Below are 57,074 nucleotides of genomic sequence, written 5' to 3'. Positions count from 1 at the left end.
GTTTCTCCGGAGTTGCGTGCAGCAGCGGTGCACAGAGTTCTGAGCAACGCTGCGACAACCACTCAGTACCTTCGGCTCTAGTCTGGAACGATGTCCACAACCGACATCGCGCCCGTCTCGATCGAGATCGCCTCCGTCGACCCGACCGATCGCGAACGGTACGACGCCTGGTGGGACGCCTATGCCGCCGCCCGCAGGGCCGACCTCGGCGAGAACGCCATCGTCTGGTCGCGCGAAGAGAGCCGCATCGAGTTGCTGCAGGAATCCGCGACCACCCGCCGCCAAGCGTTCGTCGCGCTGCGCGAGGGAGAGGTGGTCGGCTCGTGTTCGCTGGCGCTCTCGCTCAAGGACAACCTGCACATCGCGGCCATCGGCGTGAACGTGCCGCCACAGCACCGGCGCACGGGCGTCGGATCGATGCTGCTCGCGCACCTGGAGCGCGAGGCGGTCGCGGCGGGTCGCACCACGATGCGGGCCGACATCTATTGGCCGGCGTCTCTGCCCGCCGACGGTGCGGGCGCGGCGAATCGTGAATTCGCCCGGCGCCACGGCTATGAGGTCGCGCTCGGCGACCTGCAGAACCGGCTCGACCTGCCGGTGGCCGACGCGGTCATCGACGCCATGCTGACCGAAGCTCCGACCGACGGCTACGAGCTTCGCCGCTGGGTGGGCCCTGTGCCAGCGGAGTTCGTGGCCGAGTGGGCGGCGCTCGACGCGATCCTCGACACCGAGGCACCGACCGGCGACCTCGATGTGGAGACCTCTTCATCCGACGTGGACGACTACCGCGCGGACGAGCGTCTGCAGCGGGAACAGGGGCGCACATCGTATGGAACGGTGGCGCTGGCATCCGACGGGCGCATCGCCGCGTACACACAGATTGTCGTCTCCGGCGACGACGGCAATGCGTATCAGTGGGGCACGCTCGTGCGCCGCGAGGACCGCGGGCACCGACTCGGCCTGCGCATCAAACTCGAGAACCTTCGGATGCTGCAGCAGCATTCTCCCGAGACGCCGCGCATCTACACGTACAACGCCGAGTCGAACAGACACATGCTCGAGGTCAACACGCGGCTCGGTTTCGTCGTGTCGGCGCGCATGGCCGAGCTTCAGAAGCGGGTGCACTGACGGCCTCCCCGACTCAGCTGTTCATAACTCCGGAAGAAATACCCGATTCAGCCGCCCAACAACCGGTTTCCCCGCCGATCGGCAGGTTTCTCCGGAGTTGCGTGCAGCAGGCGGGCATGATGGACGCATGACGCCTGCGCTGGATGACCTGCTCGCCACGGCCCGGGTGGTCGCGCTGCCGATGAACACCCGTTTTCGCGGCGTCGACACCCGCGAAGCGCTACTGCTGGAAGGTCCACAGGGCTGGGCCGAGTTCTCGCCGTTCGTCGAGTACGACGACGCCGAAGCCGCCACCTGGCTGGCCGCCGCGATCGACTTCGCCTGGAACGAGCAGCCCGCGCCGTTGCGCGAGCGCATCCCCGTGAATGCCACCGTGCCCGCCGTCGAGGCGGCACGCGTCGCCGAGGTGCTGGCGCGGTTCGACGGATGCCGCACAGCCAAGGTCAAGGTCGCCGAACGCGGCCAGCAACTGGCCGACGACATCGCCCGCGTGCGCGCCGTGCGCGAGAACATGGGTCCGGAGGGCCGCATCCGCGTCGATGCCAACGGCGGCTGGAACCTCGACGAGGCCGAGCACGCCATCCACGCTCTCGCCGAGTACGACCTGGAGTACGCCGAGCAGCCCTGCGCGACGGTGCCCGAGCTGGCCGAACTGCGCTACCGCGTGAAGCACAAGGGCATCCCGATCGCCGCGGACGAGAGCATCCGCAAGGCCGCAGACCCGCTGGCCGTGGCTCAGGCGAAGGCCGCCGACCTCATCGTCATCAAGGCGCAGCCGCTCGGTGGCGTCCGCCGCGCGCTCGGGATCGTCGCCGAGACGGGCCTGCCGGCGGTCGTCTCCAGCGCCCTCGACACGGCCGTCGGGCTCGCACAGGGCGCCGCGCTGGCGGCTTCCCTGCCCGAGCTGGAGTACGACTGCGGCCTCGGTACGGCGGCGCTGTTCGCCGACGACGTCGCCGACGCGCGTCCGGTGCGCGGGTCGGTATCCGCCGCGCGGGTGATTCCGGATGCGGCCGCGCTGACCCGCCTGGCGGCATCGCCCGAACGTCGGGACTGGTGGCTCGAGCGCCTCACCCGCTGCCACGCACTGCTTGCGGCGGATTGACAGGAGCCCTCCAACGCTGACCGGCTCAGGCCAGCAGCGCCTCGACCAGGCGACCGAGCACCTCGCTGCTGACGTCGTGCATCTGCGTGTCGTCGGCGCCGGACATCGCGCCGCGCACGGCCATGCCCTCCCAGACGATCATCAGCACACGTGCCGCGAGCAATGGGTCGAGGCGCAGCGCGATGGTTCCCGCGTCGACGATCTCGCGGATGATGTCGGCGATGCTCGTCTCGACTTCGTGTTCCTGCGCCAGGTATGCCGCTCCGAATGCGGGGTCGCGCATCGCGCGGATGCGGATCTCGCTCATCAGCATGATGCTCAGGCGGTCGTCGCCGCCGGCGTCCATCACCCGCTGCACGAGCCCGGCCGCGGTGCAGTCCTCGAGGGCGCCGTCGGCGGCCATCGCCGTCACCTGCTCGCGTACCGCGGTCAGGCGTCCGGCGGCGACGGTGCCCGCCAGCATGAGGAACAGCTCGTCCTTGGATTCGAAGTTCGAGTAGAAGGCGCCGCGGGTGAATCCGGCGCGCTCGCAGACCGCCTCGACGGTCGCGCCCTCGAGGCCGACCTCGGCGAAGACCTGCCCGGCGGCCTCGAACAGGCGTGCTCGGGTGTTCTCACGACTGCGGGTCGGTGTCGTCATCGGGGCCTCCTGCTGCTCACTCTCGCATCTTCACATCCGGCGCACAGCCTGTGGTCACGCGATTCCCATAGGATACATCTACGTATTGAATACACCTGTGTATCGAACTCTCTGCCCGGAGGAAGCGTGTCCACTCTGCTCTCATCCCTGGGACGCTGGTCGTTCCGGCATCCCTGGCGCGTCCTGGTCAGCTGGCTGATCGTTCTCGGCATCGCCGGCGGCGGCGCGATCGTTCTCGGCGCGGGAACCGACAACACCTTCTCGATACCCGGCACCGAGTCACAGGCGGGCCTCGAGCAGCTCGAGCGCACCTTTCCCCAGGTGAGTGGCACGAACGCGCAGTTCATCGTCGTCGCCGCGGATGGCGACGACGTGACCGACGACGCCTACCGTGACGGGATCGAGGATGCCGTCGACGAGCTCGCCCGGCTCGACGGCGTGCTGGCAGCGACCTCCCCCTACGACGAGATGGTCGAGGGCATGGTCAATGACGAGCACACGGCCGCGATCGTGCGTCTGCAGTTCGACGGGCAGGCCACCGATGTCAGCGCCGAGGTGACCGATGAGCTGCAGAGCATCGTCGACGAGCTCGCGGCGGCACTGCCCGAGGGATCGCAGACCGCCCTGGGCGGCGACCTGTTCGCCATGGCGATCCCAGCCGTGACCATCACCGAGGCGGTCGGCCTGGTGATCGCCCTCCTGGTGCTGATCGTGACGTTCCGCTCGTTCGTCGTGGCGGGGCTTCCGCTACTGACCGCGGTGCTGGGCGTCGGCATCTCGATGGCGGGCATCTTCGCCGCGACCGCCTTCGCGACGGTCTCGTCGACCACGCCGCTGCTCGCGCTCATGCTGGGGCTCGCGGTGGGTATCGACTACGCGCTGTTCATCATCGCCCGCCACCAGGACCAGGTGCGCGACGGCATCGATCCTGAGGAATCGGCATCCCGCGCCGTCGGCACGGCTGGATCGGCCGTCGTGTTCGCCGGCATCACCGTGCTGATCGCCCTGATCGGACTCGGCTTCGCGGGCATCCCATTCCTGACGACGATGGGTATCGCCGCGGCCGTCGCCGTCGCGATCGCCGTCGCCATCTCGGTGACGCTGACCCCGGCGCTGCTCGGCTTCTTGAAGGGTCGCGTCGCCGGGCGCGCGAAGAAGGCCCCGAAGATGAAGAAGTCGGATGCCCGTGACGCAGCGCCCCGTGAGGGCTTCGCCGCCCGCTGGGTCGGCGGCGTCACCAAACGCCCGATCCTGGTGAGCATCGCCGTCGTACTCGGTCTGGGCATCGTGGCCGTACCGGCGCTGAGCCTGAACCTGGCACTGCCGAACGCCGGTGTGCTCCCGGAGGATTCCGAGGCGCGCATCAGCTACGACCTGACCGCCGAGGAGTTCGGCCCGGGGTTCAACGGTCCACTGATCCTCACCGGAACGATCGTGACCTCGACCGATCCGCTCACGCTCATGCAGGACCTCGGTGATGAGGTCGCGCAGCTGCCCGGCGTGCGCGAGGTGGCGCTGGCTACCCCGAACGAGACGGCCGATACCGGCATCGTGCAGATCATTCCCGAGACCGCCCCCGATGACCCGGCCACCAGCGACCTCGTGCGCGAGCTGCGCTCACATCACGACGAGTGGCTGGACGAGTACGGCATCGACTTGAAGGTCACCGGCTTCACCGCCGTCGCCATCGACATCTCCGATCAGCTGGGTGCGGCGCTGCTGCCCTTCGGCGTGTTCGTGATCGGCCTGTCGCTGATTCTGCTGGCGATGGTGTTCCGCTCGATCTGGGTGCCGATCACCGCTGCCGCCGGATATCTGCTCTCGATCGTGGCGTCGTTCGGTGTCGTCGCGGCCGTGTTCGAGTGGGGCTGGTTCGCCGACCTGCTGCATGTGGCGCGCACCGGACCGATCATCTCGTTCATGCCGATCGTGCTGATGGGCGTGCTGTTCGGTCTGGCCATGGACTACCAGGTGTTCCTCGTCTCGCGCATGCGCGAGGACTACGTGCACGACCCCGACCGCACGGTCGCCGAGAACCGCCGCGCCGCCGCCGTGCGCGCCATCCGCTCGGGCTTCACGTCGTCGGCCCGCGTGGTGACCGCAGCGGCGCTGATCATGTTCGCGGTGTTCGTCGCGTTCGTGCCCGAGGGCGACTCGTCGATCAAACCGATCGCGTTGGGCCTGGCCGCCGGTATCGCGATCGACGCGTTCCTCGTGCGCATGACGCTGATCCCCGCGGTGATGGCCATCCTCGGCGACCGCGCCTGGCGCATCCCGACCTGGATGGAGAAGATCCTGCCGCACGTCGACATCGAGGGCGAGGCCGTCGAGCGCGAGCGTGCGCTGGCCGAATGGCCGGGTGACGACAGCATCCTCGCCGCCGATGGACTCAGCCTCGCGGACGGCGGCGTACACGCTGCGCACCTGCGGCTGGAACCGTCCGGCTCGCTGGTCATCACGGGTGCCCGCCCGCAGACGCTGCGCGCGCTGGCGCTGACGCTCGCCGGCCGGATGAAGCCCGAGGCGGGTCGCCTGCGCGTGGCGGGCCACCTGCTACCCGGTCGTGCCGCGTGGGTACGATCCCACGTCGGCATCGTCCTGCTGGGCGATGCGGATGCGGCATCCGCGGTCTCGGAGGCACTGCGTGGCCGCACCCGTCTGGCGATCCTCGACGGCGTCGAGCGCCTCACCGCGGCCGAGCGCGACCAGCTCGCCGCGCGCCTGCGCGACGCCGCCCCGGGTACGGCCGTCGTGCTCACGACCGTCGACCCGGATGCCGCTCAGTGCCTGCTCGATGCGGCCGGCCGATCCGTAGCATCCGTCACCGATCTTTCCTCCCCCGCCCACACCCCCACCTCTCGCCCACACCCCCACTCGCGGTCGTCCGCAGCACGGGGTGTCGACGACAACACGGGGTCTCGGCGACAGGGAACCGACTCCGAGGTGGACGCAAGCGACGTACTGAGCGAACGGAGTAACACGAAGTGACCCTCCCCATCGAACGCGCACGTTCGCGGCGCCCGATCACCTGGCTGACCATCATCGGCGTGCTGCTGCTGCCGGCCATCATCGGTGGCATCCTCGTCGCCGCGCTGCAGAACCCCACCGGCCGCCTCGACGCGATGACGGCCGCCGTGGTCAACCTCGACGAACCCGTCACGATCGACGGCCAGTACACGCCGCTCGGGCGCCAGCTGGCCGCGGGTCTCGTCGAGGGCTCCGACGAGATGGACTCCAACCTCACCTGGGTGATCTCGAACGAGGACGACGCAGCCGAGGGCCTCGCCGACGGCGAGTACCAGGCGATCGTCACGATCCCGAAGTCGTTCTCGGCGGATGCCACATCCGCCGGCACCGCGCTGCAGAGCGGGGATGCCGATGCGCAGCAGGCCGAGATCACCGTCACCACCGCACCCGACGGCCGGGTCGCCGACGGACTCATCACCCAGCAGATCGCCTCGGTCGCCGCGTCGACCATGGGCACGATGCTGAGCGAGGCGACCGTGGGCAACGTGCTGGTCGGTTTCAAGACCATCGGCGACCAGATCGGGGATGCCGCCGACGGAGCGGCCCAGCTCGCCGACGGCGCTCACGATGCCGCCGACGGTGCTGCCGAGATCCCCGACGGGGCCGCTCAGCTCGCCGACGGCGCCGGCGGAATCGCCAGTGGCGCGGGTGAGCTGGCCAGCGGTGCGTCTCAACTGGCCGGTGGAGCGAACGAACTCGCCGACGGTGCGAACCAGCTCAGCGGCGGAGCGACATCCCTGGGTGCGGGACTCGACACCATCGCGGGCAAGATCGGCGAGGTCGGCGATGGGGCAAACGCCCTGGGCAACGGTCTGCTCGACGGGGCCGCGGCCGTGACCGCTCCCGACAGCGAGGTCAACCAGCTCGTCGTCACCATCCAATTCGTGGCGGACACCGCGAACTCCGCCGCGGCATCGTCGGCGGACGCAGCCGGTCGCATCGGCAGTGTCGCCCAGCAGCTCGGTGATCTCGCCGCGCAGTGCGACCCCGACGTCTCGGGCACCGACTTCTGCACTCAGCTGGCGGCAACGGCGTCCGATGCCGGAGGCGCTGCCACCGCCGCACAGCAGGCAGCAACCGAAGCCGGCACCGTGGCGGGCTACATGGCGCCCATCGCCGGCGAGATCTCGGGCCTCCCGGAGCATCTCTCACAACAGCTGACAGACGCCGGCCACGCAGCACTCGCCCTCGGCGACGGCGTCGACCAGCTCGCCGGGGGCATCGGGCAGTCTGCGGATGGCGCTCGCGATCTGGCCACCGGCATGGCCGGGGTCGGCACCGGCGCCTCGGGGCTGGGCGAGGGAGCCACAGGCATCGCCAACGGCGCATCTCAGCTCGGCACCGGAGCCAGCCAGCTCGGCGACGGCGTGACCGCGCTCGGTGAGGGCGCCGGCGAGCTGGCCACGGGTCTTGACTCGCTGGCCTCGGGCACCGATGACCTCGCCGATGGCCTGACGACCGCAAGCACCTCGCTGCCCTCATTCAGCGACGAGGAATCGACCGCGCTGTCGTCGGTGATCGCCGACCCCGTCGCGTCGTCATCCGACTCCGACGCCATGTTCGGCCCCACGACCATCCCGCTGCTGGCATCCGTCGTGCTGTGGTTCGGGGCGCTCGCCTCGTTCATCGCCCTGCGCGCGGTGCCCGGCAACGCGCTGACCTCACGGCGCTCGTCGCTCGACCTGGTACTGCGCGGCTTCTGGCCCGCCGCCGCGATCGGCGCCGCTCAGGGTGTGCTCGTCGCCCTCGTCGTGCAGATCGTCGCCGAGTACGACGCCGCCACCTGGTGGGGCTTCGCCGGGTTCGCCGTGCTGACCGGTATCGCGTTCGCCGCCGTCAACCAAGCCTTGGTCGCCGTGTTCGGCGGCATCGGCCGCTGGGTCAGCGCACTGGTCGGCGTGCTCGCCCTGGCCACCGGGGTGATCTCGACGGTGCCCGGCTGGCTCGCAGGACTCGGCGCGGCGATGCCCACCGCGCCCGCGCTGACCGGACTGATCTCACCGACCGGGGCCGCCACCGCGGGGCTCATCGTCTGGGCGGTGCTGTCGCTCGGCGCGGCGATCCTCGCCGTCAGCACCCGGCGCACCACCAGCGCCAAGCGGGTGCTCGCGACCGCATGATCCGACGTCACCGGGCGGCGCCTGCCGCGCCGCCCGGTGACGCGGATGGGTGACGCCGACCAGCGACGCGGATCAGTGACGCGGTCCTACTGGCACCCTCAGAGCAGTTGCTCGATGCGGTACGGCACCATCTCGCGCATCACCAGTCCGGTCGTCGTGCGCTTGACGCCGTCGACATCGAGGATGCGCCCGGCGACGCGATAGAGATCGTCGGCGTCGCGGGCGACCACACGGATCATCAGATCGGTGATGCCCGACAGCCCCAGCACCTCGACGACCTCGGGGATCGCCGCGAGTGACTCGCCGACGCGATCGAGCTTGCGCTGAGTGACGCTGGTGACGATGTAGGCGCTCAGCGGGTAGCCGAGTACCCCGGGGTCGATGCGGCGCTGGAACGACCGCACGGTGCCGTCCTGGTCGTAGCGCGCCAGCCGGGCGCGGACGGTGTTGCGCGCCAGTCCGGTCGCCTCTGCCAGGGCGACGATGGTCGCCGCAGGGGTGCGGATGAGCTCTCGGAGCAGACGTCGGTCGGTGCGGTCGGCGAGGCCGGTGCGTGCCATCGTGATCACGCCTTTCACTCTCGACGGGCAAGAATTGCCCGTTCTGATCAACTGCGATCGTCTCTATTGTGCACGTCGTTCACACCTGATCCAATGACAGCACCATCTGCATACTCCCCGCCTGCCCCGCAGCCACCCGCACGACCGGGCAGGACGACCTCACCAGGGTCTCAGCGCGACTCGGCACCGCAATGACGTGGTGCCGCCCACCAGAGGAACCGCCCCATGACTCCTTCGCTCACCACCCTCGCCGCGGGCATCAACGCCCCGTCCATGGCCATCGCCGGTGACGATCTGACCACCCTCGCCGCGATCGAGCAGCGCGTGCTGTGGCTGGCGACGTCGATGATCCACCACGCCAACCGCGTGCGCCCGAACCCGTCGGGCCTCAAAGTCGGCGGACATCAGGCCTCCAGCGCCTCGATCGCGACCATCATGACGGCCCTCTGGTTCGACCAGTTGCGCGCCGAGGACCGCGTGTCGGTCAAACCGCACGCCTCACCCGTGCTGCACGCGATCAACTACCTGCTGGGCGAGCTCGATGAGACGCAGATGACGACGCTGCGGCAGTTCGGCGGCATTCAGAGCTACCCGAGCCGCTCGAAGGATCCCGACACGGTCGACTACTCGACCGGATCGGTCGGCATCGGCGCGACCGCGCCGATCTGGGGTGCGATCTCACGGCGCTACGCCGCGACGCTCTCGGGCGGCGGCCACGCCGGCCGGCAGTACTCGCTGGTCGGCGATGCCGAACTCGACGAGGGCGCCGTATGGGAGGCGCTGCTCGATCCGCACGTGCCCGACCTCGGCGAGCTGGTGTGGATCGTCGACCTCAACCGGCAGTCGCTCGACCGGGTGGTGCCGAACATCGCCGCGGGCAAGCTCGAGCGCATGTTCGACGCGGCCGGCTGGCAGGTGCTCACGGTGCCGTTCGGCGCGCGTCTGGAGGCCGTTTTCGCACGCCCCGGTGGCGAGGCTCTGCGGACGCGGATCCTCGATATGCCCAACGCCGAGTACCAGCGCCTGCTGCGCTGCGACGCCGGTGAGCTGCGGCACCGCCTGCCCGGGGCGGATGCCACGGCATCCGCCATCCGCGCCCTTCTCGACACGCTCGATGACGACGAGCTGCTGCGGACGATCCGCAACCTCGGTGGGCACGATCTGGCGGCGCTGCGCGCGGCGTTCGCGCAGATCGACGACACCCGTCCGACCGTGATCATCGCCTACACGATCAAGGGCAACGGGTTGCCCACGGCCGGGCATCCGCAGAACCACTCCTCGCTGCTGACCGTCGAGCAGTACGCACAGCTCGCCGCCGAGATCGGCATGGATCCGGGCGCGCCGTGGCAGCGGTTCGGTAAGACCACCGCCGAGGGTGTGCTGTGCGCGCAGACCGCTGCGCGCCTGCGGCGCGAGCCGGTGGCGGATGCTGCTCCGCCGGCCGTTCCCGCCGACTTCGGCCGTACTCCGTCGGGCTCGGGCACGACGCAGGCCGCCCTCGGTCGCGTGCTGCTCGACCTCACTCGCTCGGCCCCCGAGGTGGCGCGCCGCGTCGTCACCGCGAGCCCGGATGTGTCCAGCAGCACCAATCTCGCCGGCTGGCTGAACAAGGCCGGCGTGTGGTCACCCGACGACCGGCAGAACTGGTTCGCCGACGATCCCGAGACGATCATGCACTGGCGCGAGAGGCCCAGCGGGCAGCACATCGAGCTGGGCATCGCCGAGGTCAACCTCGTCGGTCTGATCAGCGAGTTGGGCGCCACCTGGAGCCGCTGGGGGCAGCCGCTCTTCCCGATCGGTGTGCTGTACGACCCCTTCGTCGAACGGGCGCTGGAGCCTTGGTCGTACGGCATGTACGCCGGTGGCCAGTCGATCCTGATCGGCACTCCGTCGGGCGTCTCGCTCGCCGCCGAGGGCGGTGCGCACCAGTCGATCAAGACGCCCTCGATCGGCATCGAGCAGCCCGAACTGCTGAGCTACGAGCCCGCGTTCATGCAGGAGGTGGAGTGGATGCTGCTGGCCGCCATGTCGCAGATGGCCCGGCCCGCAGGCAAGTCGGCCTACCTGCGCCTGTCGACCAAGCCCGTCGACCAGTCACTCGCAGCCGTGCCCACCGATCCGGCCGCGCGTGAGCGTCGTCGGCGTCAGGTGCTCGCGGGCGGCTATCGCCTGCGCAGCGCCGCCGATCCGGCCGTGACGATCGTCGCCATGGGAGCCATGCTGCCCGACGCGATCGAAGCCGCAGACCGCCTGACCGCTCTAGGTGTGACGAGTGACATCGTGTGCGTCACCAGCCCCGGCCTGTTGTTCGACGCCGTGCAGGCACGCGGCGGTCAGCACGAGGGCTCCGACTGGATCCTCGACCAGGTCCTTCCGCGGGAGCGGGCCCGGCCCATGGTGACCGTGCTCGACGGGCATCCGCACGCCCTGGCGTTCCTCGCCGGCATCCACGGTATGCCGGCTCGCCACCTCGGTGTCAGCCGGTTCGGGCAGGCCGGTGACCTCGCCGATGTGTACCGCTACCACGGCATCGACGCCGACAGCATCGTGCGCGCTGCGCTCGATCTGACCGCCTGAGACCCGCTCGCCGAGCCGACGGGCCGGGCGCGCTGGCTGTCTGCGCGCACGAGAACAGGAAACATCCCGAGAACAGGATGAATCCGCGGAAATCATCCTGTTCTGGGGAACGAGCCTGTTCTCGTGCGGCGCGGCTGGCGGCGCGGCGCGGCGCTGCTGCGCGAAGGCGGCTCAGCTCAGGCCGGAGTACGCGTGCAGGCCCTTGAAGAAGACGTTCACGATGGTGAAGTTGAAGATCACGGCGGCGAAGCCGGTGATCGACAGCCATGCCGATGGGGTGCCGCGCCACCCGCGCGTCGCGCGCGCGTGGATGTAGCCGGCGTAGAGCACCCAGATGATGAAGGTCCAGGTCTCCTTCACGTCGAAGCCCCAGTAGCGACCCCACGCGTCCTGTGCCCAGATCGCGCCGGCGATGAGCGTGAAGGTCCAGAAGATGAACCCGACCACCGTGAAGTGGTACGCCATGTTCTCGAGGCGCGAGGCCTCGGGCAGTGTGCGCAAGAAGCCGGGGCCGGTCTTCTGGGCGGCTTCGGCGACCTTACGCTCACGACGCGCCTGCATCAGCTGCAGCACCGAGAGAGCGAAGGCGAGGGCGAACAGCGCCGTCGACAGCGAAGCGACGAACACGTGGATGACCAGCCAGATCGACTTCAGCGGATCGACCAGCGGCGTGACCTCGGTGTAGAAGTTCGCCGCGGCAGCGCCCAACAGCACCAGCACGAGACCCGAGATGAAGCTGCCCAGGAAGCTCAGGTCGATACGCAGCAGCATCAGCAGGTAGACCGCCATGATCAGCAGCGTGCCGACCATCGCGAACTCGTAGAGGTTCGCCCACGGCACGCGTCCGGCCGCGAAACCGCGCGTGAGCGTCGCCGTCAGGTGGAACAACCAGCCGAGCACCGCGAGCGAGGTGCCGATCCGGCCGAAGACGTAGCGCTTGCGGGCGGGCGAAGCGTCGGCGGCACCGCCGGAGGTTGAGGCGACAGCATCCACCTCTCCCCCGCCGGCGCCGACGAGCGCCTTCGTCTTCGCCTGGTCGCTCGCCGACGACCGCTTCGCGAGGTCGAAGGCGTAGGCGACGAACGACGCCGCGTAGATCGCGATCGCCGTCCACAGCGTCAGGATCGAGAGGGAATCGAGATCGGGCATGTCATGCTCCCTTCACGGAGGTCCCGCGCTGCGGCGCGGTCCCGTCGAGCAGTCGCTCGTGACCGCGGACGAGGTCGTCCACGGCAGCGGCCAAAGTGGGGTCTTCGCCGCGCGCGAGCCCGGCGTACTCGAGGTGGATGCTGTCGCTGTCGGATGCTGTCGCCTTGACCCACATGCGGCGGCGGGGCACGAACAGGGCGAGGCCCAGTCCGCCCAGGGCGAGCATCGAGAAGACCAGCACCCACACGGCCGAGGCGTCGTGGTGGATCTGCAGCGACACGTAGCGCTTGACCGACTCCAGCGATCCGTTCGCGTCGGCGGGCGAGGCGTCTTCGAAGGTGACGGTGCCGAGACCGTTCGGCAGGTCGGCGGTCTCGCCCGGCTGCAGTTCGATCGAGGCGACGTCTGTGCCGCGTCCGTTGAGCTTGTCGAGGCCGTCGGTGTCGAGTTCGAACACCGACACGGGCCGGCCGCCGTCGATGCCGAGGTCGCCCTGGTACACGTCGAGCGTGAGCAGCGGCAGGTTCAGCGCGCCGTGAGCCGAGGCATACGCGCCCGAGTCGAGCTCAACCACGGTCGGGTACAGGAATCCGATCATGCCGAGCTGCTCGGGCATGCCGTCGGTGATCTTCACGACGCCGAGTGAGGTCATCGCGCTGTCCTGCGGCAGGAACTCGACTGGCTGGCTGAGTACCGCCACGCCCTCGGCGTTGCGCACCGTGATCGTCGGGGCGTAGCCGTTGCCCAGCAGGTAGACGCTGTCGCCCTCGACGTGCAGCGGGTGGTTGACCTGGATCTTGCCGTCGCTGGTCGAGCCGTCGGTGTGCTGCACCGAGACGTTGGCGGCGAAGTTGCCGGCCTGGCCGGCGCCGGGCTGGCCGAAGTCCTCGTACGTGACGTCGAAGCTGTCAAGGGTGATCGCGTACGGGTTGAAGGCGTCGTCTGCGACCAGGCGGCCCCGGTCGATCGAGTTGTAGTCGATCAGCGTGTTGACGTAACTCGACCCCTCGATGACGACCTTCTGGCCGGTGTAGGCGTAACTGCTGCCGATGCCGACGGTGATCAGCACGCCCACCAGCGCGATGTGGAAGATCAGGTTGCCGGTCTCGCGCCAGTAGCCGCGCTCGGCCGAGACCGACCAGGTGTTGCCCCGGTCGTAGCGGGCGACGCGGTAGCCGAGGGACTTCAGCTGCTTCTCGGCGACGTCGATGGCCGCCGGGGCCTCGGTCTCGGGGTCGGTCGTCTCGCGCTGCGCCGAGCGGTGGTCATCGAGCCGCGACAGTCGGGCGGGGGTGCGCGGCGGCTGCGTGCGCAGCGCCTTGGCGTGATGCTTGATGCGCGGGAGCACGCATCCGATCAGCGAGATGAACAGCAGCAGGTAGATCGCCGAGAACCAGGGCGACGAGTAGACATCGAACAGGCTGAGCCCGTCGAGGATCGGGAACAGTTCGGGGTTGTTCTGCCGGTACTGCACCACACCGTTCGGGTCGGCACCGCGCTGCGGGAAGATCGAGCCCGGGATCGCGGCGATCGCCAGCGCCAGCAGCAGGATCAGCGCGACGCGCATCGACGTCAGCTGCCGCCATCCCCAGCGCAGCCATCCCATCGGACCGAGCTTGGGCTGGGCGATGTCACTGTCGGGCTGTTCCGCGCCGATGTGGTCGGACGGGCGCCGTGGGTCGGTGGCGGCAGACGTGCCGGTGCGGTCCACGCGGGGTCCCTTCTTCTCGGGCGGAGTCGGGTCAGATGGGGAGGATGACACTGGCCATCACCGCCGTCAGTCTCGACATGATCTCGGTCCAGATGCCGGTCGCCATGAGCACGCCGAGCACGATCAGCAGCACGCCGCCGATGATGTTGACGGTGCGGATGTGGCGGCGCACGAAGCCGACCGCGCGGGTCGCCCAGCCGAAGCCGAGCGCAAGCAGCAGGAACGGGATACCCAGTCCGAGCGAGTAGGCGACACCGAGCAGGGATGCCCGCCACGGCGTGCCCATGTTGAACGACAGCGCCACGATCGCCGTCAGGGTCGGCCCCATGCAGGGCGCCCAGCTGAGGCCCAGAGCGACACCCAGCAGCGGTGCGCCGATGAGTCCGGTGCTGGACTTCACCTGCATCCGCATCTCACGCTGGGCGAAGCCGAAGAAGCCCAGAAAGACCAGCCCCATGACGATGATCAACACGCCGAGGATCTGCGTGATCAGTCCCGACCACTGCAACACGAACGCCCCGAAGGTGCCGCTCAGCGCGGTGATGGCGACGAAAACGACCGTGAAGCCGGCGATGAACAGCAGCACACCCAGCAGCATCCGCCGGCGCGTCGTGGTCTGGGTCTGCGTGCCCTCTGCGGATGTCGTGGTGGCGCCCGCGGCGCCACCGATGAACCCGAGGTAGCCGGGCACGAGGGGTAGCACGCAGGGTGAGACGAAGGAGACGAGCCCGGCCAGCATCGCCAGCGGGATCGCGAGCCAGAGAGCGCCGGCGCCGATGACGGCTTCGGGGCTCACGCCTCCTCCTTCAGCACGTCCTTGATCATCGTCGACAGGATCGAAGTGCCGTCGATCGGTCCGATGATGCGTGCGGCGACGCGTCCTTGCTTGTCGAGCACGAGGGTGGTCGGAGGCGCCTGGATGGGCGTGACCTGCGCGAAGGCCAGCTTGGCCTCACCGGTGGTCGCATCGATCAAGCTGGGGTAGGTGATGCCGTAGGTCTCGGCGAAGGCGAGTGCTGTGGCGGGCTGGTCGTAGATGTTGACGCCGATGAACGCGACGTCGTCCTTCTGGTGCATCTGCCAGACGGCTTCCAGATCGGGAGCCTCGAGTCGGCACGGTCCGCACCCGGCGTACCAGAAGTTGACCACGGCGACCTGGCCGCTGATGTCAGCGCTTGAGAACTTCTCGCCGTTCTCGATGACACCGCCGAACTCGACCGGCTCGTCGCGGTCGGCGGGCGGAATCTCCTGTGTGCGGAAGTCAGCCGAGGTGTATGCCTTCTCGTCGCCGTTGCGGAACGCCTCGGTGGCGGGGTCATCGGCAGAGCACGCGCTGAGGCCGACGGCCAGTGCGGCGGCGACCGCCGCGGCCGCGACCTTCACAGAACGTCGGCTGCGGGCACCACGAGAAGAAGGAACACGAGATGACACGCTGGGAATCGTACGCACGTTTCCTATGCGCGCTCTGACATGCGCGGCCCCGTGTGAGCGGTCAGCGGGGCAGGTCTCCGATGATGTCCGAGACCTCGGCACGGAAGCGCGGACAGGCTGCGATGTCGTGCGCGGAGCAGCGCAGGGCGTGCTCGGTCATCGCCTTCGAGTGCCGCATCTCGGCCATTCGCCGATCGAGATCGTCCAGGTGGGCGTGCAGCACCTCGTGACGACCGGTCATGTCGCGCTCGAGCAGGTGGACGATCTGATCGAGGCTCATGCCCGCGGCCTTGCTGCGCAGGATCACCGCGACGCGCACGATGTCGTCCTCGCCGTAGCGCCGCCGCCCGCCGCTGTCGCGCGCGGGCGTCAGCAACCCCATGGACTCCCAGTGGCGCAGCACGTGGGTGGGCAGGGCGAAGCGCTCGGCGACGTCGCCGATGGACCACGGATGCCGGTCGCTTGACTTCATGTCAACATGAAGTCACACACTCGTGAGGAACGCAAGCACCGCACCCTCAGGAGGAAGAAGAATGCACGACGTCATCATCATCGGAGCCGGCCCCGCCGGTCTGCAGGCGGCTCTCACGCTCGGGCGCATGCGCCGCACCACCGCGCTCATCGACTCGGGCCAGTACCGCAACGAGCACGTGCGCCACATGCACAACGTGCTCGCGGCCGACGGCACCCCGCCCACGGAGTTCCGCGCGACCGCGCGTCGCCAACTGGCCGCCTACCCGACCGTGACGGTGCACGACGACACCGTCGAGACGGTGCGAGCGGCGGATGCCGGCTACGAGGCCGTCTTCGCCGACGGCAGCACCCTGCGCGCACGCGTCGTGCTGCTGGCGACCGGCATGCTCGACGAGCTGCCGCCGGTCCCCGGGCTCGATGGCCTGTGGGGGCGCCGCGCGTTCAACTGCCCGTTCTGTGATGGGCACGAGTTCGTCGGCCGCCGCGTCGGCCTGCTCGGCGCGGATGCCCGCATCGAGCACCTGGCGCAGCTGCTGAGCCCGATCGCCGCCGAGCTGGTCGTGTTCACCGATGGCGGCCTGGATACCGGCATCCGCTCCCGTCTGCTCGACGCGAACGTCACCGTGCACTCCGAGCCCGTCACCGCCGTGTCCGAGACCGACGACGGCGTGCGCGTCGACGCGGGCGCCGCCGTCGACGTCGCCGCGCTGTTCCTGACACCCCGCACCACACGGCAGCGCGCACCGTTCGCCGCGCAGCTCGGACTGCGGATGCTGCCGAACGGGGCGATCGAGATCGACGACGTCGGCCGCACCTCGCACGCCGGCGTCTTCGCCGCCGGTGACATCGCCCAGTCCGCCACCGCAGGCGGCATGCCGTCGGTGATCTCGGCGGCCGCATCGGGGCAGCGAGCCGCGTCGTTCATCACCATGCAGCTGACCGCGGGCGACGGGCAGTGACCGCCCCACCCACGGGCACTCAGACAGCGCCGAGATCGATGCCCTTCGGCGCCGGCTCGGCATAGTCGACCTCACGCCACACATCGCCCACACGCTCGAAGCTCGTGACGCTCGACAGCGCGCAGCGCCTCGTTCGCGGGTCGTGGCGCAGCGGCAACCCCGCGACCGAGAGGTGGGTGATCCAGATCGGCGCCTGATGAGAGACGAAGACGATGTCGCCGCCCTCGGTCGCGGACTCCACGGTGCCGTGCCAGGCCTCGTTCATCGCCTCCTGCATCCGCTGGGCAATCGAGCTGTACGCCTCACCCCAGCTGGGCAGCGACGGACGACGCAGGTGCCACCAGTTGCGCGGATCGCGCAGCGCCCGCGACATGCGCCGCCCCTCGAACACGTTCGTCGGCTCGATGATGCGCTCATCGAGCGTGGGCGCCAGCCCGAACAGCTCGGTGAACGGCTCGGCCGACTCCTGCGTGCGCTCCAGCGGAGAGCACCGCAACGATCGCACGGGGCGATCGAGCGAGGCGATGTGCTCGGCGGCGGCGCGCGCCATCCGCCGCCCGGACTCGCTCAGGTGGTAATCGGGAAGACGGCCGTAGAGCACGCGCGCGGGATTGTGCACCTCGCCGTGCCGGACCAGGTGCAGTCGGGATGCCGTCATGCTCAGGCCTTGCGGTACTTCGCCTCACCGAAACCGAGGATGAAGTAGCCGATGAACGGCAGCATCCACAGCAGGAAGAACGAGAAGACACCGCCCTTGCCGAAGGCGTCACCGACCTTCACGCAGACGATGATGTGGAAGATGAAGCCCACGATCGGGATCAGGTACAGCAGTGCGAGCCAGCCCGACATGCCGGCGATCTTGACCAGGAAGATCACGTTCACGATCGGAATCAGCGCGAGGATGCCCGGGTATCCGGCCTTGGTGAACACCTTCCACAGCGCGACGGCCACGAGCACGTAGAACGCCAGCGCGATCAGACCGGTCGTGCCCGAGAAGATGCCTTCGTAGATGCCGTCGACCGCGTCGGTCACCGAGCCCACCTTGTTCATTGGGGTGCCTTCCATGCGTATGGGACTGCTGGCGGGCGACCTGCCCGTGCTCGCGAGTCTACTGAAGGCATCCGCGCCCGCCACGGTGCGCACGCCGTCCACGTAAACTGGGCAGGCATCTCGTTCCCTATCAGGAGGAAATCTCCGTGCTTCGCACCCACACGGCAGGCTCGCTGCGAGCCGAGCACATCGGTCAGACCGTCACCCTCTCGGGTTGGGTCGATCGTCGCCGCGATCACGGAGGCGTCGCGTTCATCGACCTTCGAGACGTCTCGGGAATCGCCCAGGTCGTCATCCGCGATGAAGAGGTCGCCCACCCGCTGCGCAGCGAGTTCGTGCTGCAGGTGACCGGCGAGGTCTCGCGCCGCCCGGCCGGCAACGAGAACCCCAACCTGCCGACCGGTGACGTGGAGCTGATCGCATCCGACGTCGTCGTGCTCAACGAGTCCGCCCCGCTGCCGTTCCCGGTCTCCAGCGGACTGGCCGAGTCCGACCCGGTCGGCGAAGAGGCACGCCTCAAGCACCGCTACCTCGACCTGCGACGCCCTGCACCGGCATCCGCCATGCGCCTGCGTTCCGACGTCTACAAGGCCATCCGCGACGAACTGCACACCCGCGAGTTCGTCGAGGTCGAGACGCCGACGCTGACCCGTTCGACGCCTGAGGGCGCCCGCGACTTCCTGGTGCCGGCACGCCTGCACCCGGGCAGCTGGTACGCCCTGCCGCAGTCGCCGCAGCTGTTCAAGCAGCTGCTGATGGTGGGCGGTGTCGAGAAGTACTTCCAGATCGCGCGCTGCTACCGCGACGAGGACTTCCGCGCCGACCGTCAGCCCGAGTTCACGCAGCTCGACATCGAGATGGCCTTCGTCGACCAGGAGGACGTCATCGAGATGATGGAGTCGCTCGTCGTCGCGATGTGGAAGACCATCGACGTCGACGTGCCGACGCCGCTGCCCCGCATGACCTACGCCGACGCGATGGCCAAGTACGGCTCCGACAAGCCCGACCTGCGCTTCGGCCTCGAGCTCGTCGAGGCGACCGAGTACTTCAAGGACACCCCGTTCCGAGTGTTCCAGTCGGAGTACGTCGGCGCCGTGCTGATGCCCGGCGGCGCCTCGCAGCCGCGCAAGGTGCTCGACGCCTGGCAGGACTGGGCCAAGCAGCGCGGAGCACGCGGCCTCGCGTACGTGCTGTTCAACGAGGACGGCACGCTCGGCGGGCCCGTCGCGAAGAACCTGTCGGATGCTGAGAAGGCCGGCCTTGCCGAGCTCGTCGGCGCGAAGGCCGGCGACTGCGCGTTCTTCGCCGCCGGTTCCACCAAGGAGAGCCGTGCCCTGCTGGGCGCCGCACGCGTCGAGATCGGCCGCCGCCTCGAGCTGCTCGACCCGGACGTGTTCGCCTTCACCTGGGTCGTCGACGCACCGATGTTCGAGCCCGCTTCGGATGCCGTCGCCTCGGGTGATGTCGCCGTCGGCGCCGGCGCCTGGACCGCCGTGCACCACGCCTTCACCGGCCCGAAGCCCGAGTTCGCCGACACGTTCGACACCGATCCCGGTGCGGCGCTCGCCTATGCGTACGACCTGGTCTGCAACGGCTCGGAGCTCGGCGGCGGATCGATCCGCATCCACCGTGAAGACGTGCAGAAGCGCGTGTTCAAGGTCATGGGCATCAGCGAAGAGGAGGCCGACGAGAAGTTCGGCTTCCTGCTCGAGGCGTTCAAGTTCGGCGCTCCCCCGCACGGCGGCATCGCCCTGGGCATGGACCGCGTCATGCAGCACCTGACCAAGACCGACTCGATCCGCGAGGTGATCGCCTTCCCGAAGTCGGGTGGTGGATTCGACCCGCTGACCGAGGCGCCCGCGCCGATCACGGCCGAGCAGCGCGCCGAGGCCGGCGTCGACACCGAGCCCGAGGAGGAGGCTGCGGAGTAGCATCCGCCCGCCTCGCGGTCGTCGCTCGCCGACACCCCCACCTGCCGCCGAGACCCCTACGTATGGACGCCCATACGTAGGGGTCTCGGCGCGTTCTGGGGGTGTCAGCGAAAGTGGGTCGAGTACCCGAGGCGCTACTTCATCGCGCCGGCGACCATGCCCGTGATGAAGCTGCGCTGCAGAAAGAGGTACGCCAGCAGCACGGGCACCACTGAGAGCAGCGATGCCGCGGCCGCGGCACCCGGATTGCTGCCCTGCGCGGCGAAGAAGCTCGCCACAGCGGGGGCGATCGTGCGCACGTCGGGGTCGCGCAAGAAATACGAGCTCAGCGCGTATTCGTTCCAGATGGCGACACCGGCGAGGATCGCGACCGTCGCCGTGACCGGCTTGAGCATCGGGAACACGACGCGGAACAGCACCTGCAGCGCATTCGCTCCGTCGACGACCGCGGCCTCTTCGATCGACACCGGCAGGCTGCGCATGAACGCGGTGTACAGGAACACCGCCAGGGGCAGGTTGCCCGTGACCATCACCAGGATGATGCCCCAGTGCGTGTTCAGCGCACCGATGTCTTTCATGAGTGTGTACAGCGGCACGAGCACCGACAGCGGCGGGATCATGATCAGCGCGAGGATGCCGGCATAGACCAGCTGGTTGCCGCGCGTGATGCGCCGCGCCAGCGGGTAGGCGGTCAGCGCACCGAGAACGCAGACCAGCACCGTCGAGACGACGGTGACGATCGCGCTGTTGCCGATGGCGGTGAGGATGCCGCCCTGCTGCACCGCGGTGGTGAAGTTCTGCCAGTAGATGTCGCTCGGCAGCGCCCACGGCGACGACAGGTCGCTCTTGGGCTTGGCGGCGGTGGTGATGCCGAAGTAGAACGGCAGCAGTTGCAGGAGCGCGACGAACCCGAGCGCGACGTAGATGAGCACCCGGGACGGCGCCGATGCCTCTTTCACCGCAGATGTCTCTCTCATAGCTGCACCCGCTTGCGGTTCAGCGCGCTGTTCAGCACGAACGTCGCCGCCGCGATGAGCACGAACAGCACCACCCCCATGGATGCCGCATATCCGGCCGCCTGGTTGCCGAAGTAGGTCTGCCCGATCAGGGTCGACACGGAATGCGTCGACGTGCCGGGGCCGCCGCCCGTGAGCACCTGGATCACGTCGAACAGCTTGAGCCCGCCGATGAGGTTGAGCACGATGCTCGTCGCGAACGCCGGCTGCAGCAACGGCACGGTGATGTTCCGGAAACGCTGCCACCACCCGGCGCCATCGAGTTCGGCTGCCTCGTAGTACTCGTTCGGCACCGCCTGCAGCCCTGCGAGGTAGATGACCATCGAGATGCCGACGAACTGCAGCGAGTTCACGATCACGATGATCGTCACGCCTGCCGAGGCGTCCGCGAGCCAGGCGACCTGGTCGGCGCCCCACAGCGCCCGCAGGTCGTTCAGCGCACCATTGTTGTACCGGAAGATCAGGTAGTACATCGTGCCCAGCACGACGGGCGAGACCATCACCGGCAGGTAGATGATCGCGCGCAGCAGCGACGCGCCCCGCACGACCCGGTCGAGCACCACAGCCAGGCCCAGCCCGAGGATCTGCTGGATGATCGTGCTGCCAACGCCGTAGATGAACGTGTTGATCAGCGCGGTGCGGAAGACGTCGTCACTGAACAGGCGTGCGTAGTTGTCGAACCCCACGAACGCCCGGCCGGGGCTATAGCCGTTCCAGTTGGTCAGCGACAACCCCATCCCGCTGATGAGCGGGTAGATCGAGAAGACCGCGAACAGCAGCACGGCCGGCACGTAGAGCCAGTTCAACCGCCGAGGGTAGAGGCTGTACGGTCGCCCGCGCCGCGGCACGGTTACTGCTGCCCGAACAGGGTGCCGAAGTCGGCCTCGACCTGCGCGACGGCATCGTCGACGCTCGCCTGCCCGGTCACCACGCCGCTGGTCGTGGTGATCAGCGTGTTCCACATGCCGTTGGGCAGATACGCGCGGTCGAAGTACGGCACCATGCGCACGTCTCCGGGCGCGAAGAACTGCTCGTAGCTGTCAGAGAGCTCCCCCAGGTCGACGTCGACCCCGGTGAGTCCTGCCGGGTTGCCGTCTTCGCCGGCGAAGGCGCCGATGTTCTCGGTCTCGGCGAGGAAGTCGAGAAAGTCGAGCGCCTGCTGCTTGTGCTCACCGTCACGCCAGGCGCCGAGTGCGACGCCCTCGCCGCCGATGAGGTACTCGGGGTCTCCGTTGATCGCGGGAACCGGCAGGAATCCCAGCTCGGCTTCGGGGACGAACTGCCGGGCGCTGAGCGCGAGGCTGTTCTGGATCATCACGAACGCCGTGGTGCCCTGCCCGAGCGCCGTGGCGATGTCGTCACTGGTCGCGGCCGAGAAGTCGGGGTTGAAGTAGCCCTCGTCGGCCCAGTCGGCGAGCGTGGAGTACATCGCCTCGAAACCGCTGTCGACGAACTCGCCGCCCGCGAGCCGGTCGGACTCAGCCTCGTCGAAGGAACCGGATGCCAGCCAGTCGGCCACGTTGCCGGCGAACCAGCTGTCCTTGCCCGAGGCGGAGAGGGGTACGATCCCGGCCTCGGCGAGCTTTTCGAGGGCGTCGTCGAACGCGTCGATCGTTCCCAGCGAGGCAGGGTCGATCCCATGGTCGTCGAGGACGGTCTGGTTGTAGAGGATGCCCGCGACGTCGGTCGTCAACGGCAGTGCGAAGAACTCACCGGCGTCGTTGCGCATGGTCGCGTCGAGTACGGGGTTGAGGTTCTCTGCCCAGGCACGCTCCTGCAGCGGCTCGAGGAACTCGCTGTAGCGCAGCAGCGACCAGCCGTGCGTCGCCCAGATGTCGGGCAGGTCACCCGACGCCATGCGCACCTTCATGTCGCCCTCGTAGTCCTGCGCCAGGGGAACCACATCGATCGTGACCCCGGGGTTCTCGTCCTCGTACGCTGCGGCGAGCGCGGAGAGCGACTGAAAGCGCGGGCTGTCCTCGGCCATCGCCGACTGCAGTTCGAGGGTCACCTCGCCGTCGTCGCCCGGTCCCGAGCATCCGGTGAGCGCGAGCGCGGCGATGATGAGCACCGCGGGCCCCGCCAGCGCCTTTTTGCTGACCTCCGACATCTTCGTCCTTCCTCCGGTCGACACATGCTAGCGGTCCCCAGCCGCACTGGGAGTCTACGCGGGAGGATACGCACCGGGATAGTCCCCGAGACCGCCTCAGCGTGAGGCGAGCGAGGGCAGCACGTTCTCGTGCCAGACGTCGATGCCGAGTCGCACGATCAGCGCGATGACGACGATCAGGAACACCACCCGGATGAACCGCGTGCCGCGTGCGATCGCCATGCGCGAGCCCAGGTAGCTGCCGGCGACGTTGGCGACGGCGAGAATGCCGCCTAGCACCCACAGCACGGCACCGTGCGGGATGAACAGCAGCAACGCCCCGATGTTGGTGGCGAGGTTGACGATCTTGGCCTTCGCGCTGGCCTGCAAGAAGTCGTAGCCGAGCAGCGTCACCAGGGTGATCACGAGAAACGTGCCGGTGCCGGGGCCGATCAGTCCGTCATAGAAGCCGATGGCCAGGCCCGCCGCGCCCGCCGCGATGTGGTGGCGGTGCCCGTGAAAGCGCAGTAGCGTGCGCTGGCCGAGCTGCGGGCGGAAGGCGGTGAACAGTGCGACGACGAGCAGCGCGATCACGATGATCGGTTTGAATGCGGCCGGCGGCAGGATCGTCGCCACCGCCGCACCGCCGAACGACCCGACCAGCGCGATCGCGGCCATCGGCAGCGCCGTGCGGATGTCGGGCTTCGCCCGCCGGTAGTACGTGACGCTGCTGGTCGCGGTGCCGAAGACCGAGGCGAGCTTGTTGGTCGCGAGGGCCTGCACCGGAGTGATGCCGGGCACCAGCAGTAGCGCCGGCAGCTGCAGCAGACCCCCACCACCGACGACCGCGTCGATCCACCCGGCGGCGAACGCCGCGACGACGATGAAGATGAGCACGCCCCACGTGAGCTGCTCGAGACCGAGGAACGCGCCGATGTCCATCCCCAACAGGATGCCAGAGCCACGGGCATCCACCGACGCACCCTTCACGCGACGCATCCGAACCGCTAGCTTGTGTCTCGGGAGCGCCCCGCTCCGTACCCCGTAGAAAGCAGGTGCGCGATGGCAGGCAAGTTTGAGTTGTATCAGGACAAGGGCGGCGATTGGCGGTTCCGCCTCAAGGCCGGCAACGGCGAGGTCATCGCGACCGGCCAAGGCTACGCCTCGAAGTCGGGCGCGCTGAACGGGATCGACTCGGTTCGCCGCAACGCCGCCGACGCCGACGTCGTCGAGACAGAAGGCTGACCCGACGCGGACTCTCTGAGGTGAACGCCGGGGCTCCCGGTCACCGTCATCCGGTGACCGGGAGCCCCGGCGTTCTTCAGCGGACCGCGCGTCGTCTGCGCAGGATGAGGCCGACGCCTGCCGCGAGGGTCAGGAGGCCACCGAGGGTCCAGGCGATCACCGCGCCGGTGTCGGCCCCCGTCGTGGCCAGGGCGCCGTCGTCGGTCTCGCCACCGTCGACGCTGCCGCCGGCATCCGAACCGTCGGTGTCGCCACCGTCGGAGCCGCCGCCGACGCCACCATCCGTGCCGCCGTCACCGCCGTCCGTGCCGCCGTCGCCACCATCCGTGCCGCCGTCACCACCGTCACCGCCGTCACCACCATCACCGCCGTCGCCACCATCCGTGCCGCCGTCACCGCCGTCGCCGCCGTCGCCGCCGTCACCACCATCGGATGCCGGGATCACCGTGAACAGCTGGACGGGCGAGTAGTCCACCGCGCCGTGCGGGTCGCTGGTGCGCACGTACCATCCGCGCTCCCCGACCTCGGTCAGCGGCCAGGCCGCCGACAGGATGGATCCGGATGCGACGTCATCGAATGCGGCGACCTCGGTGCTGGTGAGGATCTCTGCCGAGAAGGCGTCGGTCTGCAGCATCCGCTCGACCGTGGTGATCCCCAGCTGCTCGAAGGTCAGCTCGAACTGCTGCGGGGCATCGGCCAGGCTCGGGTGGTCCGAGTCGTGCTTGCCGAGCGCGCCGCCGCGGTCGGGGTCCTCCAGCGACGGCGAGTAGGTGCGCACGATCATGCGCTCGCCCTGCGTGTCGAAGTGCAGCAGGCGCAGGAAACCCTGTCCGCCCTCGGGAAGGCCCTGGTAGTCGAAGAGCATCGAGTACACCGTGCGCTCGGCGACGCCGTCACCGTCGTCGTCGAACTCATCCGTGCGCGTGAACGCGTCGTGGTAGTGGCCCGAGAACACCATCTTGACGTTCGGGTTGACCGCGACGACCTCGTCGAGCACGCGCTGCGGTGTCGCACCGAGTCCGCCCGTGGTCAGGATGAACTCGTGCTGCGCGAGCACCGCCACCCGATCGGGGTACTGCGCCAACACCTCGTTCATCCAGGCGATCTCGGCATCGGCGGGGCCCCACCCCATGTAGACCATGATGAAGTCGATGCCGCCGGCAGAGAGCAGGTCGTAGTGGCCGCGATTGTTCTCGTAGCTGCCGCCGTACCAGGGGTTGCCCGCGTACCGCTCCTCACCGAAGTAGGTGCCGTAGTTGTCGTAGTCGAGCAAGTGGTTTCCGACGTCGTGGTTGCCCGCGAGCACCCCGTACGGCAGGCCGACCTCATCGAGCCTGGCGTACTCGGGGTCGGCGTTGCGCCACTGGTACATCTGGTCGTAGTCGTCGACGATGTCGCCGGTGTGGAACAGGTACTGGATGTTCATCGCTTCGCGCTGCTCAACCAGGTACGTGTGGATCGCCTGCTGGTGGCGGTAGCGATCCTCGCCCTCGACGGCATCCTCGTTGTAGTACTGCGTGTCCGACTCCCACGCGAAGGTGAAGTCGTACTCCGAGCGCGGGGTGTCGAGCGGATGCGGCAGCGCGACATCCGACGCACGCGTGGTGTGATCAGCGCCGGCGAAGCCCTCGGAGTGCTGCACGAGCACGCGCACGATACCGTCCCGGGCATGCGCGGTGACGTCGACGGCCGCGTCGAGGGTGAACTCCCCCGCCTCGGCCACGACGTGCCGGGTCTGCTCGGCCCAGGTCGCACCGTCCGCGGTGAGCGCGTACATGACCACGGTGGCGTCGGCGTTCGCCGTGCCCGTCCACGTGGCGCGCACCAGCGAGCCGTCCGCGGCGTCACCGACGGCGACATCGAACAGCTGGTACGGGAACGCGGTGGTCGATGTGGTGGCGTCGCCGGCCAGACCGTCGGCGACCGCCAGCATCCGCACCTGTTCCGAGGTGAGCTCCTGCGGCCGCTCGCGGTCCAGTGAGAGTGCGTCGGAGACGACGCCGGCCTGCAACTCGATGTCGCCATCCGAGAGGTCGACCCGACGCCCCTCCAGGAAGGCGACGTCGAGCACGTCACCGGTGGGGTCTTCGACCTTGGCCTGCAGCGTGATCTCGCCCGCTTCGACCTCGGCCCCCTCGACGGGCGCGATCGCGCCGGCGCTGGGCTGCTCGTCGAAGGTGATGAAGGTCGACACGTACTCCGAGCTGTTGCCCAAGGCGTCCGTCGCCGTGATCTGCACCCGGTGCTCGCCGGCTTCCAGGTCGACCGACGAGGTCGTGTGCGGCAGTGTGATCTCGGCACCGTCGAGCGTCGCGGTCGCCGTGACGCCGCCGACACCGGCATCCGAGATCTCGGCGTCGATCGTGATCTCGCCCTGGTAGGCGGTTCCGTCGACGATCTCGGTCGTCACCTCGGGACCGGTGTTGTCGACCGTCACCGTGCGGGCGACGGTGTGCTCGCCGGCGGTCGCCGTGACCGTCGCCGCGCCGTCCTCGCGCGGCGTGGTGTCCCACTGTGCGCTCACGGCGCTGAACGCGTCGGCGGGCAGCGTGAAGCGGGCGTCGAAGAAGTCGAGCTTGCCGACGCTGTCACCCATCTTCAGCACGTGGTTGGGGTCGTCGTAGCCCTGCGGCGTGAGGGTGCGCCCGTCGGGCAGGATCATGCGCAGACCGCGGATGCTGAAATCGTCGTTGTTCTCGAACTCGTCGATCTCGGGCGCGGCCTTCGTACCGGCCCACACGCTGACGACCAGCTCGTCGCCCTCGCGGATGTACGACAGCGGCACCGGAGTGGCGATGGTCTCCCAGCCGTTGTAGATGCCGGTGTCGAAGATGCGCAGCACCTCGTCGCCGACCAGCACGCCGTTCTTGAAGTAGTAGTCGACATCCGCGGCCTCGAACACGAACACCGGTTCGCCTTCGAGCCCTGCCTCGGTGGCCAGCGGTTCGCCGTCGACGGCGATGCCGTCGGGCGACTGCTCGCCGGCAGCCACGACCGTGGTCGTGCCCGACACGAAGGCGTCATCGTCGAGGTTCAGCCGCAGCGGCTCGATGTCCGCGCCGGCCACGGGCACGCGCACCGTCTCGATGGTAGTGACGTTGGTGCCGTCACTCGCCGAAAGGGCGTACTCGACCCACGACTTGCCGATCAGGTCGACGGGGTCGATCACGTGCCGGTAGACGCCCGAACCGGTGTCGGAGAGGTTGATCGGCGCCTGTGCACCGTCGACGTCGTTGCTGAGCATCAGCGTCACCGTGCGGGGAAGAACGTCGTCGGTGATCGTGAAGTCGAGCGTGAACCCGGCGTTCGGGTCGATCTCGTTCTCAGTCCAGTCCTGGATCGTCGGTGCCGAGCCGTCGGCGGCGAGGATCATCAGTCCGGCGGGCACCTGGTCTGACTGCACCGCGCCGGGGGTCGCCGCGGCGATGCCGAGCATGCGCTGCAGGGTCTGGTCGTCCTCGCGCGTGGCATAGCGGATGCCCTGGTCGGCGATCGTGTCGTCGGTGGCGCCGAGCTGGTAGTGCGCTCGGTTCAGCGAGTGCCCGGTGTTGGTGATGATCTCGATGCCGCGCGGCGACGAGTTGGCCATGCCGCCCGCCGAGATCTCGACCAGGTCGACGCCCATCGTCAGCGCTGTGCCGAAGTGGGCGTTGAACGCGGCGGCGTCGAGGTCGTCGTTGGCGCCGTTCTTGATCCAGAACACCAGCGTCTCGCCGGCCGGGATCACCACATCGCCGGGCGTCGCCGGCCAGCGGCTGGTCTGCGTGTTGACGTACTCGTCGGTCGCGTAGAGGTAGTTGACGGTGTAGTCGCCGAAGTCGAGCGGTTCGCTGGTGGCGTTGTAGACCTCGATGAACTCGAACCCGTCGGCGCCGCCGACGTTCGTCGAGTCGGGCAGCAGCTCGGTGACCTGCAGCGCCGAGGTCACGAGAGACGGGTCGGGTTGCGGATCGAATTCCGGCTCCGGCTCGGGCTCGGGTGCCGTCAGCGCGTCGGCGACAATGCCGCCGGGGGTCGCGGTGCCGGTCTGCTCCAGCACCGGCAGGCTGAGGGTGTCGAGGTCGGCGGGGATGCGGAAGTGCGCCGTGCGGTCCACGGCGGTCGACCCGGTCGGGTAGTACGACCAGCTGATGGCCTGGTCGCCCCGCAGCACCCGGATACCGCGGCCGCCGCCGTTGGCCATGCCGGGTTGCCCCTCTGCCCGGACCACGCGGGTGTCGGCGGTGGCTCCCCAGTGCGCGCGGAACTCGTCGACTGTGCGCGCGAACGAGTCCACCGTCGTTGTGGTGTAGCTCAGCCAGAACACAACGGTCTCGCCAGCGGCGATCGACGTTCCCGGCTCGACGGTGAGCGCAGCGTCGCGGGTGCGGTCATCGGAGTCGGCGAAGATGTACGCGAACGAGAATCCGTCGCCGTCGAGGTCGATGGTGCGATCCGTGGTGTTGTGCACCTCGAAGTACTCGTAGTCGTCGACACCGGCGTTGTCGGGAGCGATCTCGGTGACCATCAGCGGCCAGTTCGCCGCCGTTCCGGGTTGGGGCTGCTCGGGGTCGACCGGTGGCGCCGGGCGCTGGAGGGCCTGTGGCAGCACAGCTCCCGGCGAGCGCTCGGCCTGCAGCCCGAAGACGCTCATGCTCTCGGGTGCGCCCGCGGCCGCGGGTGCCGCGGGCAGGCGGAAGTGCACGGCGAGGTCGTTGCCCATCGAGCCCGTCGGGTAGTGCGACCAGGTGAGCAGCTCGTCATCCTTGAGCACGCGGATGCCCCGGTCGCCGCCGTTGGCCATGCCCGGCTGACCGGTCAGGCGCACCACCTGAGTGGCCGCGTCGACCGCGTGATACGCACGGAAGTCGTCGATGCTTCGGGCGAAGGAATCCACCGTGCCTGCCGTGTAGCTGAGCCACAGCACCGCGGTCTCGCCGGCTGCAAGCACGAGCGGCTCGTCGACGGTCAGCGCAACGTCGCTACTGCGGTCGGTCGAGTCGCTGTACGAATAGGCGAAGGCGTACCCGTCGGCGGCGAGGTCGATGGCATCCGCGGTCGTGTTGTGGATCTCGACGTACTCGAAGTGGTCGGCGCCGGCGGTGTTCGCGAGGATCTCGGTCACGATCAGCGGCGGCGGCGCGATGTCAGCGGTCGGGGTCGACGCGTGGAGGATGCCGCCGAATGCGTCACCTCCGGCCGCTGCCGCGGCGGTGGGCGTCAGGACGGCGGCGGCCAGCACCGTCGCTCCGAGGAATGCGGGTAGAGACAGGGGATGACGACACGAGGGCACGCTGATACACCGGGATCTTCTAAGCGGGTAGGACGCTCAGAAGATATCCGGGCACCGGCAACCGCCGGTATCCGTTCGGGCCCGCCCCGGTAGACGACAGATGCCCGGCCGGTGAACACGGCCGGGCATCTGATCGTCAGAGCACGCGTGAGAGGAAGTCCTGCGTGCGTGGATGCTGCGGATCGGCCAGCACCTTGCGCGGGTCACCCTGTTCGAGCACGTGTCCGCCGTCCATGAAGATCAGGCGCGAACCGACCTCGCGGGCGAAGCCCATCTCGTGGGTGACCACGAGCATCGTCATCCCCTCATCGGCGAGCTGGCGCATGACCTGCAGCACTTCACCGACCAGCTCGGGGTCGAGTGCCGACGTCGGCTCGTCGAAGAGCATCATGTCGGGGTTCATGCACAGCGCCCGAGCGATCGCCACGCGCTGCTGCTGCCCGCCCGAGAGGTGCCCGGGGTAGGCATCGGCCTTCTCGGCGAGTCCCACGCGGTCGAGCATCTCGCGCGCGAGCTTCTCGGACTCTTCCTTCGTCCGCTTCTTCACACGGCGCTGCGCCAGCGTGAGGTTGCCGAGCACCGTCATGTGTGGAAAGAGGTTGAAGCTCTGGAAGACCATACCGATGCGCCGACGCACACGGTCGATGTCGGTCTCTTCATCGGTGATGTCGATGCCCTCGATGAGGATCTTGCCCGCCGTCGGCTCTTCGAGCAGGTTCACCGAACGCAGCAGCGTCGACTTGCCCGACCCGGAGGGGCCGATGATGCACACGACTTCGCCGCCGGTCACCGTGAGGTCGATGCCCTTGAGCACCTCGTTCTCGCCGTACGACTTGTGAAGCCCGCGGATCTCGATCGCGGGGGCGTGGACGTCGATCAGGTCGGTGCTCATCGTTCTCTCGCCATCCGTCGCTCCAGCCACGCGGTGAAGCGCGTGAGCGGAATCGTCACCATCAGGTACAGGATCGCCGCCATGATCAGCGGGGTCGCGTTCGCGTACGTCGTGTTCGCGTCCCGGGCGAAGGTGGTGAGTTCCTTCGACCACAGGAAGGTGCCGGCGATGAAGAGCAGCGAGGTGTCCTTCAGCAGCAGCACGAACTCGTTCGTCAGCGGCGGGATGATGATGCGGAAGCCCTGCGGCAGCACCACCCAGAACATCGTCTTCATCGGCGACATGCCCAGCGAGCGCGACGCCTCGGTCTGCCCCTTCGGCACGGCCTGGATGCCCGAGCGGATCACCTCGGCCATGTAGGCCGAGGCGACCAGGATCAGACCGATCAGACCGGCGCCGACCGGGCCTCCGGGCGGCTTGATGCCGAACGCGATCGGCAGGATGAACGCCATCGCGAAGATCGTCAGCAGCGCCGGCAATCCACGGAAGAGCTCGATCCAGCCGGTGGCGAACCACCGGAACGGTGCGATCACCGACAACTTCATCAACGCGAACAGGATGCCCAGAAGCAACCCGCCCGTGAACGCGATCAACGTGAACAGGATCGTGTTGCGCAGTGCGACGATGATGATGTCGGGGAACAGCTTCGCCGCGACCTCAAGATTGAAGAACTGCTTTCCGATCGTCTGCCAGTCGGTCATCGCGATGATCAGCACGACCACCGCGATGAAGAGGGCGTACATCGTGCCCCGGTAGATCAGACCCCGGGTACGTCTGCGCAGTGCCACTGCTCGTCCTCGCCTCTACGGCTCACTCGGCCGAGAAGTACTTGTCGTAGATCGTGTCGTACTCGCCCGAGTCGCGCAGCTCCTGCAGCGCGCCGTTGACGGCCTCGCGCAGGTTGGTGCGCTCACCCTTCGCGAAGGCGAACCCGTACTGCTCGTCGGTGTTGTACTCCTCGACGACCTCGTAGTCGGAGTCGGCCTTGACGTGCTCGATGTTGACCGGCAGGTCCTGCAGGATCGCCTCGACCTGACCGGCCTGCAGAGCGGGCCACATCTCGGCGTCACCGGGGTACTGCACGAGGACGGCGCCGGTGGCGTTCTCTTCGGCGTAGTTCTCACCGGTGGTGCCCTGCTGCACGGCGACGTTGCGACCGTCGAGGTCGTCGATGCCGGTGATGCCCGAGTCGGTCTTGACCAGCAGCGACTGCAGCGAGTCGTAGTACGGGTCGGCGAAGTCGAGGTTCGTCTTGCGTTCCTCGGTGATGGTCATCGCCGATGCGCCGAAGTCGCATGTGCCGGCGATCAGCGTGGTGCCCGACTGCAGACCGTCGAATCCGACGTCCTGGATGCTGACCTCGAGGTCGAGCTTCTCGGCGATGGCAGCGACCAGGTCGAGGTCGAAGCCGGTGTAGCCGCCGTTGCCGTCCTCCATCTCGAAGGGCGGGTAGGGCACCTCGGAGCACACGGTCAGCGTGCCCGGCGTGACCAGCTCGAGCGCGCCCTCCTCGACGGGGGCATCATCGCCGCCGGCACAGCCGGTGAGTGCGAGGGTGGCGGCCGCAAGAACGGCAGCGCTGAAAAGAACGGGACGGTGGTTCATGGCCACTCCTTCGTGACGGGGTACAGACTTCACGCCGGGGTTCGGCATGCGGACCCTCGGTCGGGTACGGATCATCATAGGCATGCCAAGCGCCCCATGACCCCTGCGGAATCCGCTCTCCGGGTCACGGTTGCGTTGCGACCTCTGCTCAGATCTCGAAGTCCACCGCGACGCGGGATGCCACGACGGATCGGATGTACACGCCGACCTCCTGGTGGGCCGGGTGCACCTGATAGGCCTCGAGATCGTCGAGCGTGTCGACGTCGGCGACCAGGGTGACGTCCCAGTTGACGTCCGGGTAGGCGACATTGGCGCCGGCCGAGACCATGCGCAGCTGCGGAATCACACCCATCAGTGCGTTCAGCCGGCGGGCCACCTCGGTCGCCTGTTCGGCCCGCACGGTGGCGTCCGAGTCGGCGAGCTTCCAGCTCACGACGTGACGAATGGTCATTGTGCTCCTGCCTTCTTCTGCAGCGCCTCGCGCAGGCGCTCCGCCGACACCCGCCAGTGCGCGTGCAGTTCACCGTCGATCAGCACCACCGGGATCTTCTCCCACCACTTCTCGAACAGTGCGGGGTCGTCGCCTATCGACTGCTCGACGATCTCGATGCGCTCGGCGACAGCATCCGGCATCTCGGCGACGACGGCGTCGACGATCTCGTGCGCGACGTCGCAGAGGTGACAGTCGGGCTTGCCGATCAGCGTGAGGGTGGTCGATGGCATGGGTTTCTCCTGCGGGCAGTACACGAAGCGCCCCCGTCGACGGGCTCGATGCCCGATCGGGAGGCGCTTGGTGTCGTGCCGCTTACTTCTTGTTGCGGCGCTGGTGGCGAGTCTTACGAAGCAGCTTGCGGTGCTTCTTCTTCGCCATGCGCTTGCGGCGCTTCTTGATGACTGAACCCACGGAAACCTCACTAAGTCAGGGGTTGGGTGCCATGAAGTCGGCACCCGGGTACGGGCACGGAAAAAATGCCTCGGACGATTCTAGCAAACGGTCGGAGCAGCCGGGAAACCGACTCAGCCAACATCCGAGATGGGCTTGTGCATCATCTCGACGACGGCGGACTCGGGCACGCGATAACTGCGACCGAAGCGGATCGCCGGCAACTCACCGGCGTGCACGAGTCGGTACACGGTCATCTTGGACACGCGCATGAGTTCGGCGACCTCGGCCACCGTCAGGAATCGAACGTCTTGAACGTCGGGCATCCCCAATACCCCTTTCTATTGATGCACAGCATAGGGCGCGGGCGGGACGCGTGTAAACCGGTGTTGCTGCTGTGAAACGAGCTCAGCGACGCTTGAACGCGTTCGTGACGACGTGCTTCGCCGAGGCCGCGGCGCGGCCAACGGCTTCGGCGGCGTGCACGGTCGCCGACGGCAGCGGCGCGAAGGGAACATCGACGTCGGGAGCCTGCTCGCCGTAGGCATCGACCAGGAACGGGACCAACCAGTCGTCGACCGTCTCGAGTGGCGCGACCGAGATGCTGTAGAAGCGGCGCTGGCCGTCCTCTCGCACGGTGACAAGCTGCGCCTCACGCAGCACCTTGAGGTGCTTGGAGACCGTCGGCTGGCTGATGCCGAGCTCACTGACGATCCCGGTCACGCTGGTCCCGTCGTCACCCGTGGCCGACGCGTCCAGCAGGAGCCGCAGGATGTCGCGTCGCGTACCGTCTGCGATCACGTCGAAGATGTCGGTCATCCCCTCAGGGTAGTCGGCGTGGGCACCGAGTACCACGCGAGCACGGAGTACCATGACCAGGGCCCGGCGAAGCGCGCCGAGCGCACACAGCAGAAGGGGGCTCGATGTCGGGCATCCTGTCGGCATCCACCCCGCGGCGGGGCCTGCGTGGCGCCGCCAGATGGATCAAGCACGTCATCACCTCATCACCGTCGCGCTTCGCGATCGTCGTGTTCGCCGCACTGATCCTGCTGTTCACGGGTCTGCTGTCGCTGCCGATCTCGTCGGCGTCGGGAACGATCACCCCGCTGAGCGATGCGCTGTTCACCGCCATGTCGACCATCTGCGTCACGGGCCTGACGACGGTCGATATGGCCACGCACTGGTCGCCGTTCGGCAACGTCGTCATCTTCATCGGCGTGAACATCGGCGGAATGGGCGCCCTCACCCTCGCCTCGCTGCTCGGCCTGGTCATCTCGAAGCGGCTCGGGCTGCGGGCCAAGCTGATCGCCGCCGGCGACACCAACCCGATGCGCGCCCACGGCGGACCGGTCAATGAGAGCCAGACCGTGCGCCTGGGCGAAGTCGGCCAGCTGCTGACCACCGTCGCCCTGTCGACGCTGGTGATCGAGGGCACCGTGGCCGTGCTGCTGTACCCGGCGCTGATCTGGGCCGGCATCGACCCGATCGCCGCACTGTGGGAGGCCCCTTACTACGCGGCCATGTCGTTCACGAACACGGGCTTCACGCCCAACGCCGGCGGCGTCTCGGTCTTCGCCGACGACTACCTGGTGCTCATCCTGCTGATGACCAGCGTGTTCCTCGGCAGCATCGGGTTCCCCGTGATCTACACCCTCGCCAAGCACGTCTGGCACGTCAAGCGCTGGTCGCTGCACTCCAAGCTGACCCTCATCACGACAATCTTGCTGTTCTTCCTCGGCGCTGCGGTCTTCCTGGTGCTGGAGTACAACAACCCGCGCACCTTCGGCTCAATGGATGCCACCGAGACGACGATGAACGCGCTGTTCCTGTCGGCGATGACGCGCTCGGGCGGCTTCAGCGTGATCGACATCGCCGACCTGAACGGCTCGTCGATGCTCGCGGCCACCATGCTGATGTTCGTCGGCGGCGGTTCAGCATCCACCGCCGGCGGAATCAAGGTGACCACGCTGGCCGTACTCGCCATCGCCGTGTGGTCCGAGGCCCGGGGACGCCAGTCGGTCGAAGCCTTCGGCCGCCGAATCCCCAGCGACGTTCAGCGCGTCGCCCTCAGCGTCGTCGCCTGGGGCGCCACGATCGTCGCGCTGTCGACGATCGTGATCGCGCAGATCACGAAAGCCCCGATCGTCGATGTGCTCTTCGACGTCATCTCGGCGTTCGGCACGGTCGGGCTCTCGTCCGGCCTCACCGAGACACTGCCCGACAGTGCCAAGTACGTGATGGCGGCCACCATCTTCATGGGGCGCGTTGGTACAGTGACTCTCGCCGCGGCGATCGCCGCGACTTCCCGCTCGCAGCTGTACTCGCTGCCCGTCGAAAGGCCGATCGTTGGTTGAGATGGTTCGGGGCGACGCCCCGGTACTCGTGATCGGACTGGGCCGCTTCGGCGCGGCGTGCGCGGGCGAACTCGATCGCCTCGACCGCGAGGTTCTCGCGATCGACGACAACCTCGAGCTGGTGCAGAAGTGGTCTGATCGCGTGACGCACACCGTGCAGGCGGATGCCCGCAACCTCGACGCGCTGCGTCAGATCGGCGCGCAGGACTTCCAGGTGGCCGTCGTCGCCGTCGGCTCGCTCATCGAAGCCTCGGTGCTGATCACCGCGAACCTCGTCGACCTGAAGGTGCCGCAGATCTGGGCGAAGGCCGTTTCGCAGTCGCACGGCAAGATTCTCGCGCGCGTGGGCGCGAACCACGTCATCTACCCCGAGCGCGAGGCCGGTGAGCGCGTGGCCCACCTCGTCAGCGGGCGGATGCTCGACTTCATCCGCTTCGACGATGACTTCGTTCTGGCCAAGATGTACCCGCCGAAGTTCATCCGCGGCGTCGGTCTGAACGAGTCGGGTGTACGCACCAAGTACAACGTCACCGTCGTCGGCGTGAAGAGTCCCGGCAAGCCGTTCCGCTACGCCGAGGCGAACACGGTCGTCACCAACCACGACCTGATCATCGTGTCGGGGACGAACAGCGACATCGAGCGCTTCGCGGGCCTCGACCGCTGAGATCGGCGGGACTGCCAGAAAACATGAAAGGCAGTTCACATTGAGCGCTCCGTCCCGTTAGGATCAGTCGGGAAGCGCGGCGACGCTGCCGCACCGCACCCGAGGAGCACACCGTGACAGCATCCGACAGCATCCTTCTCGACGGCATCGCCACCCGATCCGTCACCACCCCGCGACTGCGCGCGAACATCCTGGAACGCACGGGCGACGACCCCGCGACTCCCGCCGACCGCACCATCGTCTTCGTCCACGGCAACGTCTCATCGGCGCTGTTCTGGCAAGAGACCATGCAGGGCCTGCCCGCCGATGTGCGCCCGATCGCCGTCGACCTGCGCGGCTTCGGCGACAGCGAGGCGCTGCCCATCGATGCGACACGCGGCGTGCGTGACTTCAGCGACGACCTCGCCTCGGTGCTCACCGCGCTCGATCTTCCCGCCGTCCACCTGGTCGGCTGGTCGATGGGCGGTGGCGTGATCATGCAGTACGCCCTCGACCACCCGGTGCTGAGCCTCACCCTGCAGGCGCCCGTCTCGCCGTACGGCTTCGGCGGCACCCGACGCGACGGCAGCCGGCTCACCGATGACGACGCCGGATGCGGTGGCGGCGGAGCGAACCCCGATTTCGTGCAGCGCCTGCGCGACGGCGACACCAGCGCCGAGGCCCAGACCTCTCCGCGCAGCGTGTTCCGCAGCGGCTACGTCTCGGCTGACTACTCCTCACCCCTCGAAGACATCTGGGTCGCCTCGATGCTCACCACCTCGACCTCCGAGGGCAACTACCCGGGCGACGGCACCGCCAGCGACAACTGGCCCGGCTTCGCCGCCGGCGACCACGGCGTGCTGAACACGATGACGCCGAAGCACTTCGATGTCTCAGGAATCGTCGACCTCGACACCAAGCCGCCGGTGCTCTGGGTGCACGGCAGCGCCGACGCGATCGTGTCGGACGCATCGTTCTTCGACCTCAACCACCTCGGCGCCCTCGGTGTCATCCCGGGCTGGCCCGGCGAGGAGGCCGCACCCGCCCAGCAGATGGTGTCGCAGACCCGCGATGTGCTCGACGCCTACGCCGCGGCGGGCGGTGACGTCATCGAGGAGTCCTGGGAGGGCGTCGGCCACGCACCGCACCTGGAGCGCCCCGAGGAGTTCCGTGCGGCGCTGTTGCGCCGCATCGGCTACGGCGCCTGACCGGCTGCGCGACGCAGAAGAGCCCGGGGCGGTGAGATCACCACCCCGGGCTCTTTGTTTGTCTCCGCGGGATCAGGCTCCGGCGGCGAGTTCGCGGGCACGGGCAAGAGCGGCATCCGTCGCCCGGGCGAACACGCCCTCGAGTTCTGCCTCCTGCAGCACGGCCACCGCGCGCTCGGTCGTGCCCTTCGGGCTGGTCACGCGACGACGCAGCTCAGACGGCTCCTCACCCGAAGCCTCCAGCAGCGCGGTGGCGCCGATGAACGTCTGCTCGGCCATCAGCCGGGCATCCGCCTCGGAGAACCCCTTGCCGATCGCCGCCTGCGTGAACGCCTCGATCAACAGGAACACGTATGCCGGTCCCGATCCCGAGATGGTCGAGAGCGCATCGATCTGCGCTTCATCGACCTCGATCACCGCACCGACGGTCTCGAACAGCGCACGCACGAGCGCCATGTCGTCGGCCGTCGCCGCCGCACCTGCGGCGAGCCCCGTCACCCCGCGGCGCACCGTGGAGGGCGTGTTCGGCATCGAACGGATCATGTGCGCCTGCTGGCCGAGGCCCGCGGCGAAGGTCTGAAGGGTGACGCCCGCGGCGAGGCTCACGACGATGGCATCCGGGCGCAGCGACGGCGCGATCTCGCGCAACAGATCGGGAACCATCGCCGGCTTCACACCGACGAGGACGATACGAGCGGATGCCACGGCCTCGGCGTTCCCGTCGGGACGCTCCTCGAGGGCGATGCTCGTCACCCCGGGCAGGGCCGCGAGGGCATCCGCCTTCAGCCGCGAACGGTTCGTCGCGACGATGCCGTCGACCGGCACGCCGGAGGCGACCACCCCCTGCAGGATCGCACCTCCCATCGAACCGGCGCCGAGAAATGCGAGCGAAGGCAGCGAATCAACCATGCCGCCATCCTACGGAAGGCCTTCCAAGGAAGCCCGTCGTAGACTCAGAGCATGAGCGCATCCGGCGGCAGCAAGGCGATCATCGCGGCATTCCTGGCGAACCTCGGCATCGCCCTGGCGAAGTTCGTCGCCTGGGCGCTTTCGGGGTCCGCATCGATGCTCGCCGAGGCCATCCACTCGGTCGCCGACTCGGGCAACCAGCTGCTGCTGATGCGCGGCGGACGCCGGGCTCGCCGCGAGGCCGATCAGGAGCATCCGTTCGGCTACGGACGCGAGCGGTATGTCTCGGCGTTCGTCGTATCGATCATCCTGTTCTCGCTCGGTGGCCTGTTCGCCGTCTACGAGGGTGTGCAGAAGCTCATCGATCCACACGAGATCGATTCAACCTGGTGGTGGCTGCCCCTCGCCGTGCTCGTCATCGCCATCGGACTGGAGTCGTTCTCGCTGCGCACCGCCGTGCGCGAGAGCAACCGCCTGCGTGAGAAGGACCAGTCGTGGTTCTCGTTCGTGCGGCGTTCCAAGGCCCCCGAACTGCCCGTCGTCCTCCTCGAAGACGTCGGCGCGCTGATCGGTCTCACGTTCGCACTGTTCGGCGTCGGGCTGACGCTGATCACCGGCAACACCATGTTCGATGCGCTGGGCACCCTGATGATCGGTCTGCTGCTGATCCTGATCGCGATCGTGCTCGGCCTCGAGACCAAGAGCCTGCTGATCGGCGAAGGCGCGACGCCCACCGACCACGACCTCATCGTCGAGGCGATCACCGGCGGCCGCGAAGTACAGAAGCTCATCCACATCAAGACGCTGTACCTCGGCCCCGACGAGCTGATGGTCGCCGCCAAGATCGCCCTGACCGCCGATAAGACGGTGCGCGAAGCCGCCGCCGACATCGACGAGATCGAGAGCCGCATCCGCGAGGCCGTTCCCGCGGCCCGCGTGGTCTACCTGGAGCCCGACGTGTACCGCCCGTCGCTCGATCCGGAACCGCCGACGGATGCCTTCGTGCTGAGGTCATCGGACTGACGGCCCGCTCGGCATGACCGAGGAGTTCCGCGCCGCCCTGGCGAACGCCGACCTGCCGGAAACGGCGCTGGCGCGACTGCGCCGCGTGCAGGACGTGCTCGCTGCGGATCCCCAAGCCCGACTGCAGTCGTTCTGGATGAGCGACGGCGAACCGTACGCCGTGGTGTCGTTCGGCGACATCGACCAGGCCGACCTCGTCGTCTATCTGCTGCACGGCACCGAGACCACGCTCGATGTGTTCGAGGACTGGGCGAACGCCGCGCAGCGCACCTGTATGGACGTCATCCGCTCGTGCGTGAGTCGCGGCGAACCCCGACGCGTCGCCACCGTCGCCTGGTTCGGGTGGGACTCGGGCACGCACGTGACGACACTAGCCACGAAACACGCCACGATCGGCGCGGCCCGGCTGGCCGTCGACCTCGACCGGCTCAAGGCACGCACCCCGCGCACACACATCGCACTGGTCACCTACTCATACTCATCGACGCTGCTCGGCGAGCTGTTCGCCATGAACATCGCCAGTGCCGTGAGCACGGCCTTCTCGATCGCATCCGCCGGGGTCACGCAGGCTGCGAGCATCGCCATCGGCGACGCCATCACACGCGGCGACGTCGTCGTGTACGCCACCGAGGGCGCGGATGACAGCATCGCTCCGTTGGGCCGCCTCGGACAGCACCCGGTCGATCCGCGCGACATCCCCGGAGTCATCGGCTACGACTGCGACGGCGGCGAGGCACCCGGTATCGAGGGCGGCGTGGTCGTCGGAGTCGCCGTGCAGGGACACGCGTCGCAGAGCTCGATCGACGAGCACGGCGTACGCCGTGCCGGGTACTTCGATGAGCACGCTCAGGGATACCTGACGATGGTCGACTACCTGGCCGACGCCGCAACCGACGGACGCTGAGGTCGCGTACCGATCGGATGCCCGGAGGTTGCGCGTGCTGAGGCGGGCGGGCTGCGGGTGTCGCGTCAGCGGCGTCAGCGGCGTCAGCGGCGTCAGCGGCGGGCGTCGAAGAACTGCTGTAGCAGGGCGATGGCAGCATCCGCCTGCACCCCGCCGACGACCTCGGCACGGTACGGCAGGCGGCGATCACGCAGCAGGTCGTACATCGACCCGGCCGCGCCGGCCTTCTCATCCCACGCGCCGAAGACCACCCGAGCGACACGCGACTGCAGAATCGCGCCCGCGCACATCACGCAGGGTTCAAGGGTGACGACGAGCGTGTGCTGCTCGAGGTTCCACGACCCGAGGTGCTCGGCGGCGGCGCGCAGCGCGACGACCTCGGCGTGCGCCGTCGGGTCATGGCTCTGCTCACGCAGGTTGCGGCCTTCTGCGACGATCGCGCCGGTGGCGTCGAGCACGACGGCGCCGACAGGCACATCGCCGTCGTTTCCGGCATCCGCGGCGAGCGCGAGAGCGCGCCGCATCGGCTCGTCGAAGGCGCGGTTCATGCCGTCGAGCCTACTGCGCGGGCAGTTCGGCAGGATTCGACACACGCGCAGGGGCTTCGGGCAAGTAGCCTGTAATCATGCGCGTTCATGTGGCCGATCACCCGCTCATCACTCACAAGCTCACGGTGCTGCGGGATGAGAACACCTCCTCGCCCGTCTTCCGCCAGTTGACGGAGGAGCTCGTGACCCTGCTGGCTTACGAGGCCACGCGTACCGTGAAGGTCACGCCGGTCGAGGTGAAGACCCCGGTGACGACCACGATGGGTGTGAAGATCGCCGAGCCGCGCCCGATCGTCGTGCCGATCCTGCGCGCGGGCCTCGGCATGCTCGAAGGGCTCGTGAAGCTGCTGCCCACCGCCGAGGTCGGATTCCTGGGCATGGTGCGCGATGACGAGACGTTCGAGCCGACCACCTACGCCGAGCGTCTGCCCGATGACCTGAGCGACCGCCAGTGCTTCGCGATCGACCCGATGCTCGCGACCGGTGGCTCGCTGGCGGCGGCGATCCAGTTCCTGTTCGACCGCGGGGCGAAGGACGTCACCGCGATCTGCCTGCTCGGCACCCCCGAGGGCCTCGAGGCGATCGAGAAGATCGTCGGCGATCAGGATGTCACCCTCGTACTGGGTGCCGTCGATGAACGCCTGAACGAGAAGGGGTACATCGTGCCCGGACTCGGCGACGCCGGCGACCGCCTGTACGGCACCGTCTGACACCCGGGGATGCCGGCGCGCCGGCATCCCGTCTTCTCGGTGCCCCGGGCTCCCCTTCCCCGGCGACCGCCTGTGGCGGCCCGGCATCCCGGCATCCCGTCATCGAAAACAGGACGGTTACCGAGAACAGGACGATTCCCACAGATCCAGCCTGTTCTCGGCAACGAGCCTGTTCTCGGTGACGCGCGTCTGGGTAGCACCCCGAAGTCGCGCCGACCCGCTCAAACCGGCAGGTCAGACGTTCAGGGTGTAGCCGCGCTCGTCGCCGTAGTGCACGAACCCGGCGCGCGTCAGGATGGGTGCCGACGTCGAGACCCGACCCTTCACCAGTGCCGTCGTCGCCCCGAGCGCGCTCGCACGCCGCAGGCGCTCAGCGAGCACGGCCAGGTAGGCGCCGCGACCCCGTGCCTCGGGCACCGTCCCACCGCCCCACAGTCGAGCGAACTCCCCGACAATCGTGCACCCGCCCGTGCTGACCGCGACTCCGTCGATACGAGCCAGCACGCGGATGCCCTCGCCTGACGCGTTCGCGGACTCGATCTCAGTCAGCTCCTGTGTGAGTTGCTCGGGTGACAACGGCTGCTGTTCTTGCCACACCGCAACGTCGACCGCATCCATCTCACGCACGTGATCGAGCGTGCGGATGACCTCGGCGCTGATGCCCTCGGGCACCTCGATCGAGATGCCGTCGACTGGTCGCGCGAGCACCGCCACCGTATCGACGTGCTCCGCGCCGCGGGCGACGAGCTCCGCTTCAAGATCGGGTGAGTCCGCGGCGTTCGTCCAGAATGTCAGCCGGGTCTCGCCCCACTCACGGGTGCGCTCGATCGCATGATCGAGCACGGCGGGCGCGTCGAGATCGGATGCGACCCGCGAAGCCCTGACACCGCCGCCGAACCGTGCCGGGTACCGCACGAGATGCAGCTCGCTCACCTCGTGCTCGCTCCCGCGCGGGAACCATGCCCATTCCGCGGCCGCCCGCAGGATGCCCTCAGCCGTCGGCGCTGTCGCCCCCGGGCTCATGCCCGCGGCCCATCAGCGACGCGGTCGGCGCCGACCAGGTGCGCGAACGCGCTGAGCCGGGCAACCCCCTCGGGCGTCCACGGCAGGTCATCGAGCAGCGCCGGAGAATGCACCAGGTACGCCGCGCTCTTGGCGCGCGAGATCGCCACATTCAGGCGGTTCTGCAGCAACAGGAACTCCGGCCCGCGGGGCGCATCCCGCCCGCTCGAAGCGGCCAGCGAGGTGATCGAGACGACGGCCTCTTTGCCCTGGAAGTTGTCAACGGTGCCGACGGCGACCTCGCCGAAGCCCGCCGCGACAAGCTCTTCGTGGATGAGCTGCTTCTGCGCGTTGTACGGTGCCACGACGATGATGTCGTCCTGCACGAGGGGGCGTGCGGGCTCGTCGGTCATGCCGTCCGTGTACTCGCGTCCGATCAGGTCGCGCACGATCCTGACGACCTCGGCGGCCTCTTCGGGCGACTGGGTCGCATTGCCGCGATGGCGCACCGGCAGTACGTGCAGGCCCGGCTCGACGCCGGAGATCACCCGCGTCTCGGCACCGGGCGCCGACGCGAGCTTGCCGGCGTACGACAGGCGGGAGACGGGGGACGCGACCTGCGGATGCATGCGCCATGACTGTGCGAGGAAGTATCCGTGCGCGGGGTCGATCACCGATTCGCCGTCCATCACCCAGCCGAGCGCCGATGTGTCCACCGGCTCGGGATGGGTGCCCTGGCTCACCTGCGGCAACTGCTGCGGATCCCCCAGCAGCAGCAGTCGCTTCGCCCCCGCGGCGACGGCGATCGTCGACGCGAGCGAGAACTGCCCGGCCTCATCGATCACGAGCAGGTCAAGACCGCCCCGGTCGACGCGCCGGGTGTTGCTGAAGTCCCAGGCCGTGCCACCGACGACCGCTCCCCCACGAGCGTGCTCGGCGAGGAAGCCTGCCATGCCGTCCTTGCGGATCACCGTGTAGCCGGGTTCGGGGGCAGAGGAGTCCTTGGGAGCCTTCGCCACCCGCTCAGCGGGAACACCATCGGCGATGACGCGCTCGAGCAGGTTCTCGACGATCGCGTGCGACTGGGCGACCACCCCGACGCGATAGCCGTGCTCACGCACCAGGCGTGCGATCACCCGCGACCCGGTATAGGTCTTGCCGGTTCCCGGGGGGCCCTGCACTGCCAGGTAGCTGTCGTCGAGATCGAGGATGCCGCGCACGATCGCATCGACGGTGTCGTCACCGGCCTGCGGCAGAGAAGCGCCTGAGACCGTGCGTGGGGCGATGCGGCGCAGGATGTCGGTCGCCGCGTCGCGGGGAAAGTCGGGGGCCGCGCGATGCACGCGCGCCGCCCACTGCTCGATCGCGCTCTGCTGCGAGGCGACATGCGGCGGAGCCGCCGGGGCGAGGGCGAGTGGCAGTTCGTCCCAGAGCTGCCCGTCAATGCCGCGCTCGCGCACGACGTAGCCGTCATCGAGCACGGCGATCACCTCGACGGCATGCGGCACATGGATCACTCGTGAGGGGGCGTTCGCCGCGAATGGCGTCGGCACGGCGTACAGCGCGAACGGACTGCTGCCCTCGCGCAGAGTACTGCCGGGTGCCACCTCACCGCGCAGGCGCAGCACGCGCGACTGCGAGCGCTGCCGTTCGCCGAGCGCCCAGTCCTCGTCGACGCTGCTGCGTGTCACGTCGACGCGCAGCACGTCGCGCGTGCTCTCCCATACCGACAGCGGCTCGCGCAATCTCTGGAAGTGCCCTTGCCAGAAGCTCTTCGCCTCGCGCGGGTAGTAGTCGATCGCGGCCGCGGCGACGCGGAACTCGCTGCCGCTGCGGCCGGCGTGCTCGGCCTCGAGCGCCTCGGCCTGCAGGGCGAGCGAGAGCGGCGATGGTTCGTAGGCCGCGGTCTCGGGATCGTCCGGCGGCGCGGGCAGCACGCCCTCTTGCTTGGCCAGTTCGATGAGCCAGTTGCGCAGCCGTCGCGTCGAGACGCAGTCGTACCGGTTGTAGTCGGCCAGGTCGGCGAGAATCTGCTCGCCCTCGTCCGCACGCCCCGCGGCGATCAGCCCCCGCGCCTGCACGTACTGGACGATCGAGTCGTCGCCCTTCTGCACATCGCTGGTGCGCACTTCTTCGCCCATGTAGAGCGGTTCGAGCTTCTTGATCGAGTACGACCGCGATCCCACGCGCACCGAGCGCAGCACGATCGGGTAGAGGTCGACGAACACCCCCTCGCGCAGCAGACGATCGACGTCGGCCTCGCCGACCCCGTGCCGTGCGGCCATCGCCGCCAGGTGCGAGGTCTCGTACGGCGCGTAGTGGTAGATGTGCATGTCGGGGTGGGTCTGCCGACGCAGCTTCACGAACTCGAGGAAGTCGAGCAGCGCGCGCTTCTCATCGGCGAAGCTGTGCGCCCAGAGCACCGAGTACTGGTCGGCATTGTCGACCCAGCCGAACAGGTAGTCGATGCCCCACTGCGCGCCCTGTTCGGCGCCGGTCGCCTCGGTGTACAGCGGGTCGCCTTCGAAGTCGAAGAAGATGTCGCCGCGGCTCGGCCGGGGCATGAGCCCGATGGCATTGGCCGAGACCAGTTCGAACGGCGGCGTGTCCGTCCCCTCGACGGGTACCCCCAGCTGCAGGCGCGCCTGGGCCCGCAACGCGGCGAACGTCTCGGGATTCATGCCCTGCGGGGCATCGGATGCCATCGCCAAGTCGTCGATCGTGAGAATGCCGGCCGTCCGCAGGCGCTGCCGCTGCACCGGACGCATGCGTGCCACCATCAGCAGGTCGCGGTGACCGATCACCTGTTCATCGCACGTCGCGCAGCGCCCGCATGCGGTGATCTGCAGGTCTCCGCGGTCATCTCCCCACGCCAGCGGCTCACCCGCGGCTCCCGCCGTGACGTCGCGGTCGGCGATCAGGGCCCGCAGTCGCGCCCGCCGTACGTGGAACAGCGGCAGCAGGTCATCGACCCGGTGCGTGCTGACGCTGCCATCGCCGAGGATGAGGTCGACCTCGTCACTGCGGTCGATGCCCAGCAGGTCGAGCTGATCGACATATGCGGCGAGCTGCATGAGCGCGGTCGCACGCGCGGCGCGCGCCAACTTGGAATCCTGCACCCGCCAGCGCCCGTCGTCATCGCGCAGCAAGAAGTCGGCGAAGCCGACGAACTCGGACGTCGAGAACACAGCTTGGAAGACGACGGTCGCCTCCGACCGCAGCGCGCGCTGCGTGTCGTCGACAGCGGATGCCATCGCCGTGGCATCCGTCGACTTCACCTTCGGCAGGCAGACGACGCCCGGTCCCCCCTCGACGGCCTCGCCTCGCTCGGCGATGTAGTCGGCCAGCACCGCACGCTCGTGTACGTCGCCGAGTTCTGCGGCACGCGCGAGCGTGGCATCCTCAGGTTCGATCACCGCCGGAACGCGCCCGAGCTTGGCGTCGAGCGCACGCATCCAGGCGAACTCGCATTCCGCCGCGACCTTCAGGTCGCTGGCGCTCCACACCACACGATTCTCTGCTGCAATGACCCGCACCGTGCCGCCTCTCCGTTGCCTGTCATCGACACTATCCCCGGGCGCCGACACTCACCGCGATGGACCCCTTACGCTCGGGGGCATCAGTGTGCGGGCTCAGCGCCACCAGGTGTCGTGCGGCGCCACGGGAAGGTGGCGCTTGTGCCGCGACCCGAGGTACTTCGCCTCGATGCGCGCCGCGACGTCTGCCGGCACCTCTCCCCCTTCGAGATAGGTGTCGATCTGCTCGTAGGTGATGCCGAGTTCGTGCTCGTCGGCCCGGCCGGGTTGACCATCGAGCAGATCTGCCGTCGGCACCTTCAGATACAGGCGCTCCGGCGATCCGAGGTGCTGCAGCAGTGCACGGCCCTGCCGCTTGGTGAGTCCCGACAGCGGCAGCACGTCGGCCGCTCCGTCACCGAACTTGGTGAAGAAACCGGTCACAGCCTCCGCGGCATGGTCGGTGCCGATCACGAGCATGCCGTCGTGCCCGGCGAGCGCGTACTGCGCGACCATGCGGATGCGGGCCTTGATGTTGCCGCGGTTGAAGTCGGTGATGCTCGAGTCGAAGGCGTGCTCGATATCGGCCTCGACGGCGTCCACACCGCGATGGATGTTGACCTCGATCGAGCGATCCGCGGCGATGAAGTCGAGGGCCGCCTCAGCATCTGCTGCATCGTGCTGCTCGCGGTAGGGCAGGCGCACGGCGAGAAACGACGCTGCGCAGCCGTCGGCACGCACGCGCTCGACGGCCAGCTGCGCCAGGCGCCCGGCCAGGGTGGAGTCCTGTCCGCCCGAGATGCCGAGCACGAAGCCCTTCGCTCCGGACGCGCGCAGGTAGTCGACGAGGAAGCCGATTCTGGCATCTGCTTCCGTCGCCGGGTCGATTTCGGGCCGTACGCCGAGGTCTGCGGCGATCTGCTGCTGCATGCTCACGGCCCCATCCTCTCACCGCGTGCCGCCCGGATGTCCACGGAGTCGGCACCGGATGTCAGGATGGATACGTGAAACTCCTCGTCGCCGCCCTCGCCTCTGAACTGCAGGCCTTCCCCGCTGAGATCGACGGCTTCGATCGCCTCGTGACCGGCCCCGGAAAGCTCATGGCCACGTACGGGCTGACCCGCGCGCTGGATGCGGCGGTGTACGACGAGATCATCGTGGTCGGCACCGCAGGTGCCGTGTCGGATGCCATCGCGACGGGCATCCACGATGTGAGCTCCGCCATCCAGCACGATGTTCAGGACCTCGACGGCACGGTCGGCCAGCACGTGTCGCTGCCGGCCCGCTTGGAGACCGGACGCGCCGGCGTGACGATCGCGACCGGCGATATCTTCGTCGACGACGTCGATGCGGTCGCGCGGATCACGTCGCTCGGTGGGGTGCTCGTCGACATGGAGACCTACGCGTTCGTGTGGGTGGCCCAGAAGTTCGGTGTTCCGATCCGTGTGGTGCGGGTGGTCTCGGATCGCGCGCAGGACGGGGCGACGCAGGTCTGGGACGAGGTCGTGGCCGCGTGCAGTGCCCAGCTGTGGGACTTCATGCAGCGCGAGTACGCGCTCTGACCCCTCGCGCACGGCTCACCGCCCGCCACGGCCTTCGATCACGCTCGGACCGTCGGGTGTTGTTCGTACCGTCAGCTGGGCGGGGATCTGCTCCTGCATCGCCTCGACGTGACTGATCACGCCCACGGTGCGCCCGCCTTGCCGTAGCGCGTCGAGGGTGCGCATCGCCGTCTCGAGGGTGTCGGCATCCAGCGAGCCGAATCCCTCGTCGATGAACAGCGTGTCGAGTCGGATGCCACCGGCTCGCGCCGTGACGACCTCGGCCAGCCCCAGAGCCAGAGCGAGCGATGACAGGAAGGTCTCGCCGCCCGACAGCGACTTGGCCGGCCGGCTGTGGCCCGTGAACGCGTCGAAAACGACAATGCCGAGACCCGATGCGGCCCCTCGTGCCGCGAGCGCGTCGGAATGACGCAGCTGATAGCGGCCGTCCGACATGTCGTGCAGACGCAGGTTCGCCGCCGCCACGATCTCTTCGAGTTCGGCGGCGAGGACGAACGTCTCGAGGTTCATCTTGAGCGTGTTCCCGGACCGTCCGGCGAGGGCGTCGGCGAGCCCCCGCAGGACCTCGAACTGCTCTGCGTCGGCCGCTGAGGCGGCGTGCTCGGATGCTGCCGATTCGACGCTCGCTGTGAGGCCGCGCTGCACTCCGCGGGCCTGACTGTCAGCATCCACGGCACTCTGCCAGCTCTCCCGCGCGGCGTGCGCCGCGGCCTCGGCCGGGGCGAGATCGATCGGTTCCTCGGGCAGGGCGCGCATTTCGAGGTCGAGCAGCAGCGCCTTCTCTTTCTTCACCTCGACGGCGTGCGCGGTGACCCGCGCGTCGAGGGTGGCGATCTCGGCGGCGGCCAGGAGCGCGTGCTCTGCCTGGGCCACGTCGTCGAACACCGAAGCGGTGAGGGCGGCATCGAGCTCGCCGCGAGCGATCGCCGCTGCGGATGCCCGCTCGATGCGCACCTCGATCGCGTCGGCTGCGCGGGTGGCGAGCGCGATGTGGTGCTGCGCCTGCGCGATGCGTGCGGCCACGCTGTCGTAGTCGCCGCGTGCCTCGGCGATCATCCTGTCGGCATCGGCGATGCGCTGATCGATGAGCGAGAGCGCCGTGCGCGCGGCGCCGAGTCGCTCTGCCGCCTCCGTGCGGCGCTCGTCGACCTCGGCGGCGTTCCGAGTGAGGATCTGCAGTTGCGCGCTCAGCTCGTCGGCGCGTTCGGCCGCGCGGGCGGCGGCATCGCGTTCGGCGACCATCTGCGTGATCTCGTGCTCGGCCTGCTCGAGACTACGCCCGGCGGCGCGCTCCGCCGCGGCAGCCAGCTCGGCGCGATACCCGGCGAGTACGCGCGAAGCGGTCCGCTCGGCTGCGGCGGCCGTGTCACGCGCAGCTTCGGCAGCGGCGATGTCGTCCGGCGAGAGGGGGTCGGCATGCTCGGCCGGAGCCGGGTGCGCGGTGGAGCCGCACACCGCGCACGGCTCGCCAGCGACGAGGCCTGCCGCCAGCTCACCGGCGTAGCCGTCGAGGCGTCTGCGCCGCAGCAGTCCGAGCTCGTGCTGAGCACGGGCGTGCGCCTCGGTCGCCTCGGTCTCGGTGCGCTCCGCTTCGGTGATCGCCCCGGTGAGTCGTGCGACCTGTGCGGCTCCGTCGCGTCGCCGTTCGGCGGCGGCGACCGCCTGCACGGCGGTTTCTGCGCGGGCGCCCTCTCGGCGGGCGTCGTCTCGTTGTGTCTCGAGCGCGCTGATCTGCGCGGGAAGAGCGTCGCGTTCGGCGTCGATCGCCTCCAGCGCCGCGGATGCTGCCGTAACGGCCTCCTCGGCGGTCACGCGCTCTGACCGACGGCGCTCGCCCTCTGCCTCGTGCTCGGCCGCGTTCTGCCATGCGCCGCTCTCGCGGGTGCGCTCCGAGGCGAAGTCGCGCAGCGCGGCAGCGGAAGCATCGCTTCTCTGCGTCGCGCCCGCGGTACCCTCAGGGCTCGCTTCCGAGGCCGAGCCCTCGCCGTCATCGCTCGATGATGGCGTGTGCTCGAGTACCACGCGGATCGCATCCGTCGCGCGTGCAGAGGCGATCGCCTCAGCCTCATCGCACGCAGCCTGTTCGAGCGCGGCAGCGCCGCGTGCCTCGGCCGTGATCAGTGCCCGTAGGTTGTCGGCCGCGCGAGCGCGATCGCGGCGGGTCGCGGCTTCCGCGATCTCGGCGTTCTGCGCTTCCAATGCGGCGAGCGCTGCGCGCGCACGGTCGCGGTCGCTCTGCGCCCGACGTTGCTCGGTGAGCGCGGTCACGACGGCCGCTGCGTCCGCCTGGGCCTTCTCGGCGGCGGCATTCTCGGCGGTGGCGCGTTCGACGCGATAATCGGCACGGGTGATGGCCCGGCGCAGCCGTTCGATGCGCTGATCAGTGGAGTCGGCGATGTGATCGGCGTCATCGCCCCACAGGTCAGCATCGCCGACAATGCGCTCCGCCTCATCGAGCCGGGCATCAACGGCGGCGCGGCGTCCGCTGAGCGCTTGCTCTGCCGCACGCCGACGCTCATCGAACCGTGCCTGATAGTCGGAGAATCGACCGGTGTCGAACAGGCGACGCAGCAGTGCCTGACGCTCGTTGCTGCCGGCGAGCAGGAAGTCCGCGAAGCGGTTCTGCGCGAGCAGGATCACCTGCAGGAACTGCTCCTGACTCAACTGCAGGATCTCGTTCAGCTCATTGCCCGCGTCGACCGCACGAGCCGCGCGCCCGACCCACTCGTCGCCCACCAACTGCTCCAGCAGCACCGATGCCTGCTGTGTCGTCATCCCGCCGCCGCGCCTGGCCGGTCGTTCATAGGCCGGTGATCGGGTGACCCGGTAGCGGCCGGCGGTCGTGCTGAACTCGACGACGACCTCGGTGACGTCATCGGGTGCGCAATGGTCGCTGCGCATGCGCTTGTCACCACTGTCATACCGCGGTACGCCGCCGTAGAGACCGAAGCAGACGGCATCGAGGATGCTGGATTTGCCGGCTCCGGTTCGACCGGCGATCAGGAATATGCCGTCGTCCGCATACTCGTCGAAATCGACGACCTGGCGCGCACGGAACGGGCCGAACCCGGCGACCTCGAGGCGATGCAGCCGCATCAGACGAGCGCCTCGGCGCGCACGCGGTCATCGAGCACATCGCGGATCAACTCGGCCTCGTGCGGCGTCGCCCCCTGACCGGCGCGCACGTGTATCAAGAAGGCCTCGATCCGCTCGACGTCCGTGACCGCCGACCGCAACCGCTCGGAATACGAGCGCTCGTCACCGGCATCCGCCCCTTGGGGCTGGTGCTGCACCAGCGCGCAGAACGGGAAGCGCTCGCGCAACCGGCGCATCGGCTCGTGCTGCGGCACGGCATCGGTGTACACGGCGCAGACCCAGTGGTCTGCGTGCCGGGCGGCGTTCGCATCGCAGAGGATCTCGTCGAGTGTTCCGGTCAGCGTCACCAGCGCGCGCGGAACCGGCAGCGCCAGCCATTCGACAGCGGCCAGGCCGTCCGCGTCGAGGTCGACGAGCCACGAGCCGCGCTCTTTGTGCTGCTCGCCGAAGCTGTAGTGCAGCGGCGCCCCCGAGTAGCGCACCCGGTCGCTGAGCTGCTGGCGGCCGTGGATGTGCCCCAGTGCGACGTAGTCGGGCCCGTCGAAGGAGCTCAGCGGCACCATGTCCAAGCCACCCTGGCGCACCTCGCGCTCGAGCCCGTCGGTGACCTCGACACCGGCGGCGAAGCAGTGCGCGATCGCCACCGAACGCCCCTCGTGCGCGGTCATTCCATCTCGCACCAGGCTCATGGCGTGATGCATCACCTGCGCCTGCGTGCGCAGCACAGGCGGCTGGTCACCGGCATCCGCACCATCACTCCAGTGCTGACGGACGATCGCGGGCTCCAGGTACGGGATGCCGAAGAAGTGCACCGGACCGTGCGCATCGCGCACGGTGACCGGCGTCGCGATCCCCGCCGGATCGGTGAGCACGTGAATGCCCTCGCGCAGCAACCGGGAATGGAAACCCAGTCGCGCGATCGAGTCGTGATTGCCGCTGGTCATGATGACCGTCGCACCGGTCTCGTGCAGTGCGAGGAGCGCCTCGTCGAGCAGCGTGTACGCCGCGGCGGCCGGTGTCGCCGAATCGAACACGTCGCCGGCGACGATCACCACGTCGACCTCGTGCGAGCGCACCTGCACCACCAGCGCGTCGAGCACCTCGGCCAGCGCCGCGAGCGTCGAATGCCCGTGGAAGGTGCGGCCGATGTGCCAGTCGGAGGTGTGCAGAATGCGCATGTTCACACCGTACGGACGACCACCGACATCGCGATCGAGGCGTGCCGTCAGCGTGCGCGAAGCAGGTGCTGCTTGTCGGGATGCCCCTGGAACCACTCGGCGACATACCAGCACACCGGATCGATCCGCCGGTCACCCTCGGCCTCGACTTCGGAGACCGCCCCGGCGACGACCATGGCCGCGTATCCGTGGCCGCGGTGCGTCGGGATCGTGTACGCACGCGTCATGGCGACGGTGCGACCGTCGTCGCGGTAGTCGAGGACACTCACCAGTTCGCCCCCACGTGTGAGCGTGTATCGGGAGGCGTCCTTCTCGTCGGATAGCACGAAATCGGTAGCAGGAAGGGGAGATGTCACCCACCCCACGTTACGTCCTGTTTCAGACACCGGATTGTCACGTTTTGACACGGCGCGTCATCATGAGACATAATCGCCCCCATGACCACCAACGCATGCCCTGTATCCGCCCAGGAGGCGAACGGGACTGCCGGGATGATGATGCCCGGCCGCGTTGGCATGTGTTGCCGAATGTGTTGCTAAGGCGCAACCACCCAGCCTGACCCGCTGTCGCTCCTCGATCTGAGGGGCGGGTCTCGGAGCGCCCACCCTACGCGCTCATTCCACCGGCTCCGCCCGGTCTTTCGTGCAACGCAAACAGAGCCACCGGCTCTCGCATCCGTGAAGGTTTCATCATCATGTCGACCACTGCTCTCCTCGATCGCCCCGTCACCGCTCCCGTCCGCGTCATCTCCCCCGCCGACGCCGCAGCTGACCTCCCCTCCGTACGCTCGCCGCGAGGCTTCGCGCTCTACGTCGGTATCGACGAGATCAAGGCCGCCTCGGCCGGTGTGAGCCTGCCCGTGCTCGTCGACGCGCTGCGTCGCACCCTCGCCGAGCTCGCTCCCGGCGCCGAAACCCACGCCACCGTGGCGCTCGCTCCGCAGGCATCCGGTGGCCGCGACCTCGACGTCGTGCGCCTCGCGCTGCACGAGCCGGGTGCGATCGCCCGCGCCAAGGCCGCCGTCGAGGAGGAGAAGGACCAGGAGGCCGGCGTCGTCGTCGACATCTCGCGCAAGCGTGTGCTGCTGGACGGTGAGTCTGCGGCGTTCACCTACAAGGAGTTCGAGCTGCTGCAGTACCTGGTGCTGCGCGAGGGACGCACGATCGAGCGCACCGAGCTGGTCTCGGCGCTGTGGCAGGCGTCGTCCGATGAAGAGGCGCCGGGCGAGCGCACCATCGACGTGCACGTGCGGCGCCTGCGCGCCAAGCTCGGCCGTCACGAGGACATCGTGCGCACCGTGCGCGGCGTCGGATACCGCTTCGACCGCCACGCCGATGTCTCCATCCGGTACGGCCACGGCACCCCGTCGCCCGACCGTTTCTGACCCGCCTCGCGTCTCTTCGTTGCCGCCTCACGCGGCGCGTCGCTGCTGTCCGCTGCTTCGTCGCGCGACTTCTCTGCGCTGAGACCCCCAGTTCTCGCCGAGACCCCCAGGTGTGGGCGTCCGTAGCTAGGGGTGTCGGCGGTAGGTAGGGGTGTCGGCGAAAGGCGCTGCAACGACGAAGCCCCGCAACCACGAAGCCCCGCGACGTAGAACCCCGAAGACGAGAGCGTCGGCGCCGGCGCGTAGGGTTGCCGACATGACGACGGATGCTACACCGCACCAGCCGGTGGCGCAGACCGTCTACCGTCCGGCACATCCGGTCGACCTCATGCGAACGGTCGGGATGCTGGTGCGCGGGCCGAACGATCCGACGATGCTCATCGACGGCGGACGGCTGTGGCTGGCGTTCCGCTCCGGGAGCGGCATCGCCACACTGTGCCTGCGGCAGGATTCCCAGGGCATCCACGCAGCCGCGTGGGGCCCCGGCGCCGACGAGGCGATCGATCGGATGCCACGGATGTGCGGCGCCGATGACGACCCGACCGGCTTCGACGTCTCGGCGCACGCGGGCCTCGCCGGCATCGCGCGGCGCTTCCCGGGCATCCGACTCCCCCGCACCGATCTCGTCTTCGACGCCCTCGCCTGCGCGATCCTCGAGCAGAAGGTGACGGGCCTGCAGGCCTTTGGTGCCTGGCGGTACCTGGTCACGAACTTCGGCGAACGTACCCCGGGGCCGACGCCCCGCCCGATGTTCGCCGCACCCGCGGCAGAGAGCTGGCGCAGCATCCCATCCTGGCACTGGCACCGCGCCGGCGTGGAGCCCCCGCAGTCCCGCACGATCGTGCGGGCGGCATCGCGTGCCCCGAGCATCGTGCGGGCACTGCACGCGGCATCCGACGGCGACGACCGCGACCGGGTGCTGACAAGCCAGCCGGGGATCGGGCAGTGGACCTCGGCCGAGACACGGTTGCGCGCGCTCGGCGACCCCGACGCCGTCGCTCTCGGCGACGCCCACCTGCCGCACGAGATCGGGTTCGCACTCACCGGCTCGCGCACCGACGACGCGGGCATGCTCGAACTGCTCGCACCCTGGACCGGTCACCGGCAGCGAGTCATCCGGTTGGTCTATGCCGCCGGCATCCGAGAGCCGCGCCGTGGACCGCGGCTGGCCCCCGAAGACCACCGGCGCCGTTGACGCGGCCTCGCCGCGCCGCAACGGGGTCAGCGGTGATAGGCGGCGAAACGTCCGTTCGGGCCGTCGATCACGGTGACGGGCGTGCGGAACACCCGGCTGAGGACGTCGTCGCGGATGATCTCGTCGGGGGTGCCGTGCACGGCGATGCGCCCCTCTTCCATGGCGACGATGTGGTCGCTGTAGGCCGCGGCGAAGTTGATGTCGTGCAGCACGATCACGATCGTGCGGCCCAGCTCATCGGCCGCCCGTCGCAATTGCTGCATCATCTGCACCGAATGCTGGGCGTCGAGGTTGTTCAGCGGTTCGTCGAGCAGCAGATAATCGGTGTCCTGCGCGAGCACCATCGCCACATACGCACGCTGCCGCTGACCGCCCGAGAGCTGGTCGAGAAAGCGCTGTTCGAGGTCGGTGAGCCCCAAGAAGTCGATGGCCTCAGAGATCTTGTCCTCGTCGGCCTGGGTGAGACGCCCGCCGCTGTACGGGTAGCGGCCGAAGCCGACCAGCTGCCGCACCGTGAGCCGCGTGACGAAGTGGTTCTCCTGACGCAGGATCGACACGGTCTTGGCGACCTTCTTCGACGGCGTGCGGTGCACATCGATGCCGCCGATCTCGACCGAACCGCCGTCGGGGGCGAGCAGGCGCCCCATCATCGTGAGCACGGTCGACTTGCCGGCACCGTTCGGCCCCACCAGGGCGATGATGCCCCCGGCTGGCAGGTCGAGCGAGATCGGTCCGATCTCGACTTCGGCACTGTAGCGCTTGGTGACGTTGGACAGCCGGATCACAGGCGCCCCCTTCTGAGAACGACGATGAGGAACGTGATGCCGCCGATGAGCTCGATGATGATCGTGACGGTGTCGACCATGGGCAGCACGTGCCGCAGCAAGAAGTACGCGCCTCCGAGCACCACGAAGCCCAGCAGCCAGGCGACCGGCAGGATGCGCCGGTGGTCGTGGGTGTCGGTGATCGAGTAGGCGAGGGTGGCGACCAGGAAGCCGAGGAACGTCATCGGCCCCACCAGCGCGGTGCTCATCGCCATCAGCACCGTCACCAGGGTGAGGGTGAGCATCACCTGCCGCCGGTGGTTCATGCCGAGGTTCGTGCTGATCTCACTGCCCAGCGCGACGACGTTCAGGCGGCGCGCCATCAGCCAGATCGAGGCGCCCGTCACCAGGCACACCGGGATCACGAACCACAGGTAGTCGGTGTTGGCGTTGCCGACGTTGCCGAACATCCGGGCGCGCAGCACGTCGAACTCGTTGGGGTCGAGCATCCGCTGCAGGAACGTCGAGAGTGTTCCGAGTCCGGTGCCGATGATGATGCCGACGAGCAGCATCACATGCAGGTTGCCGAGCCTGCCCGAGAACAGCCACGAGTAGAGCAGCACAGCGAAGGCGATCATCATCGCGGTCTGCAGCAGGAACTGCACGAATCCGTCGATCTGATCCAGGCCGCTCATGCCGAAGAAGAACACCGCGGCGGTCTGGATGAGGATGTACAGCGACTCGAAGCCCATGATCGACGGGGTGATCAGGCGGTTGTTGGTGGCGGTCTGGAATGCCACGGTCGCGAACGAGTGGCACAGCGTTACGAGGGCGATCACGATGAGCGATTCGGAGCGCATGTTCGAGATGCGCCACCACTTCTCGCTGAAGAGCGGATGCTGGTTGTCCCACGTCAGCATGAGCACGGCGATCGCGACGGCGAGGACGATGAGACCGCCGAGTGTCAGACGGTAGCGCCGGCGGTGACGATCGTCGGCGTACGCGCTGCCGCGTCGGTTTCCCGACGCGGGTGCGAGACGAGCGGATGCCGGTGACTCAGCGGAGGCGGTGTCAGCGGAGGCGGTGTCAGCGGGTGCCGTGTCAGCGGACAAGGGTCCTCCTCGTACGCAGCAGCAGGAAGATGAAGACGACGGAGCCGACGGCGCCGAGCACCAGTGACACGGGCACCTCGAACGGCATGATGATCACACGGCCGATGATGTCGCAGACGGTCACGACCCAGATGCCCGCCAGGAACACCCAGAAGATGTTGCTGCGCAGGTTGTCGCCGCGGATCATCGAGACGAGGTTCGGCACGATCAGGCCGAGGAACGGCAGTGCGCCGATCACGACGGTGACGACGCCGGTGACGACGGCGACGAGTCCGGTGCCCAGCAGCACGACGCGTTCGTAGTTCAGTCCGGCGTTCGTGGCGACTTCTTTGCCGAGCCCTGCGACGGTGAACCGGTCGGCGACGAAGACGACGATGATGGCGACGATCGCGACTATCCAGAGGGGTTCGTAGCGCCCGACCTCGATTCCGGTGAAGCGGCCCGCGAACCACGTGCCGAGCGTCTGCAGCAGGTCGTACTCCAGCGCGATGAACGTCGAGATCGCGCTGATCACGGCGCCGAACATGATGCCGATGATCGGCACGATCAGCGATGACTTGAGCGTGACGCGGCGCAGGAACAGGAAGAAGATCAGGGTGCCGATGAAGGCGAACACGATGGCGACTGTCATGCGCATCATGAGCGAGGGCATCGGAATGATGATGTAGGTCAGCAACAGGCCGAGACCCGCCCACTCGGTGGTGCCGACCGTGGTCGGTTCGACGAAGCGGTTCTGGGTCATCAACTGCATGATCAGCCCGGCCATTGCCATGCTGGCGCCGGCGAGCACCAGGGCGATGGTGCGCGGAATGCGGGTGATCCAGGTGAATTCGTGACCGCGGCCCTCGGTGTCGGTGATGTCGGCGACGCCGGTGAAGACCGACAGCGTGAGCAGACCGGCAGTGAGGATGAGGGCGATGATGACCGGCAGGCTGCGCCGCAGGCGCGACGCCGGTGGGGACACCGCGGCGCGGCGGGCCAGCGCGTCGACGTGCGTGACGCGCTGACCCGCCGGCAGCGGTGTGGTGCCCGTGCTCACAGAGCCGCGAACTCCTTCGCGAGGTCGTTGAGAACGGTGGTGTAGGTGACGATGTCTTCGGTGA

Annotated in this window: 51 protein-coding genes (1 of these 51 cut by a window edge); 17 read left to right on the top strand and 34 right to left on the bottom strand. The window is 68.5% G+C overall.

The annotated features are described in order from the left end of the window. Window positions 1–90 precede the first annotated feature (90 nt). Window positions 91–1,128, top strand: a complete 1,038-nt coding sequence (locus ACLD0U_RS01570) for a GNAT family N-acetyltransferase (RefSeq protein WP_410339628.1) — start codon at window positions 91–93, stop codon at window positions 1,126–1,128. Between the two features lie 127 nt (window positions 1,129–1,255). Next, entirely contained in the window at window positions 1,256–2,233 is a 978-nt protein-coding gene (locus ACLD0U_RS01565) for an o-succinylbenzoate synthase (protein WP_410339627.1), read from the top strand. Between the two features lie 25 nt (window positions 2,234–2,258). Here the strand turns inward: ACLD0U_RS01565 and ACLD0U_RS01560 are convergent, their stop codons facing one another. After that, a complete protein-coding gene (locus ACLD0U_RS01560; RefSeq protein WP_206822866.1) occupies window positions 2,259–2,873 on the bottom strand; it encodes a TetR/AcrR family transcriptional regulator in 615 nt (204 codons plus the stop codon). A gap of 126 nt (window positions 2,874–2,999) precedes the next feature. Here ACLD0U_RS01560 and ACLD0U_RS01555 point away from each other — a divergent pair, with 126 nt between their 5' ends. Beyond that, window positions 3,000–5,861, top strand: coding sequence for an MMPL family transporter (locus tag ACLD0U_RS01555; RefSeq protein ID WP_410339626.1), 2,862 nt, complete (start codon window positions 3,000–3,002; stop codon window positions 5,859–5,861). Continuing rightward, complete coding sequence (locus ACLD0U_RS01550) at window positions 5,858–8,020, top strand: YhgE/Pip domain-containing protein (RefSeq protein ID WP_410339625.1); 2,163 nt, start codon at window positions 5,858–5,860, stop codon at window positions 8,018–8,020. Before ACLD0U_RS01555 ends, ACLD0U_RS01550 begins: the two co-directional genes overlap by 4 nt. Before the next feature lie 98 nt (window positions 8,021–8,118). On the opposite strand, the gene ACLD0U_RS01545 is transcribed toward ACLD0U_RS01550, so the two are convergent. Continuing rightward, window positions 8,119–8,580 (bottom strand): Lrp/AsnC family transcriptional regulator, encoded by a 462-nt coding sequence (locus ACLD0U_RS01545; RefSeq protein WP_179409056.1) that lies wholly within the window; start codon window positions 8,578–8,580, stop codon window positions 8,119–8,121. Window positions 8,581–8,805: 225 nt separating this feature from the next. On the opposite strand from ACLD0U_RS01545, the gene ACLD0U_RS01540 reads away from it, so the two are divergent. Then, window positions 8,806–11,157 carry a transketolase-like TK C-terminal-containing protein gene (locus ACLD0U_RS01540; RefSeq protein WP_410339624.1) on the top strand — a complete coding sequence of 784 codons (2,352 nt, stop codon included), beginning with the start codon at window positions 8,806–8,808 and terminating at the stop codon, window positions 11,155–11,157. A gap of 171 nt (window positions 11,158–11,328) precedes the next feature. On the opposite strand, the gene ccsB is transcribed toward ACLD0U_RS01540, so the two are convergent. From ccsB to ACLD0U_RS01515, 5 genes are all read right to left on the bottom strand, one after another. Further along, window positions 11,329–12,306, bottom strand: coding sequence for a c-type cytochrome biogenesis protein CcsB (ccsB, locus tag ACLD0U_RS01535; protein ID WP_410339623.1), 978 nt, complete (start codon window positions 12,304–12,306; stop codon window positions 11,329–11,331). A 1-nt stretch (window position 12,307) separates the two neighbouring features. After that, a complete protein-coding gene (locus ACLD0U_RS01530) occupies window positions 12,308–14,017 on the bottom strand; it encodes a cytochrome c biogenesis protein ResB (RefSeq protein WP_410339622.1) in 1,710 nt (569 codons plus the stop codon). A 31-nt stretch (window positions 14,018–14,048) separates the two neighbouring features. Then, window positions 14,049–14,813 (bottom strand): cytochrome c biogenesis CcdA family protein, encoded by a 765-nt coding sequence (locus ACLD0U_RS01525; protein ID WP_179409060.1) that lies wholly within the window; start codon window positions 14,811–14,813, stop codon window positions 14,049–14,051. Beyond that, entirely contained in the window at window positions 14,810–15,400 is a 591-nt protein-coding gene (locus tag ACLD0U_RS01520; protein ID WP_307858863.1) for a TlpA disulfide reductase family protein, read from the bottom strand. The genes ACLD0U_RS01525 and ACLD0U_RS01520 overlap by 4 nt, the downstream gene beginning before the upstream one ends. A gap of 109 nt (window positions 15,401–15,509) precedes the next feature. Beyond that, window positions 15,510–15,920 (bottom strand): MerR family transcriptional regulator, encoded by a 411-nt coding sequence (locus ACLD0U_RS01515; protein ID WP_410339621.1) that lies wholly within the window; start codon window positions 15,918–15,920, stop codon window positions 15,510–15,512. 61 nt (window positions 15,921–15,981) lie between these two features. On the opposite strand from ACLD0U_RS01515, the gene ACLD0U_RS01510 reads away from it, so the two are divergent. Continuing rightward, window positions 15,982–16,881, top strand: coding sequence for an NAD(P)/FAD-dependent oxidoreductase (locus ACLD0U_RS01510; protein ID WP_410339620.1), 900 nt, complete (start codon window positions 15,982–15,984; stop codon window positions 16,879–16,881). Between the two features lie 19 nt (window positions 16,882–16,900). Here the strand turns inward: ACLD0U_RS01510 and ACLD0U_RS01505 are convergent, their stop codons facing one another. Then, window positions 16,901–17,539 carry a histidine phosphatase family protein gene (locus ACLD0U_RS01505; protein WP_179409063.1) on the bottom strand — a complete coding sequence of 213 codons (639 nt, stop codon included), beginning with the start codon at window positions 17,537–17,539 and terminating at the stop codon, window positions 16,901–16,903. Between the two features lie 2 nt (window positions 17,540–17,541). Beyond that, window positions 17,542–17,931, bottom strand: coding sequence for a DUF5684 domain-containing protein (locus tag ACLD0U_RS01500; RefSeq protein WP_179409064.1), 390 nt, complete (start codon window positions 17,929–17,931; stop codon window positions 17,542–17,544). 146 nt (window positions 17,932–18,077) lie between these two features. On the opposite strand from ACLD0U_RS01500, the gene aspS reads away from it, so the two are divergent. Then, entirely contained in the window at window positions 18,078–19,862 is a 1,785-nt protein-coding gene (gene aspS, locus ACLD0U_RS01495; protein ID WP_222445250.1) for an aspartate--tRNA ligase, read from the top strand. 134 nt (window positions 19,863–19,996) lie between these two features. Here aspS and ACLD0U_RS01490 read toward each other — a convergent pair whose 3' ends face one another. From ACLD0U_RS01490 to ACLD0U_RS01475, 4 genes are all read right to left on the bottom strand, one after another. After that, the gene (locus tag ACLD0U_RS01490) at window positions 19,997–20,839 is read right to left on the bottom strand and encodes a carbohydrate ABC transporter permease (RefSeq protein WP_410339619.1); all 843 of its coding nucleotides are present in this window, start codon (window positions 20,837–20,839) and stop codon (window positions 19,997–19,999) included. Beyond that, a complete protein-coding gene (locus ACLD0U_RS01485) occupies window positions 20,836–21,684 on the bottom strand; it encodes a carbohydrate ABC transporter permease (protein ID WP_206550478.1) in 849 nt (282 codons plus the stop codon). Before ACLD0U_RS01485 ends, ACLD0U_RS01490 begins: the two co-directional genes overlap by 4 nt. Before the next feature lie 44 nt (window positions 21,685–21,728). Continuing rightward, window positions 21,729–22,988, bottom strand: coding sequence for an ABC transporter substrate-binding protein (locus ACLD0U_RS01480; protein WP_410339618.1), 1,260 nt, complete (start codon window positions 22,986–22,988; stop codon window positions 21,729–21,731). Between the two features lie 96 nt (window positions 22,989–23,084). Next, complete coding sequence (locus tag ACLD0U_RS01475) at window positions 23,085–23,909, bottom strand: sulfite exporter TauE/SafE family protein (protein ID WP_410340259.1); 825 nt, start codon at window positions 23,907–23,909, stop codon at window positions 23,085–23,087. 120 nt (window positions 23,910–24,029) lie between these two features. On the opposite strand from ACLD0U_RS01475, the gene ACLD0U_RS01470 reads away from it, so the two are divergent. Beyond that, window positions 24,030–24,212, top strand: coding sequence for a YegP family protein (locus ACLD0U_RS01470; protein WP_179409068.1), 183 nt, complete (start codon window positions 24,030–24,032; stop codon window positions 24,210–24,212). Window positions 24,213–24,288: 76 nt separating this feature from the next. On the opposite strand, the gene ACLD0U_RS01465 is transcribed toward ACLD0U_RS01470, so the two are convergent. The 9 genes from ACLD0U_RS01465 to ACLD0U_RS01425 form a co-directional block, all read right to left on the bottom strand. Further along, on the bottom strand, window positions 24,289–29,433 hold the full coding sequence (locus ACLD0U_RS01465; RefSeq protein WP_410339617.1) for a metallophosphoesterase: 5,145 nt from the start codon (window positions 29,431–29,433) through the stop codon (window positions 24,289–24,291). A gap of 187 nt (window positions 29,434–29,620) precedes the next feature. Continuing rightward, window positions 29,621–30,376 (bottom strand): amino acid ABC transporter ATP-binding protein, encoded by a 756-nt coding sequence (locus ACLD0U_RS01460; protein ID WP_179409070.1) that lies wholly within the window; start codon window positions 30,374–30,376, stop codon window positions 29,621–29,623. Further along, window positions 30,373–31,164, bottom strand: a complete 792-nt coding sequence (locus ACLD0U_RS01455) for an amino acid ABC transporter permease (RefSeq protein WP_206820998.1) — start codon at window positions 31,162–31,164, stop codon at window positions 30,373–30,375. The genes ACLD0U_RS01460 and ACLD0U_RS01455 overlap by 4 nt, the downstream gene beginning before the upstream one ends. Window positions 31,165–31,186: 22 nt before the next feature. Further along, the gene (locus tag ACLD0U_RS01450) at window positions 31,187–31,981 is read right to left on the bottom strand and encodes a basic amino acid ABC transporter substrate-binding protein (RefSeq protein ID WP_224817265.1); all 795 of its coding nucleotides are present in this window, start codon (window positions 31,979–31,981) and stop codon (window positions 31,187–31,189) included. Between the two features lie 148 nt (window positions 31,982–32,129). Beyond that, the gene (locus tag ACLD0U_RS01445) at window positions 32,130–32,432 is read right to left on the bottom strand and encodes a Dabb family protein (protein WP_410339616.1); all 303 of its coding nucleotides are present in this window, start codon (window positions 32,430–32,432) and stop codon (window positions 32,130–32,132) included. Continuing rightward, window positions 32,429–32,704, bottom strand: coding sequence for a glutaredoxin family protein (locus ACLD0U_RS01440; protein WP_179409073.1), 276 nt, complete (start codon window positions 32,702–32,704; stop codon window positions 32,429–32,431). The genes ACLD0U_RS01445 and ACLD0U_RS01440 overlap by 4 nt, the downstream gene beginning before the upstream one ends. An 82-nt stretch (window positions 32,705–32,786) precedes the next feature. Then, window positions 32,787–32,885 (bottom strand): 30S ribosomal protein bS22, encoded by a 99-nt coding sequence (locus ACLD0U_RS01435; RefSeq protein WP_003792170.1) that lies wholly within the window; start codon window positions 32,883–32,885, stop codon window positions 32,787–32,789. Between the two features lie 113 nt (window positions 32,886–32,998). Continuing rightward, window positions 32,999–33,190 (bottom strand): helix-turn-helix domain-containing protein, encoded by a 192-nt coding sequence (locus ACLD0U_RS01430; protein WP_179409074.1) that lies wholly within the window; start codon window positions 33,188–33,190, stop codon window positions 32,999–33,001. A gap of 82 nt (window positions 33,191–33,272) precedes the next feature. Further along, window positions 33,273–33,683, bottom strand: a complete 411-nt coding sequence (locus ACLD0U_RS01425; RefSeq protein ID WP_206550484.1) for an ArsR/SmtB family transcription factor — start codon at window positions 33,681–33,683, stop codon at window positions 33,273–33,275. Between the two features lie 104 nt (window positions 33,684–33,787). On the opposite strand from ACLD0U_RS01425, the gene ACLD0U_RS01420 reads away from it, so the two are divergent. From ACLD0U_RS01420 to ACLD0U_RS01410, 3 genes are all read left to right on the top strand, one after another. Beyond that, complete coding sequence (locus ACLD0U_RS01420) at window positions 33,788–35,218, top strand: TrkH family potassium uptake protein (protein WP_206550485.1); 1,431 nt, start codon at window positions 33,788–33,790, stop codon at window positions 35,216–35,218. A 1-nt stretch (window position 35,219) separates the two neighbouring features. Then, window positions 35,220–35,882, top strand: coding sequence for a potassium channel family protein (locus tag ACLD0U_RS01415; protein WP_374222195.1), 663 nt, complete (start codon window positions 35,220–35,222; stop codon window positions 35,880–35,882). Window positions 35,883–35,995: 113 nt separating this feature from the next. Then, window positions 35,996–37,069, top strand: coding sequence for an alpha/beta hydrolase (locus ACLD0U_RS01410; protein WP_410339615.1), 1,074 nt, complete (start codon window positions 35,996–35,998; stop codon window positions 37,067–37,069). Window positions 37,070–37,141: 72 nt separating this feature from the next. On the opposite strand, the gene proC is transcribed toward ACLD0U_RS01410, so the two are convergent. Next, window positions 37,142–37,978 carry a pyrroline-5-carboxylate reductase gene (proC, locus tag ACLD0U_RS01405; protein ID WP_410339614.1) on the bottom strand — a complete coding sequence of 279 codons (837 nt, stop codon included), beginning with the start codon at window positions 37,976–37,978 and terminating at the stop codon, window positions 37,142–37,144. A 51-nt stretch (window positions 37,979–38,029) separates the two neighbouring features. On the opposite strand from proC, the gene ACLD0U_RS01400 reads away from it, so the two are divergent. Together ACLD0U_RS01400 and ACLD0U_RS01395 are read left to right on the top strand one after the other, a co-directional pair. Continuing rightward, window positions 38,030–39,001: a cation diffusion facilitator family transporter gene (locus ACLD0U_RS01400; protein WP_410339613.1), complete on the top strand. Its 972-nt coding sequence runs from the start codon at window positions 38,030–38,032 to the stop codon at window positions 38,999–39,001. A 13-nt stretch (window positions 39,002–39,014) separates the two neighbouring features. Further along, a complete protein-coding gene (locus tag ACLD0U_RS01395) occupies window positions 39,015–39,905 on the top strand; it encodes an alpha/beta hydrolase (protein WP_410339612.1) in 891 nt (296 codons plus the stop codon). Window positions 39,906–39,997: 92 nt separating this feature from the next. On the opposite strand, the gene tadA is transcribed toward ACLD0U_RS01395, so the two are convergent. Beyond that, window positions 39,998–40,453, bottom strand: coding sequence for a tRNA adenosine(34) deaminase TadA (tadA, locus tag ACLD0U_RS01390; RefSeq protein ID WP_410339611.1), 456 nt, complete (start codon window positions 40,451–40,453; stop codon window positions 39,998–40,000). Window positions 40,454–40,530: 77 nt separating this feature from the next. Between tadA and upp the strand changes: the two genes are divergently transcribed. Continuing rightward, complete coding sequence (gene upp / locus ACLD0U_RS01385) at window positions 40,531–41,163, top strand: uracil phosphoribosyltransferase (RefSeq protein ID WP_179409082.1); 633 nt, start codon at window positions 40,531–40,533, stop codon at window positions 41,161–41,163. A gap of 234 nt (window positions 41,164–41,397) precedes the next feature. Here the strand turns inward: upp and ACLD0U_RS01380 are convergent, their stop codons facing one another. From ACLD0U_RS01380 to nadE, 3 genes are all read right to left on the bottom strand, one after another. Next, complete coding sequence (locus ACLD0U_RS01380) at window positions 41,398–42,186, bottom strand: hypothetical protein (RefSeq protein ID WP_410339610.1); 789 nt, start codon at window positions 42,184–42,186, stop codon at window positions 41,398–41,400. After that, complete coding sequence (locus tag ACLD0U_RS01375) at window positions 42,183–45,701, bottom strand: TM0106 family RecB-like putative nuclease (RefSeq protein WP_410339609.1); 3,519 nt, start codon at window positions 45,699–45,701, stop codon at window positions 42,183–42,185. Before ACLD0U_RS01375 ends, ACLD0U_RS01380 begins: the two co-directional genes overlap by 4 nt. A gap of 96 nt (window positions 45,702–45,797) precedes the next feature. After that, window positions 45,798–46,610, bottom strand: coding sequence for an ammonia-dependent NAD(+) synthetase (gene nadE / locus ACLD0U_RS01370; RefSeq protein WP_410340258.1), 813 nt, complete (start codon window positions 46,608–46,610; stop codon window positions 45,798–45,800). 74 nt (window positions 46,611–46,684) lie between these two features. Here nadE and ACLD0U_RS01365 point away from each other — a divergent pair, with 74 nt between their 5' ends. After that, the gene (locus tag ACLD0U_RS01365; RefSeq protein ID WP_206550489.1) at window positions 46,685–47,242 is read left to right on the top strand and encodes a nucleoside phosphorylase; all 558 of its coding nucleotides are present in this window, start codon (window positions 46,685–46,687) and stop codon (window positions 47,240–47,242) included. Between the two features lie 15 nt (window positions 47,243–47,257). Here the strand turns inward: ACLD0U_RS01365 and ACLD0U_RS01360 are convergent, their stop codons facing one another. Genes ACLD0U_RS01360 through ACLD0U_RS01350 form a run of 3 tightly spaced genes read right to left on the bottom strand, consistent with a single transcriptional unit; the run spans window position 47,258 to window position 51,872 of the window. Continuing rightward, window positions 47,258–50,338: an AAA family ATPase gene (locus tag ACLD0U_RS01360; protein ID WP_410339608.1), complete on the bottom strand. Its 3,081-nt coding sequence runs from the start codon at window positions 50,336–50,338 to the stop codon at window positions 47,258–47,260. After that, window positions 50,338–51,516, bottom strand: coding sequence for an exonuclease SbcCD subunit D (locus ACLD0U_RS01355; RefSeq protein ID WP_410339607.1), 1,179 nt, complete (start codon window positions 51,514–51,516; stop codon window positions 50,338–50,340). The genes ACLD0U_RS01360 and ACLD0U_RS01355 overlap by 1 nt, the downstream gene beginning before the upstream one ends. Window positions 51,517–51,563: 47 nt before the next feature. Further along, on the bottom strand, window positions 51,564–51,872 hold the full coding sequence (locus ACLD0U_RS01350) for a GNAT family N-acetyltransferase (RefSeq protein ID WP_410339606.1): 309 nt from the start codon (window positions 51,870–51,872) through the stop codon (window positions 51,564–51,566). A gap of 338 nt (window positions 51,873–52,210) precedes the next feature. Here ACLD0U_RS01350 and ACLD0U_RS01345 point away from each other — a divergent pair, with 338 nt between their 5' ends. Further along, a complete protein-coding gene (locus tag ACLD0U_RS01345) occupies window positions 52,211–52,900 on the top strand; it encodes a winged helix-turn-helix domain-containing protein (RefSeq protein ID WP_179409089.1) in 690 nt (229 codons plus the stop codon). A gap of 256 nt (window positions 52,901–53,156) precedes the next feature. Next, window positions 53,157–54,095, top strand: coding sequence for a DNA-3-methyladenine glycosylase family protein (locus tag ACLD0U_RS01340; protein ID WP_410339605.1), 939 nt, complete (start codon window positions 53,157–53,159; stop codon window positions 54,093–54,095). 26 nt (window positions 54,096–54,121) lie between these two features. Here the strand turns inward: ACLD0U_RS01340 and ACLD0U_RS01335 are convergent, their stop codons facing one another. The 4 genes in view from ACLD0U_RS01335 to ACLD0U_RS01320 are tightly spaced (each overlapping or abutting the next) and all read right to left on the bottom strand, a layout consistent with a single transcriptional unit that may run on beyond the window. Further along, window positions 54,122–54,880 carry an ABC transporter ATP-binding protein gene (locus ACLD0U_RS01335; RefSeq protein ID WP_410339604.1) on the bottom strand — a complete coding sequence of 253 codons (759 nt, stop codon included), beginning with the start codon at window positions 54,878–54,880 and terminating at the stop codon, window positions 54,122–54,124. Then, complete coding sequence (locus ACLD0U_RS01330) at window positions 54,877–55,971, bottom strand: iron chelate uptake ABC transporter family permease subunit (protein ID WP_410339603.1); 1,095 nt, start codon at window positions 55,969–55,971, stop codon at window positions 54,877–54,879. Before ACLD0U_RS01330 ends, ACLD0U_RS01335 begins: the two co-directional genes overlap by 4 nt. Further along, window positions 55,961–57,010, bottom strand: a complete 1,050-nt coding sequence (locus ACLD0U_RS01325) for an ABC transporter permease (protein ID WP_410339602.1) — start codon at window positions 57,008–57,010, stop codon at window positions 55,961–55,963. Before ACLD0U_RS01325 ends, ACLD0U_RS01330 begins: the two co-directional genes overlap by 11 nt. Next, on the bottom strand, window positions 57,007–57,074 hold the final stretch of the coding sequence (locus ACLD0U_RS01320) for an ABC transporter substrate-binding protein (protein WP_206550496.1). It continues 925 nt past the right edge of the window; 68 of the gene's 993 nt are visible here — the last part of the coding sequence; its start codon lies beyond the right edge, outside the window — the gene reads right to left on this strand; its stop codon occupies window positions 57,007–57,009. Before ACLD0U_RS01320 ends, ACLD0U_RS01325 begins: the two co-directional genes overlap by 4 nt.

The organism is Microbacterium sp. 2216-1 (assembly GCF_046507855.1).
Taxonomy (GTDB): Bacteria; Actinomycetota; Actinomycetes; order Actinomycetales; family Microbacteriaceae; genus Microbacterium; species Microbacterium esteraromaticum_C.
The sequence above is the reverse complement of the archived record's forward strand: the minus strand, read 5'-3'. Positions and strand labels throughout refer to the sequence as shown.

Coding starts and splice junctions, on each gene's coding strand:
- ACLD0U_RS01545 (WP_179409056.1), bottom strand. CDS start 8,580: ATGGCACGCACCGGCCTCGCCGACCGCACCGACCGACGTCTGCTCCGA.
- ACLD0U_RS01425 (WP_206550484.1), bottom strand. CDS start 33,683: ATGACCGACATCTTCGACGTGATCGCAGACGGTACGCGACGCGACATC.
- ACLD0U_RS01460 (WP_179409070.1), bottom strand. CDS start 30,376: ATGAGCACCGACCTGATCGACGTCCACGCCCCCGCGATCGAGATCCGC.
- nadE (WP_410340258.1), bottom strand. CDS start 46,610: ATGCAGCAGCAGATCGCCGCAGACCTCGGCGTACGGCCCGAAATCGAC.
- ACLD0U_RS01400 (WP_410339613.1), top strand. CDS start 38,030: ATGAGCGCATCCGGCGGCAGCAAGGCGATCATCGCGGCATTCCTGGCG.
- ACLD0U_RS01540 (WP_410339624.1), top strand. CDS start 8,806: ATGACTCCTTCGCTCACCACCCTCGCCGCGGGCATCAACGCCCCGTCC.
- ACLD0U_RS01570 (WP_410339628.1), top strand. CDS start 91: ATGTCCACAACCGACATCGCGCCCGTCTCGATCGAGATCGCCTCCGTC.
- ACLD0U_RS01490 (WP_410339619.1), bottom strand. CDS start 20,839: ATGAGAGAGACATCTGCGGTGAAAGAGGCATCGGCGCCGTCCCGGGTG.
- proC (WP_410339614.1), bottom strand. CDS start 37,978: ATGGTTGATTCGCTGCCTTCGCTCGCATTTCTCGGCGCCGGTTCGATG.
- ACLD0U_RS01440 (WP_179409073.1), bottom strand. CDS start 32,704: ATGCCATCGACCACCCTCACGCTGATCGGCAAGCCCGACTGTCACCTC.
- ACLD0U_RS01345 (WP_179409089.1), top strand. CDS start 52,211: ATGTCGACCACTGCTCTCCTCGATCGCCCCGTCACCGCTCCCGTCCGC.
- ACLD0U_RS01480 (WP_410339618.1), bottom strand. CDS start 22,988: ATGTCGGAGGTCAGCAAAAAGGCGCTGGCGGGGCCCGCGGTGCTCATC.
- ACLD0U_RS01450 (WP_224817265.1), bottom strand. CDS start 31,981: ATGAACCACCGTCCCGTTCTTTTCAGCGCTGCCGTTCTTGCGGCCGCC.
- ACLD0U_RS01360 (WP_410339608.1), bottom strand. CDS start 50,338: ATGCGGCTGCATCGCCTCGAGGTCGCCGGGTTCGGCCCGTTCCGTGCG.
- ACLD0U_RS01475 (WP_410340259.1), bottom strand. CDS start 23,909: ATGGACATCGGCGCGTTCCTCGGTCTCGAGCAGCTCACGTGGGGCGTG.
- ACLD0U_RS01380 (WP_410339610.1), bottom strand. CDS start 42,186: ATGAGCCCGGGGGCGACAGCGCCGACGGCTGAGGGCATCCTGCGGGCG.
- ACLD0U_RS01510 (WP_410339620.1), top strand. CDS start 15,982: ATGCACGACGTCATCATCATCGGAGCCGGCCCCGCCGGTCTGCAGGCG.
- ACLD0U_RS01340 (WP_410339605.1), top strand. CDS start 53,157: ATGACGACGGATGCTACACCGCACCAGCCGGTGGCGCAGACCGTCTAC.
- ACLD0U_RS01420 (WP_206550485.1), top strand. CDS start 33,788: ATGTCGGGCATCCTGTCGGCATCCACCCCGCGGCGGGGCCTGCGTGGC.
- ACLD0U_RS01515 (WP_410339621.1), bottom strand. CDS start 15,920: ATGAAGTCAAGCGACCGGCATCCGTGGTCCATCGGCGACGTCGCCGAG.
- ACLD0U_RS01355 (WP_410339607.1), bottom strand. CDS start 51,516: ATGCGCATTCTGCACACCTCCGACTGGCACATCGGCCGCACCTTCCAC.
- ACLD0U_RS01500 (WP_179409064.1), bottom strand. CDS start 17,931: ATGAACAAGGTGGGCTCGGTGACCGACGCGGTCGACGGCATCTACGAA.
- ccsB (WP_410339623.1), bottom strand. CDS start 12,306: ATGCCCGATCTCGATTCCCTCTCGATCCTGACGCTGTGGACGGCGATC.
- ACLD0U_RS01470 (WP_179409068.1), top strand. CDS start 24,030: ATGGCAGGCAAGTTTGAGTTGTATCAGGACAAGGGCGGCGATTGGCGG.
- upp (WP_179409082.1), top strand. CDS start 40,531: ATGCGCGTTCATGTGGCCGATCACCCGCTCATCACTCACAAGCTCACG.
- ACLD0U_RS01560 (WP_206822866.1), bottom strand. CDS start 2,873: ATGACGACACCGACCCGCAGTCGTGAGAACACCCGAGCACGCCTGTTC.
- ACLD0U_RS01505 (WP_179409063.1), bottom strand. CDS start 17,539: ATGACGGCATCCCGACTGCACCTGGTCCGGCACGGCGAGGTGCACAAT.
- ACLD0U_RS01395 (WP_410339612.1), top strand. CDS start 39,015: ATGACCGAGGAGTTCCGCGCCGCCCTGGCGAACGCCGACCTGCCGGAA.
- ACLD0U_RS01415 (WP_374222195.1), top strand. CDS start 35,220: ATGGTTCGGGGCGACGCCCCGGTACTCGTGATCGGACTGGGCCGCTTC.
- ACLD0U_RS01445 (WP_410339616.1), bottom strand. CDS start 32,432: ATGACCATTCGTCACGTCGTGAGCTGGAAGCTCGCCGACTCGGACGCC.
- ACLD0U_RS01430 (WP_179409074.1), bottom strand. CDS start 33,190: ATGCCCGACGTTCAAGACGTTCGATTCCTGACGGTGGCCGAGGTCGCC.
- ACLD0U_RS01565 (WP_410339627.1), top strand. CDS start 1,256: ATGACGCCTGCGCTGGATGACCTGCTCGCCACGGCCCGGGTGGTCGCG.
- tadA (WP_410339611.1), bottom strand. CDS start 40,453: ATGAACCGCGCCTTCGACGAGCCGATGCGGCGCGCTCTCGCGCTCGCC.